We start from the raw sequence: 57,671 nt of genomic DNA on the forward strand, positions 1-57,671 counted from the left end.
AGGTGCTGCGCTTCCACCGCATGCAGCAGGGCACGACGCCGGCGGCGTGAGGCCGCCGTCGCTAGTAGCGCAAGACTTTCGAACCCGCGTAGGCACCGATCGCGGTCACGAGCGCCGTCGCGATCGTGTACCAGGTCGCGACGAACAGCGGCGAGTCGTCGGTGCAGTGCGAGGCGTAGAGCGTTGCGGCAAGGCCGGCCGACAGCAGGCCGGCGAGCGCGCCGGCGAGTGCAGGATGCGACGGCGCGCCGTGGCGCAGGCCGAACAGCGCGCCCGCAAGCAGCGGCAGCGACATCGCGGGGATCGCGAGCATGCACACCCGGGAGTTCTTGCCCACCAGCCGCATCGTCATCGGCATCGCCGGGGCCATCATGGTCTCGCTGCCGATCGCAACCGCAAGCAGGCCGACGGGGAGCAGCAGCAGCCAGCCCCAGCCGCGCATCAGGGCTTCGGGCCGCGACAGATGCAGGCTGACGATGATCGCGGGGATCGCAAGCGACAGCGTGACCGCGAACTTCGTGTCGAAGAACGGATTGTGCATCGCGGTCATCACGTCGGGCCGCACGCCAAGGAAACTGGCGAAGATCAGGATCGAGAACGGTGCCGCCACCAGCAGCGCCATCGTCAGCACGGCGCCGACGCGCGGCGCGCGATGGGCGTTGTCGGCCGCGAGCGAGCGAATGAGTTGATCGGTATCCATGACTAGTGGTCCCGCAGTTTGGCAGTCAGCGCCGCAAGTCCGCGATGCAGCGCGACCCGCACCGCACCTTCGCTCATCGAAAACTTTGACGCCGTGTCCTTGATCGAAGCGCTGTCGACGGCGATCGACTGCAGCACCTCGCGCTGGCGCTGCGGCAGCGTGTCGAGCTGCGTTGCGACCTCGGCCGCCGAGGCCGTCTCCTGCGGCGCCTCGCCCGGCAGCGTTTCGGCGAAATCGTCGATGTTGACGAAGACCCGCCGGCCCCGCCGCCGGAGCGCATCGATCAGCTTGTTGCGCCCGATTGCAAACAACCACGGGGCGAAGGGGGCTTCGCTGTCCCAGGTGTGCCGCTTCAGATGCACCGCCAACAAAATCTCCTGCACGATATCCTCGGCCTGGTCGGGAGGCTGCCCGGCCCGCGCCAGACCTCGCCTCGCGGCAGCGCGCAGCACAGGCGTGACCGCCTTCAACAGGCGATGATACGCCGCATCATCGCCTGCCATGGCCGACCGCATCAGGCCGGTCCACTCGTCCTCACGTCCGCGCACGCCCTCACCATGCAATTCGGCAGCTCTTTCAGTTTGTTACGCCGGCACCAGAAAGATCACGACTTCGTGATCTGCGCCGTGCCTCGCCACGCGATGCGGCCGTCGAAACCCACGACGGCTCATAACACCGATCGGTCCCGTCCGCATCCGGCGGCCGGTTGCGAGGCGGCGGTTTGCCCCGCTTTTGCCCGGGATAGCCCGAAGATTCCCATTTTTTGCCCCGCTGTGGTCACGCCCCGGGGTCTCTGTTCGGTCCCGGGACGGGGGAATTGGGGAGATCGTCAACATGATGAAAGCCAGCGGGCGCGCGGCATTGATTCTCCTTGCCGGCCTTTTCGTGCTGGTCGGAGCCGCTGCACAGGCGGCACCGAATTCAGCCGCAGGCAGCAAATCGGACAGCGCGGGCAACCAGGCCGAGGCCGTCACGCCGAGCAAGCAGCGGCGCCATGCGTCGCGCCACCGCGACAGCGGCAAGGCGGCGCAGAAATCCGACGACAAGGCCGACAAGAAGGACGGCGCGGCGAAGGCCGAAAACGACGTGCCGGCCTTGAGCCGGATGACGCCGGCGGTCGCCAACGCCAACGCGCAGATCGCCGCGGCCGATACGCCGACGGCTGCCGCGGCCTCCGCGATGACCGGACGCGCCAACGACAACGTTCAGGCTGCAGCCGATAATACCGCCGCGCCGAATGACGAGGCTCAGGTGGTGGCGCCCGATCAGCTCAACGACATCGACCGCGCCCTGCAACAGGACCCGCCGGCACAGAAGGCGGTGATCGCCGCAACCGACGCGCGGCCGGCGCCGGTGATGGCGAGCAGCCACAGCTCGGCCTGGGACCAGAGCTCGCTGATCGGCAAGATCTTCATCGGCGTCGGCACGCTGCTGACGCTGGCCTCTGCCGCACGCATGTTCATGGCCTGATATTTGGCCTGATCTTGGGGTGGGGACCTCGCCCGGAACGCGCGTCTCGCCGCGCGTTCCGGGCGGCCTCGTTCCGACAGCTTTTCGGCCCTTGAAGCCCACCGCGCCAGCGGGCACATTGCCCGCCCAATCAAACGCGTGGGTGGAGCATGAGCACGTTCGAACACATCATCGTCGAGAGCAAGGGCGCGGTCGGCATCATCAAGCTGAACCGGCCGAAAATGCTCAATGCGCTCTCCTTCGGCGTCTTCCGCGAGATCGCCGCGGCCGTCGACGATCTCGAGGCGGATGACGCCATCGGCTGCATCGTCGTGACCGGCAGCGAGAAGGCCTTTGCCGCCGGCGCCGACATCAAGGAGATGCAGCCGAAAGCCTTCATCGACATGTTCTCCGAAGATTTCGCCGCGATCGGCGGCGACCGCGTCGCGCGCTGCCGCAAGCCGACCATCGCCGCGGTCGCGGGCTATGCGCTCGGCGGCGGCTGCGAGCTCGCCATGATGTGCGACTTCATCATCGCCGCCGACACCGCCAAATTCGGTCAGCCCGAAATCACGCTCGGCACCATTCCCGGCATCGGCGGCACCCAGCGCCTGACCCGCGCGATCGGCAAGTCGAAGGCGATGGACCTCTGCCTCACCGGCCGCATGATGGATGCGGCGGAAGCGGAGCGCTCAGGCCTCGTCAGCCGCATCGTGCCCGCCGACAAGCTCATGGACGAGGTCATGGAAGCCGCCGAGAAGATCGCATCGATGTCGCGGCCCGCCGTCGCCATGGCCAAGGAAGCAGTCAACCGCGCCTTCGAGACCACGCTCGCCGAAGGCATGAGCGTCGAGCGCAACCTGTTTCACGCGACCTTCGCGCTGGAGGACCGCTCCGAGGGCATGGCGGCGTTCATCGAGAAGCGCAAGCCGGTGAACAAGAACCGATAATGCCCGCGAGCGGTCAGGCTGGTGTAAGGCTTCGCCGCTCTGGTGCAGAATCCCTGTGACGCACCTGCAACAAGCACGGAATAGATGGGGGTTTTCCCCGCGGCAGTTTGCCTGCGGGACCCCGGCTCGTTAAACAGTTAAGAGGCCACCGTCGGCGGGGCGGACAGCCGGGGTTTAGCGGGATTACATGATTGGGCGTGCCGCCAGAGTTGGCCGCGTGATGACGCGACATCGATCGGGCGTGGGTCCTGTGCTTGCGACATGGACCACGCTGGCGCTCTGTTGCGCCCTGCCCTCCGCCGCATGGGCGGAAGCCCTGCCTGAGGCGCTCGCCAAGGCCTACCAGACCAACCCGCAGCTCAATGCCGAGCGCGCGCGGCAACGCGCCACGGATGAAAACGTGCCGCAGGCGCTCGCCGGCTACCGGCCGCAGGTCGTGGCAAGCCTCAGCGCCGGCCTGCAATCGGTGCGCAATTTGCTTCCCGACAACACGATCCAGACCGCCAATCTGAAACCGTGGATCATCGGCGTCACCGTGACGCAGACCCTGTTCAACGGGTTCCGCACCGCCAACAGCGTCCGCGCCGCGGAACTTCAGGTGCAGTCCGGCCGCGAGGCCCTGCGCAATGTCGGCCAGGGCGTGCTGCTCGACGCGGTCACCGCCTACACCAACGTGCTGGCCAACCAGTCACTGGTCGAGGCGCAACGCTCCAACGTCGCGTTCCTGCGCGAGACGCTCGCCGTCACCCAGCGCCGACTCAACGCCGGCGACGTCACGCCGACCGACAGCGCCCAAGCCGAGGCGCGGCTCAACCGGGGACTCGCCGATCTCAACGCCGCGGAAGTCGCGCTGGCGGTGAGCCAGGCGGTCTACGCGCAGGTGATCGGCAATGCGCCGTCGCAGCTTCGGCCCGCCGAAGTCGTCGACCGCTATCTGCCGAAGAGCCGCGAGGATGCGCTGACGATGGCGATCCGCCAGCACCCGGCGGTGATGGCGGCGGGCTTCGACGTCGATGTCGCCTCGACCAACATCCGCATCGCCGAGGGCGCGCTGCTGCCGAGCGCCAGTCTTCAGGGCAGCGCCAGCAAGAGCCGCAGCAACGACCCGACGCTGAGCACCACCGCCGAAGACCAGGCCTCGATCGTCGCCAACGTCACCGCGCCGATCTACGACGGCGGCCAGGCCGCCGCGCAGACCCGGCAGGCCAAGGAGATCACGGCGCAGAGCCGGCTCGTGCTCGACCAGGTCCGCAACCAGGCGCGCACGGCGGCGACCAGCGCCTGGGTCGCCAACGAGGGCGCCAAGATCACGGTCTCCGCTTCCGAGTCCGAGGTGAAGGCGGCGACCGTCGCGCTCCAGGGCGTGCAGCGCGAGGCCGCCGGCGGGCAGCGCACGACGGTGGACGTGCTGAACTCGCAGGCCGATTTGATCCAGGCCAAGGCCCGCCTGATCGGCGCGCTGCGCGACCGCGTGATCGCCTCCTACACGCTGCTCAGCGCCGTCGGCCATCTCGACGTCAAGACGCTCAGCCTCAACACGCCGGACTATCTGCCCGAGGTGCATTACCAGCAGGTCCGCGACGCCTGGCACGGCCTGCGCACGCCGTCGGGGCAGTAGTTTCAAATCGTCTGGCTTGATGCCGATGAAGAGCCGCCGCATCCATCTGATGGGAGCTTCAGGCTCCGGCGTGACGACGATCGGCCGCGCGCTCGCCGGCCGGCTTGCGCTGCCGCATCACGACAGTGACGATTATTTCTGGCTGCCGACCGTGCCGCCCTACCAGACGACGCGCCCCGCCGCGGAGCGCCTGCGCCTGATGCGCGCGATGTTTCTGCCGCGTCTCGACTGGGTGCTGAGCGGAACCGTCACCGGCTGGGGCGACGAGCTCGTCCCGCTCTTCGATCTTGTCGTCTTTGTGACGACGCCGCGCGAGCTTCGCTTGCAGCGCCTGCGTGGCCGCGAGGCTACGCATTTCGGAGCTGATGCCGTCGCACAGGGTGGCTGGCGTCATGAAGAGACGGAGTCGTTCGTCGAATGGGCCTCGCATTACGAAACCGGTGATCGCGAGGGCCGCAGTCTCACAAAAGATGAGGCGTGGCTCGCGGGCCTGCCCTGCCTGGTCGTGCGCATCGACGGCTCACGCGCGCTTGCGGATCTTGTCGAGCAGCTATGCAGCGAAGCGGAGCGGTTACCCGGCTGATGTGATACTATTCCTGTCCCACCTCCAAATAACGAAGCAGGGAGAGAACCATGCTCAACCGACGCAGCGTCCTGCTTGCCTCCCTTGCCGCCGGAGTAGCCATGACCAACAAAGCTCACGCCCGTGCGGCGCAGCCCGCCACGCCGATCGATTTCGACGTTCCGGCCCAGGCCTGCGACTGCCACACGCACATCCATGGTGACGTCGAAAAGTTTCCGTTCTTCGCGGGGCGCGTCTATACGCCGGAACCGGCAAGCCCCGAGGAAATGGCGGCGCTGCACAAGGCGCTGCATGTCGAGCGCGTCGTGATCGTGACGCCGAGCGTCTATGGCACCGACAACTCCTCCACCTTGTTCGGCATGAAGGCGCGCGGCGCGACCGCACGCGGAGTGGCCGTGATCGACGACAAGACCACGGAAGCCCAGCTCGACGCGATGCAGGCGGACGGTTTTCGCGGCAGTCGCATCAATCTCGCCACCGGCGGCGTCAGCGATCCGAATGTCGGCCGCGCGCGCTTCACGGCCGCCGTCGAGCGCATGAAGGCACGCGGCTGGCACGTGCAGCTCTACACCACGCTGCCGATGATCTCGGCGATCAAGGAGCTCGTGCTGGCTTCGCCCGTTCCGGCCGTGTTCGACCATTTCGGCGGCCTCGAGGCGTCGCTCGGACTGGAGCAGCCGGGATTTTCCGACCTGATCGCGCTCGTCAAATCCGGCAAGGCCTATGTGAAGATCTCAGGAGCCTATCGCTCGTCGAACCTCGCGCCCGACTATCAGGACATGGTGCCCTATGCCCGCGCGCTGATCGCGGCGAACCCGGACCGCATCGTCTGGGGCACCGACTGGCCGCATCCGGATTCCAGTCGCGTCGAGGGACGCAAGCCCACCGACATCGCGCCCCTCTATCAGATCGACGACGGCCGGCTGCTCAACCAGCTTCCGGTGTGGGCGCCGGATGCGGAGATGCGCAAGAAGATCCTGGTCGACAATCCCGCGCGTCTCTACGGATTCTGAGGTTCTCCCGCCGCGCGCGATCAGCGCGCGCGGCGGGAGAAGAAGGAAATCAGGACCGGCAAGGTCACCAGGATCACGACCGGCGCGAGCATCATGCCGGTGACGACGACGACGGCGAGCGGCTTCTGCACCTGGGAGCCGATGCCTTCCGACAGCGCCGCCGGCAGCAGGCCGACGCCGGCAACGACGCAGGTCATCAGCACCGGCCGGAGCTGCAATTCGCCGGTGCGTATCACCGCACTCATGCGGTCCATGCCCTCTTCGATCAGCTGGTTGAACTGCGACAGGATGATGATGCCGTCCATGACCGCGATGCCGAACAGCGCGATGAATCCGATCGCGGCGGAGACGCTGAACGCGGTGCCGGTGATCAACAGGCCGAGCACGCCGCCGAAGATCGCCATCGGGATCACGCTCATGGCGAGCAGCGTGTCGGTCATCGAGCCGAAATTGAACCAGAGCAGCACGCCGATCAGCGCCAGCGAGATCGGCACCACGATCGACAGCCGGCGGATCGCGTCCTGGAGATTACCGAACTCGCCGACCCAGTCCATGTGCGCGCCGGGCGGCAGCTGCACCTGCTCGGCGATCTTCTGTTGCGCCTCGCGGATCGCGCTGCCGAGGTCGCGCTCGCGCACCGAGAACTTGATCGGCAGATAGCGTTCCTGCTGCTCTCGATAGATGTAGGCGGCACCGGAGACGAGGCTGATGGTGGCGACCTCGCTCAGGGGAATCTGCGTGACGGTGCCGTTGGGGCCGGGCGCGCCGATGCGCAAATTCTGGATCGCCTCCGCGCTCCTGCGATATTCCGGCGCGAGACGGACGATGATCGGGAAGTGACGATCGGAGCCCGGCTCGTAGAGATCGCCCGCGGTATCGCCGCCGATCGCGACCTTGATGGTGGCGTTGATGTCGCCGGGCGCGAGCCCATAGCGCGCGGCCTTGGCGCGGTCGATGTCAATCTGAATGGTCGGCTGCCCGAGCGAGGTGAACACCGCAAGGTCGGTGACGCCCTGCACTGTCGCCAGCACCGACTTGATCTTGTTGGCGGTGTCGGTGAGCGCCTGGAGATCGCTGCCGAACAGCTTGATGGAGTTCTCGCCCTTCACGCCCGAGACGGCTTCGGAGACGTTGTCCTGGAGATATTGCGAGAAGTTGAATTCGACGCCGGGGAAGCGGTCGTCGAGCTGCTTCAACAACTGCGCGGTCAACTCTTCCTTGTCGTGCGTCCCCGGCCACTGGCTCGCGGGCTTGAGGGGCGCGAAGAACTCGGCGTTGAAGAAGCCGGCCGCGTCGGTGCCGTCATCGGGGCGGCCATGCTGCGACACCACGGATTCCACCTCGGGCCGGGCACGGATCAGCTTGCGCATCTCGTTGACGTAGGTGTTGCCTTCCTGGAGCGAGATGGTCGGCGGCAGCGTGGCGCGGATCCAGAGATTGCCCTCTTCCAGCTTGGGCAGGAACTCCAGGCCGAGCAGCCGGCTGAGCGCCACCGTCATCAGCACGAGACCGACCGCGCCCCCCAGCACGATGCCGCGATTGGCGACAGCCCAATTCAGCACCGGCATGTAGATCCGGTGCAGGATCAGCATGACCTTCGTCTCGGTCTCCTCGAGATGCGCGGGCAAGATGATCGCGGACAGCGCCGGGGTCACCGTGAACGTCGCGAGCAGCCCGCCGGCGAGCGCATAGGCATAGGTGCGCGCCATCGGCCCGAAGATGTTGCCCTCGACGCCCGAGAGTGTGAACAGCGGTATGAAGGCCGCGATGATTATCGCAGCGGCAAAGAAGATCGAGCGCGACACGTCGGCGGCGGCGCTGAGGATGGCGTGGCTCTTCATGCCGAACAGCGTCTCGGGCGACATATGCTCGGATTCCGACACCGGCGTGGTCTGCGTCAGGCGGCGGAATATGGCTTCCACCATGATGACGGTGGCGTCGACGATGAGGCCGAAATCGATCGCGCCGACCGACAGCAAATTCGCGGACTCCCCGCGCAGCACCAGGATGATCACGGCGAAGAACAACGCGAACGGAATGGTTGCGCCGACGATCAGCGCGCTGCGGAGATCGCCGAGGAACATCCACTGCAACAGCACGATGAGCAGGATGCCGACCACCATGTTGTGCAGCACGGTGTGGGTGGTGAGGTCGATCAGGTCCCCGCGATCGTAGATGCGCTCGATGCGCACGCCGGGCGGAAGGATGCTGGAGTTGTTGATGGTTTGAACGAGCTGGTGGACGCGCTTGATGGTTGGCGAGCTCTGCTCACCGCGTCGCATCAGAACGATGCCCTGCACGATGTCGTCGGAATCGTCGAGGCCGGCAATGCCGAGACGGGGCTTTTGACCGACGGTGACGGTGGCGACGTCCTTGACCAACACCGGATTGCCGTTGGTCTGCGAGACCATGGTGTTGGCGAGGTCGTCGATGGAACGGATCAGGCCGACGCCGCGTACCACGGCCGATTGCTGGCCGATATTGACGGTGTTGCCGCCGACATTGACGTTGGAATTGCTGACCGCCTGGAGCAATTGCGGCAGCGTCAGGCCGTTGGCGACGAGCTTGTTGAAGTCGACCTGGAGCTCGTAGGTCTTGCTCTTGCCGCCCCAGCCGGTGACGTCGATGACGCCGGGCACGGCGCGGAAGCGGCGTTGCAGGATCCAGTCCTGGATGGTCTTGAGGTCGAGCACGCTGTAGTTCGGAGGTCCGACGAGGCGGTAGCGGAAGATTTCGCCGATCGGGCTGAGCGGCGAGATCTGTGGCTGCACGTTGCCCGGCAGCGGCGCTAGCTGGGCCAGGCGGTTCAAGACCTGCTGCTGCGCCTCGTCATAGGTGTAGGCGAAGGAGAACTGCAGTTTGATGTCGGAGAGGCCGTAGAGCGAGATGGTGCGGATCGTCGTGAGGTTCTTCAGACCCGCGACCTGGGTCTCGATCGGAATCGTGATGTAGCGCTCGATCTCCTCCGCCGACAGGCCCGGACTCTGCGTCACGATGTCGACCATCGGCGGCGTCGGATCGGGATAGGCCTCGATGTTGAGCTGGTTGAACGCGATCAAGCCGCCGATCAGCACGGCGACGAACATCCCGACCATCAGGAAGCGCCGGTGGACGGCAAGGGCGACGAGACGATCCATTCAGGTCTTCAATTTTCTTGGGTCGTCGGTCAGCTACCGGACGCCGCGCGGTCGATGAACAGGCTGCCCTTGGTGACGATCTGCTCGCCCGGCTTCAGATTGCTGGTAACCTCGACGAGATTGCCATTGATGAGGCCGATCTTGATCTGGCGCAGCTCGACCGACTTGTCCTCGCGCGCGACCCAGATGCGGACCTTGTCGGCCTCGTAGATCAGCGCCTGCTTCGGCACCGCCGGCGCGGCGCGGTCGCCGGCCGAATAGATCGTGACGTTGGCGAACATTTCCGGCTTGAGCAGGCCGTCCTTGTTGTCGATGGTCGCGCGAACCAGCAGGCGGCGCGTGTTGGGATCGATGGCGGCGGCGACGTAGTTGATCTTGGCGGTCAGGGGGTGGCCCGGCAGCGCCATCACGTTGACGCTGATGTCCTGGCCGATGCACACCGCGGCCGCATCGCTCTCGCGCACGAAGGCGGTGAGCCAGACCGTGGAGAGGTCGCCGATCACGAAGACCGGATCGCTGGCGCCGGAATTGACGTATTGGCCCGGACCGATTTTGCGCTGCACGACGGTGCCGGAGATCGGCGAGTAGATCGTGATCTCCCGATCGATGACGCCCTTCTCCTGGAATGCCTTGATGGTCTCGTCGGTGAAGCCGAGGATGCGCAGCTTGTTGCGCGCGGCTTCCAGCGCCGTCCCCGAGGAGCGCACGTCGTTCTGCGCCTGGACCTGGGTCGTTTCAGCCTGCTGATAGTCCTTCAGCGGAATGGCGCGGCCCTCATAGAGGTCCTTGGCGCGCTTGAACTGGATGTCGGCAAGATCGATCGCAGACTTCGCCTTGTTCTGCGCGGTCATCGCCGCGATGAAATCGTTCTGGGCCTGCACGGTGTCGGCGGCCTCGATTGTGAACAGCGGTTGGCCTTGCTTCAGCATCTCGCCCGGCTTGGCGAGCAGCTTGGTCACCCGGCCCGCATAGGGCGAGAACACCGGCGTCGAGCGATCCTCATCGACCGCGACCTTGCCCTCGGTGACATATTCGGCCCGGAAGGTCTTGGCCTTGACCGGCTCGATTGTCAGCGTCGCCCATTCGGACGGCGTCGGCGTGAAATTCTGCGCATTCCTGCGCGACTGGCTGGAGATCTCGGAGTGGCTCTTCTCCTTGGCCCCCACGCGCATGAAGCCATAGGCACTGGCGCCGGCGAGTGCCAGTAAAACTACGGATGTGATCACCCGTTGTTTTGTAAACACCTGCAATCGCTTGGTATTTTCAACTACCATGGGGCCCGGTCGTGTCTGCGACGATTTCGGCAGACGCCTGCCTTATCGGTCGCGCTAATAGTGCTGAATTGGGATTTCAAACAACCTAAAAAACGCCAGCCACCTTTCCGTTTGCGTTAAAATATTGCATCGCGTCAGCTTCACGTCAGTTTCGCGCCGGCCATTGCGGCGGATGACTGCCGAGCGGCATCGCCGGGCGGCTCCATCGCGCCGGCGTTGTCGACAGCAGCGAGGAATGGCGCACCGCCTTCAACGTGCCGAAGCCAGATGGCATGGCCTCGATGAATGCAGCATGTACGGCCTCCCCCGTAAGATCCGGGGTGTCCAGGCCGCCATCGAGCCGGCCGAGATTCCACAGCCAGCGTCCGGTCTGCGCCAGCGATACGCGCACGTGCCAGCTCCCGCCTTCGCGGGCCTGGCGCGCCTTGGCCATCATCGCGCCGAACGCCATCAGATAGCCGGTGGCATGATCGAGCATCTGCGCCGGCAATTCCTTCGGACCGTCGATGCCGGCGGCCTGCCCCTCGGCGTGGTTGAAGCCCGTCGTGGTCTGCACCAGTGAATCGAAACCGCGCCGCTCCGCCCAGGGGCCGGCATGGCCATAGGCCGAGAGCGTGACATAGACGATGCCCGGATTGATGTTCGCTGCATCCTCCGGCGCGAACCCGAGGGCTGCGAGCGCTCGCGGACGATAGCCCTGCGAGAAGATGTCGGCGCCCTTCAGCAGTTCGCGCAGCTGCGCCCTGCCCGCCTCGCTCTTCAGCTCGACCAACGTGGTGAGCTTGCCGCGGCCGGTGTCGATGGTGAGCCAGGGAATGGCCGGCAGCTCCGGCCCCGAAACGAGCAGCACATCCGCGCCGTGCGCGGCGAGCGTGCGGCCGGCAACGGGGCCTGCGATGACGCGCGAGAGATCGAGCACGCGCAGGCCGGAAAGCGGTCGATCGCCGTTCGACAATCCCTGCGGCCATGGCTTGGGCGGGGCCTCGCCGATCTTCTCGATCGAGACCAGCGGCAGTTCGGCGAGCGCGCGCGCCTGCGGCAGCGCGGACCATTCGTCGTAGGAGCGCATCAGGGCGACGACGCCGCCTGCGGCATAGGCCGCAGTTTCAAAATCCTCGCCCCTCCATTGCATCAACGCGGCCTGAACCTTGTCGCGCTCGGGCTCGCAGCCGAGCACGTTGCAGACGGCGTCGCGATGATGCGGGAAATTGGTGTGGCAGCGGACGAAGCGGTTGTCTCCGGTTTTGTAGACGCCGGCGATGGCGTCCCAGGCCGGCGGCGGCGGCTTGTCGTCGAGGCGCAAATAGCGCTCCGAACGGCATTCGGCGACGGCGTGGCGCATGTCGACGGAGACGTCCTGGGGCTCACCGCTGCGCAGTCTCCAGATTTCGGCGGCGGCAAGACCGGCGGCGGCGATCGTCGTCTGTCCGGCGACGGCGACACGAAACGAGGACGGAATTTGCGGCTCCTCGCCGGTCAGCCGCACGCGCTCGAGCGCGGCCTTGTCGCCGCCGGTGGAGGTCCAGAGATCTTTGAGAATATCGGCGGGGCTTTGCATGACCGCTTCTCTCCCTTTCAGATTTGAGCATGGTCTTTTCGGAAATCCGCTGCGCATTTTCCGGATCATGCTGTAGTTTTCGCGACCATGTCATGATCGCAGAAAGGAATGCAATGGCCGCCGTAGATCCGCTCACCGCAGGCGCCGTGTTTATCGCAACGGCGGCCACCGACGCAGTCTATGTCATGTTCACCTCGGCCGTGATCGCGCGCAAGCGCGTGCCGGCGGCGAACTGGAGCGCGGTCTGGTACCTGCTCTCCTCCTACGCCGTGATCAGCTACACCGAAAACCCGTTCTATGTCGCTTTCGCGGCGATCGGCTCGTGGGCCGGCGCCTACGCCTCACTGACCTTCCTGCACCGCCCGCCCGGCGGCCCGCCGGTGGGGGCGTCGCCGGAGTGAGGGCGGCACTCTTTCGGCTCGCACGGTGTCATCATCCGCGAAGGCGGACGATCCAGTATTCCAGAGGCGGTTGTGATTGAAGCGAGAGGCCGCGGCGTACTGGATACCCCGTTTTCGCGGGGTATGACACCGAGAACGAATTCGACATCCTCGCTCAAACAACTAAGCTCCGCACGATCAACAAAAAGGAAAACCAAACAATGGATCTCGGTCTCAAAGGCAAGAACGCCATCGTCCTCGGCGGCACGCGCGGCATCGGGCGGGCGATTGCGGCGACGCTCGCCGGCGAAGGTGCCAATGTCGCGGTGTGCGCGCGCAACGCGGATCAGGTTGCGGCGACCGTCACTGAACTCAAGGCAAGCGGTATCCGTGCCAGCGGCGGACCGGTCGACGTCACCGACGGCGCGGCGTTGAAAGTGTGGATCGAGACTGCTGCAAAGGAGCTCGGCGGCGTCGACCTGCTGTTCGCCAATGCCGGCGCGATGGCGCAAGGCGCGGATGCGGCGTCCTGGGAGCAGAACTTCCGGCTCGACGTGCTCGGCGCCGTGCATGCGTTCGACGCCGCGCGGCCGTTCCTCGAGGCCAGCGGCGAGAAAAGCGGCGATGCCGCCTTCGTCATCATCTCCTCGATCTCGGCGGCGCAGGCCGATCTCGCCAGCTCCTACGGCCCGATCAAGGCGGCGCTGATCCACATGGCCAAGGGACTGGCTCGGCAATACGCAAAGAAGAAGATCCGCGTCAACGTGGTGTCGCCCGGCACGGTCTATTTCAAGGGCGGTGTCTGGAACATGATCGAGCAGAACATGCCGGAGCGCTACAATGATGCGATGAAGCGCAATCCGACGGGCCGCATGGCGACGCCGCAGGAGATCGCAAGCGCGGCGGTGTTTCTGGCAAGCCCGGTATCGGGGTTCACCACGGGCTCCAATCTCGTCGTGGACGGCGCGATCTCGAACCGGGTGAACTTCTAGAGGGCACGCTGTCATCGCCAGACTTGATCGGGCGATCCAGTATTCCAGAGACAGCGTGGCTAGAACCGAGAAGCCGCAGCGTACTGGATACCCCGCTTTCGCGGGGTATGACAGTCGAGTGTGTCGCGTACGATCACGCCAACAAACTCGTCATTGCGAGCGTAGCGAAGCAATCCAGACTGCCACCGCGGAAAGACTCTGGATTGCTTCGCTACGCTCGCAATGACGGTGTGGAGGCATCCTGCCACTCCTTCAATGAAAATCCCGCGATGGCGGCAGGATGCGGACGTTGCGGGGGTGGCGGATTTTTTGCGCCGGCATGTCCGCGTGGGCGCGGGGATCGTCGTTGAGGGGCTCGATCAGATCGGCGCCTGCCGGCACCGGATGCTTGCGGCTCAGCGCGTCGTTGGCGAGCCCGACCAGATCCTGCGAGCGATCGACCATGCGCTGGGCGATGAGATGCGTCACCTTTTCGGGGCTGCTCTGGATATAGCCCTCGACCAGGATGAGGCGCGCGCCCATCACCTCCTTGCGGTACTGCTCCATGACCTTGGGCCACACCACAACATTGGCGATGCCGGTCTCGTCCTCCAGCGTCATGAACACGACGCCGCTGGCGCTGCCCGGCCGCTGCCGCACCAGCACCACGCCGGCGCAGCGGACGCGGCGCCGCTCGTTCTCATGGCTGATGTCCCTGCAGGCCACCACACGCTCGCGCGAAAACATCTCGCGCAAAAACTCCATCGGATGGCCCTTCAGCGATAGCCGGATGGTCTGGTAGTCCGCGACCACCTGCTCGGCCCGCGGCATCTCCGGCAATGGTTTTGCGTGCTCGTCCGGCTGCTCGCGCGCGGTCGCGGCCTCGAACAGCGGCAGCGGCACGTCGTCGGGCAGCCGCCGCACCTGCCACAGCGCCTCGCGGCGGTCGAGGCCGAGCGAGCGGAACGCGTCGGCATCCGCGAGCAGGATCAGCGCACGCTTGGGCAGACCGGTGTCGCGGGCGAAGTCCTCGAGCGAGGTGAAGGGATGGCGGTTGCGGGCGGCGACGATGCGGTCGGCCCAGTCGGTTGCTCCGTCATTCCGGGGCGACGCGCCAGCGTCGAGCCCGGAATCCATAACCACCATCGGGCGTATGGATTCCGGGCTCGCGCCTTTCGGCGCGCCCCGGAATGACGACTGGATGGCTTTCAACTTCTCCTCATCCTCGTCCAGCCAATGAAAGCCGTCGATCTGGCGGAACCCCAGACGCACGGCGCAGTATTTGCCGTCGGTATTCTCCAACGTGTTTTGCGCAAAGCTGTAGGAGACGTCGATGTCGCGCACCTCGACGCCGTTCTTGCGGGCGTCGCCGACGATCTGCGCCGGCGCGTAAAAGCCCATCGGCTGCGAGTTCAGCAGGCCGCAACAGAACGCATCGGGGTGATGATATTTCAGCCATGACGAGATGTAGACGAGCTGCGCGAAGCTCGCGGCATGGCTCTCCGGAAAACCGTAGGAGCCAAAGCCCTTGATCTGGTCAAAGCAGCTTCTGGCGAAGTTGGCATCGTAGCCGCGCGCGACCATGTTGCCGATCAGCTTCTCCTCGTATTGGCCGATGGTGCCGACATTGCGGAAGGTCGCCATCGAGCGGCGCAGACCGTTAGCCTCTTCGGAGGTGAATTTCGCCGCCTCGATCGCGATGCGCATCGCCTGTTCCTGGAACAAAGGCACGCCCAGCGTTTTGTGCAGCACATTGTAAAGCTCGTCCTTGTCGCCATGGTCCGGCGACGGAGACGGATAGCTCACTTTTTCCAGACGGTTTCGCCGTCGCAGATATGGGTGCACCATGTCGCCCTGGATCGGCCCGGGGCGTACGATCGCGACCTCGATGACGAGATCGTAGAAGGTCCGCGGCTTCAGGCGCGGCAGCATGTTCATCTGTGCGCGGCTCTCGACCTGGAACACGCCGAGGGATTCCCCGGCACACAGCATGTCGTAAACCTTGGGATCGTCCTGAGGGACACTCGCCAGCACCCAACGCTTGCTCTTGTGGTGGTCGATCAAATCAAAACATTTCCGGATGCAGGTCAGCATGCCCAGCGCGAGCACGTCGACCTTCATCATGTTGAGCGCGTCGACGTCGTCCTTGTCCCACTCGATGAAGGTGCGGTCGTCCATCGCGGCGTTGCCGATCGGCACATAGGTGTCGAGCCGGTCTTGCGTCAGCACATAGCCGCCGACATGCTGGGAGAGATGGCGCGGGAATTCGATCAGCTCGGTCGCGAGCTCCACCGCGAGGTTGATCATGGGATTGCTGGGATCGAGCCCGGCCTGCCTGACCTGCATGTCGTTGAGGCCCTTGCCCCAGCTTCCCCACACGGTGTCGGCGAGCGCGGCGGTGACATCCTCGGTCAGGCCCAGCGCCTTGCCGACGTCGCGGATGGCGCTGCGCGGGCGGTAATGGATGATCGTAGCGATGATCGCGGCGCGGTGGCGGCCGTAGCGGCGATAGACATATTGCATCACCTCCTCGCGCCGCGAATGCTCGAAATCGACGTCGATATCAGGCGGCTCCAGCCGCTCCTTGGAGATGAAGCGCTCGAACAGCAGATCGACCTTGGTCGGGTCGACCGAGGTGATGCCGAGCACGTAGCAGACGGCCGAGTTCGCCGCCGACCCCCGCCCCTGGCACAGGATGTTCTGGCTGCGCGCGTAGTGCACGATGTCGTGCACGGTGAGGAAGTAGTGCGCATATTTCAGCTCGGCGATCAGCGCGAGCTCCTTCTTCAGGGTCGCGCGCAGCTTGTCATCGATCTTGCCGCCGAAATATTTGTCGACGCCCGCCCAGGTCAGATCTTCCAGATGCCCCTGTGCGGTCTTGCCTCGCGGCACAGGTTCGTCCGGATACTGGTATTTGAGCTGGTCGAGCGTGAAATCGATCTTGCCCGCAAAGCGCATGGTCTCCGCGATCGCCTCGGGAAAATCGCGGAACAGCCGCGACATTTCGCGCGGCGTCTTCAGGAAGCGCTCGGCATTGGCTTCGAGCTTCCGTCCGACCGACTCGATCGTGGTTTTTTCCCGGATGCAGGTCAGCACGTCCTGGAGAGGACGGCGGCCGGGATGGTGATAGAGCACCTCGTTGGTCGCGAGCAGTGGCACGTTTGCTTTGGCGGCGAGATCATCGAGCCGCGCCAGCCGGCGGCGGTCGTCGCCGCGATAGACCAGGCTCGCCGCCAGCCACACACCCTCGGCGCGGCTGTCCTTAAGCTTGGCGAGAACATCCAGCGCCTGCGCGGGCTCGAAGCGATGCGGCAACGTCAGGATCAGGAGCTGGCCTTCCGCAAACTCAAGAAGATCACCGAAGGTAAGATGGCATTCGCCTTTCTCGATCCGCGTGATGTCGTCGCCGCGCTTGCCCCTGGTGAGGAGCTGGCACAGCCGGCCATAGGCGGCGCGGTCGCGCGGATAGACAAAAATGTCGGGCGTGCCGTCGATGAAGACGATGCGCGCGCCGATCAGCAATTTCGGCTTGTGCAGCACCTTGTCATTGTCGAGCTCCTTGTAGGCGCGCACCACGCCGGCGAGCGTGTTGTGATCGGCGATGCCGATCGCGGGAATGCCGAGGAGGCTCGCTTGATGCACATAGGCGCGCGGATCCGAGCCGCCGCGCAGGAAGGAGAAATTGGTGGTGATGCCGATCTCGGCATAAGCTGATGTCGTCATGCGAAGAGACCGTGCACATACCAGTTGGGGGGAATGGGTTTGCCTTCGTCGTCGAACACCTCTCCTTCGTAAAGGCCGTCGCGAAAGATCCAGAAGCGCAGGCCTTCGGCGTCCTCGATGCGGAAATAATCCCGCGTCAGTTGCTTGCCGTCCTGCCGCCACCATTCCATCGCGATGCGCTCGGGCCCTTCCACCCGCACCACCGCATGCAGCGCGCGGCGCCAGGTGAACTGATGCGGCGGGCCGTCGGGCACGGTCGCGAACGGCACCTTGATCGGCTCCGGTCTGTCGAACAGCCGCAGGGGGCGCAGCGGCGGCTCGCTCTCGGTGCGCGCCGGCCATTCGGCCTGCATGGCCACGGCGAGATGGTGCTGGGCAGGCGCGGCCAGTACCGCACATTCCGGGATATGGGTATCCTCAGGCAAATGCACGACGACGCGCTTCCCGCCGATGCGCGCGGCGATGCGGTCGATCAGCGCGGCGAGTTCGTCATTGTCGTGGACATGGGCGTCGAGATCGCGCTGCTCCTGCACAACGATCTCGGTGCGGCTCGCCGACAGCCGCACCATGTCGAAGCCGAAGCCGGGATCCAGCGGATCGGCGAGCGCATCGAGGCGTTCGCGAAATAGCCGGTCGATGACTTTGCTTTGCGTCACCGGCCGCCCGGTCTCGACCATGATCGCGCGCACCACGCCGTCGGTGCGAAAGAAGGCGGCTTCCAGGCGCCGCGCGCCCTTGCCCTGCTTCTCCATCGACGCGATCAGCGTGTCGGCGAGCCGCGACAGCGTCATCGCGATCATGGTGTCGGTGGCGATCGGTTCGGCAAAGCGCTTCTCCACGATGTAATCCGGCAACGGTTTGCGCGGATTGATGGGGGCATCGCCATGTCCCTGCGCATGCGCGAGCAGCGTGGAGAACCGCGCGCCGAATCGCGCCGTGATCTCATGCGGCTCGCGCGAGGCGACATCGCCGATGGTTTTCAGGCCGGCGCGGCGCAGACCAGTGGTGATGGCCTCGCCCGCACCGAGCGTGGACACCGGCAGCCGTCTGATCGCCACCGCCTCCCCGCCATCGGCGACGATGGTGCCGGAGGCCTGCCGCGTCAGCGTGCGCGCGCAGACCGAGGTGCCGGCGATCGCCGCGCTGACGGCAAAACCCTGACGGGCGAGCGCGCGCACCAGCGTCTGCAACAGCGCGGCCTCGCCGCCGAACAGATGCGCGCAGCCGGTGATGTCCAGAAACAGCCCGTGCGGCGGGTCGAGCGCCACCAGCGGCGTGAAGCGGTCGCACCAGTCGGCGACGTCGCTGAGCGTCTTCGCATCGGCCACGACATCGGCGTCGAACACTTTCAAGTCCGGACACATCGCCCGCGCATTCGCGAGCGGCTGACCGATATACAAGCCGAGGCGCTCGGCGGCCTCGTCCAGCGCATGGATCACCAGCGCATTGTTGTCCTTGATGACAACGATGCTCGGATCATTGGCCTTACCCAGCGCGCCGAAGAACCGCTGAATCCGATCGATGGGCAGGCGTGGCAGCCACAGGCTGAGGATACGTCGACGGTTCAGAGAACTGGCACTCATCACATTTCCATTCGATGATCCACCGGCCGCACGGGCCATGACGATTGCGTAAGAGCTCCGCATCGAAGCGCGGCGCGCCCCAGGCACTCCAAGGCGCCGCAGGCATTGAAGCCGGGCCCGGCGGCGAATGCGCCGCGCGCAGCATCCACCGCGTCTCCGCGGTCGAGGGCAGCGGCTGCGCCGCCATCCGCAGCATCAGGCCGGTGACACCGGACGATTGCGCGACCAGCGTCAGCTTGCGGCTCGCCACCAGATCGAACTGCCTGACATCGCCCCAGAGCTCGAGCACGACGGCGCCCAGCGCATCGCAGGCGAGCGCATCGGCCGAGGTGCGCAGCGCGCTCTCGACATCGGCGGCGCGCACCATCACCACGCGGCGCGGATCGAGACCGATTTCGGCAAGCCCGCTCATCGACAGTGCGCCGGTCTCGAGTTCCGAAAAATCTTGCCGCACCCACAGCAGCGGCCGGCGAGCGGTCACGCGCCCGGCGAGGCCCATGACAAAGCCGGTCGCGGCCGCGCCCTGGCGCCCCTCGCAAAACACCTCATGGATCACCGCGCGCGCGAGCCCGCCCTTCAGCGCGCTGTCGACCTCGCCGTGGCCGAGCGCGACGCGATCGTGCTGATGCACGACCTCCGCCGTCTCGATGCGCTCGATCTGGCCGCGCAAGGTCGCAAGCGCATTCATCCGTGCGCCGCTCATATACGCCGCTCCTTCAGAGGTGATTGCCGAGGTTCTCAAAAATAAGAACCTGCGGCTGGCTCATTTGTTCACGATATGTTCTAATATAAAGCTAACAGCGGCCCGGGAGTCAATCGAATTGGTGCTCATCCGGATTCGTAAGCTGAATCAAAGGGATTCCACGATGGACGTACAACGCAAGCTGGAGATTCTGGCCGATGCCGCCAAATACGATGCGTCGTGCGCCTCCAGCGGCACCGAGAAGCGGGATTCCAGCGATGGCAAGGGCATGGGCTCGACCGCGCCGGGCATGGGCATCTGCCATTCCTACGCGCCGGACGGACGCTGCATCTCGCTGCTCAAAGTGCTCCTGACCAACGCCTGCAATTACGACTGCCTTTATTGCGTCAATCGCGCCTCTTCCAACGTGCCGCGTGCCCGCTTCACCATCGACGAAGTGGTCAAGCTCACGCTCGACTTCTACCGGCGCAATTACATCGAGGGCCTGTTCCTCTCCTCCGGCATCATCCGCAGCCCCGACTACACCATGGAGCAGGTGGTCAGCGTCGCGCGCAAACTGCGCGAGGAGCACCACTTCCGCGGCTACATCCATCTCAAGACCATTCCCGAGGCCGACGACGCGCTGATCGCCGAAGCCGGCAAATATGCAGATCGCCTCTCCATCAACATCGAGATGCCTGAGGAGACGAGCCTGCAGCGATACGCGCCGGAGAAGGATGTGCGTGCGATCCGCCGCACCATGGGCCGGCTGCGGCTGAAGCTCGACGAGGCCGCGGAAAACCGCAGCACAAAGACGAAGGCGAGGCCGCAGCGCTTCGCGCCCGCCGGTCAGAGCACGCAGATGATCGTCGGCGCCGACGCGGCCTCCGATCACACCATTCTCCACACCAGCGCCAATCTCTATGGCTCCTACAGGCTGCGGCGCGTCTACTACTCCGCCTTCAGCCCGATCCCCGATGCCAGCCGCGCTTTGCCTCTGGTACAGCCGCCGCTGTTGCGCGAGCACCGGCTCTACCAGGCCGACTGGCTGATGCGGTTCTACGGTTTCGATGTTGCGGAGATCGTTGACGACAGCGCGATGCTGCCGCTCGACATCGATCCGAAGCTCGCCTGGGCGCTGCGCCATCGCGACCGCTTCCCGCTCGACGTCAACCGCGCCAGCCGCGAGGAGCTGTTGCGCGTGCCCGGCTTCGGCACCAAGGCGGTCGAACGCATCATCGCGACACGGCGCACCACCACGATCCGCCTCTCCGATCTCGCGCGGCTGCACGTGCCCCGCAACAAGGCGCTGCCGTTCATCATCCTCAGCGATCACCGGCCCGCCCCGCATCGCCTCGACGAGGCGCGGCTGATCGAACGGTTCAAGCCGAAGGCAACACAACTGGGGTTTGGCTTCTGATGCAGTACATCTCCCTCGACACCGAAACCGATTTCGACGGCTGGCGCAAAGCCGCGCGGTCGCTCGTGCTGCATCATGTGCAGCCAGCCGATGTCACCTGGACCGTACAAGGCGGCGAAGCCGAGTTGTTCGCACCGCCCGCGCCGTCTCCGATACTTGAGGTGAACGACGGCACCTTCAATGTGTCGGCAAAATTCGTCGATCTCGCCAAGGCCGCGATCCTGCATCGCGACGGCGAGCGCTTTGCGATCCTCTATCGCCTGCTCTGGCGCTTGAAGGACAATCACGATCTCATCGAGGTCGCGACCGATCCCGATGTCGCGCAAGTCACCGCAATGGCAAGAGCAGTCCATCGCGACGAGCACAAGATGCATGCCTTCGTGCGCTTCCGCGAGATCGGACGCGAACGCGCGGCGCATTACGTCGCCTGGTTCGAACCGGAGCATCACATCGTCGAGCTAGCCGCACCGTTCTTCGCCAAGCGCTTCGCCGACATGCCCTGGTCGATCCTGACACCCGATCTGTGTGCGCATTGGGATGGCCACGCGCTCTCGTTCACGTCGGGCGTGAGCAAGAGCGAAGCACCCGGCGAAGACCGGCTGGAGGAAACCTGGCGGCGCTACTACGCCAGCATCTTCAACCCGGCGCGGCTGAAGGTGAAGGCGATGCAGACGGAGATGCCGAAGAAATACTGGAGGAACCTGCCCGAGGCGTCGATCATTAAGCCCTTGATCGAGGACGCCGAGCGCATGACCGGCGCCATGATCGCCAATGCCGCAACCGATCCGCACAAGCCCCAGAAGCGGCCGGAGGCTCCGATGCCACGCAAGCTGACTGCCGACGATCTCGAAGCGCTCCGCCAGGAGGCCGCCCATTGCCGCGCCTGCCCGCTCTACAAGGACGCGACGCAGACCGTATTCGGCGAGGGCCCGAAAGACGCCACCATCATGCTGGTCGGCGAGCAGCCCGGCGACAAGGAAGACCTCGCCGGCCACCCCTTCGTCGGCCCGGCCGGCCAGATGCTCGATCGCGCGCTTCAGGAAGCCGGCGTCGACCGCAACAAGGTCTATGTCACCAACGCGGTGAAGCACTTCAAATTCGTGCCGCGGGGAAAGATTCGTCTGCACCAGAAGCCGGCGACGCCGGAGATCCGGGCGTGCCGGCAATGGTACGAGCGGGAAGTTTCGGCAATCCAGCCCGAACTCATCGTGGCGATGGGCGCCACCGCCGCGCAGAGCGTGTTCGGCAAGATCACCCCGATCGGCAAGACCCGTGGCCGGCTCATAGATCTGCCCGAGGGGCGCAAGGCACTGGTGACGGTGCATCCGTCCTATCTGCTGCGGCTGCCTGATCCGGAAGCGAAGGTGCTGGAATATCAGCGCTTTGTCGAAGACCTGAAGATTGCCGCCGGCTTGCAGAAGAAAGCCCCGCGCGCCGCCTAAATGCTGGCAAATACTGGAGGGAAGCGACTTTACGACGCAGCTGTCATCCAGCCTTCAAATCCATCGCGGACAATAGCCCTTTCAAATTAGTTAAGGGGCGTCCAAAAATGACAGATGTTGCATTCGACCGTGCGGTAGGCGATCCGACGCCTGTCCAGCCGGCTTCCAGGCCCAATCTCGACAAGGGATTTAACCCGCTCACGATGATCCTGTTCTTCGGCATCCTTGCCGCGGGCCTGCTGTTCGTTGCCTACAGCATCTATGTCGACGTCAACGCGACCGGCACGAAGGTGACGACCTTCCTGCCCTACATCCTCCTGTTCGTTGCGCTGCTGATCGCGCTCGGCTTCGAATTCGTCAACGGCTTCCACGACACCGCCAACGCGGTGGCGACCGTGATCTACACCCATTCGCTGCCGGCCGAATTCGCGGTGATGTGGTCGGGCTTCTTCAACTTCCTCGGCGTGCTGCTGTCCTCCGGTGCCGTCGCCTTCGGCATCGTCTCGCTGCTGCCGGTCGAGCTGATCCTCCAGGTCGGCTCCAGCGCCGGCTTCGCCATGGTGTTCGCACTCTTGATCGCCGCGATCATCTGGAACCTCGGTACCTGGTATTTCGGCCTGCCCGCCTCCTCCTCGCACACGCTGATCGGCTCGATCATCGGCGTCGGCATTGCCAACGCCGTCATGCGCGGCCGCGACGGCACCTCGGGCGTTGACTGGAGCAAGGCCACCGAGATCGGCTACGCGCTCCTGCTGTCGCCGCTGTTCGGTTTCATCTGCGCCGCCGTGCTGCTGCTGCTGCTCAAGTTCATCGTGCGCAACCCGGCGCTCTATGCCGCGCCCGAAGGCAACAAGGCGCCGCCGCTCTGGATCCGCGGCCTGCTGATCGCGACCTGCACCGGCGTCAGCTTCGCCCACGGCTCGAACGACGGCCAGAAGGGCATGGGCCTGATCATGCTCATCCTGATCGGCACCGTGCCGACGGCCTACGCGCTCAACCGCACGCTGCCGGAGAGCCAGGTCGCCCAGTTCCAGAAGGTCTCGGAGGCCGCCTCCAAGGTGATCGCGGCCAAGGGCGCTGGTCACTCGATCATCGGCGATCCCCGTCCTGCGGTGACGCAGTACATCACCTCGCACCACATCAGCGAAGGCACTTACCCCTCGCTGTCGGTGCTGGTGAAGGATGTCGGCGACCAGGTCGCGAAGTACGGCTCGCTCAACAAGGTACCGGCGGAAGTGGTCGGCAACACCCGTAACGACATGTACCTGACCTCGGAAGCGATCCGCTTCCTGATGAAGGACAAGGAAAACGACCTCAACAAGGAAGAGGTCGCGACCTTGAACGCCTACAAGGGCGGGCTCGATAGCGCCACCAAGTTCATCCCGCTCTGGGTGAAGGTCGCGGTGGCAATCGCACTCGGCCTCGGCACCATGGTCGGATGGAAGCGCATCGTCGTCACCGTCGGTGAGAAGATCGGCAAGACCCATCTCACCTACGCGCAGGGCGCCTCCGCCGAGCTGGTCGCCGCCGCCACGATCGGTGCCGCCGACGTGTTCGGCCTCCCGGTCTCGACCACCCACGTGCTGTCGTCCGGCGTCGCCGGCACCATGGCCGCGAACGGCTCGGGCCTGCAGATGGCGACCATCCGCAACCTGCTGATGGCCTGGGTGCTGACGCTGCCCTGCGCGATCGCGCTGTCGGCCACGCTGTATGTGATCTTCTCGCGGATCTTCTGAGCTTCTTTCCCTCTCCCCGTTCTTACGGGGAGAGGGTTAGGGTGAGGGGCTGCCTCCGCGATCACGGTGAGAGACGGACTCGCGGAGAGCCCCCCTCACCCGATCGCTTGCGCGATCGACCTCTCCCCGCAAGCGGGGCGAGGTGAACAAGAAGCGTTAAGACGCCGCGAGCGATTCCTCGACCAGCTTGACCCAATAGGACGTGCCGAACACGATCGCCTCGTCGTTGAAATTGTAGGCGGGGTGATGCAGGCCGGCGCTGTCGCCGTTGCCGCAGAAGATGAAGGCGCCGGGCCGCGCTTCCAGCATGTAGGCGAAATCCTCGCCGCCCATCAGCGGCGGCATCTCGTGCACATTGGCTTCGCCGGCGACGTTCCTGGCGATTCGCCGCGCCACCTCGGTCTCCGCGGCGTGGTTGTTCACGACAGGGTAGTTGCGCTTGTAGTGCAGGTCGATCTTGGCGCCGGTGATCTGCGCCACGCCCGCCACCACTTCGTGCACGCGCTTCTCGACCAGCTTGCGCACCTCCGGCGACAACGTGCGGATGGTGCCCCTCAACGTCGCAGTCTGCGGAATGACGTTGCGGGCATTGCCGGCGTGGAATTCGCAGATCGAGATCACGGCCGATTCCAGGGGATCGACGCTGCGGGCGACGATCGACTGCAGCGCGGTGATCACCTGCGCGCCGACCAGCACGGAATCGACGCATTTGTGCGGACGCGCGGCGTGGCCCCCGAGGCCCTCGATCATGATGTCGACCTCGTCGGTCGCCGCCATGATCGGGCCCGGCCGGATCGCGAACGAGCCGATCGGAATGCCCGGGCCGTTGTGCATGCCGTAGACCTGCTCGATGCCGAAACGCTCCATCAGGCCGTCCTTGACCATGGCCGCGCCGCCGGCACCGCCCTCCTCGGCAGGCTGGAAGATCACGACAGCATCGCCGGCGAAGTTACGCGTCTCGGCGAGGTAGCGGGCCGCACCGAGCAGCATCGCGGTGTGGCCGTCATGGCCACAGGCGTGCATCTTGCCCGGAGTCTTGGAGGCGTAAGGCAGGTTGGTCTGCTCGTCGACAGGCAGCGCGTCCATGTCGGCACGCATGCCGATCACCTTGAGCCCCTCGCCGGCCGGCTTGCTGCCCTTGATCACGCCAACCACGCCGGTCTGCCCGAGGCCGGTCACGACCTCGTCACAGCCGAACTCGCGCAGCCGGTCCGCAACGAATGCTGCGGTGCGGTGGACGTCGTACAGCAGCTCCGGATGCTGGTGGATGTCCCGGCGCCAGGCCTGAATATCGGGTTGAAGGTCGGCGACGCGGTTCACGATGGGCATGGAGGGTCTCAAGCTTTGTTGGGAATACAGGACTGTCTACCATGCAAGCACGAGTCCACCTAACTCCGGCGGATCGAGGGTCCCCTGTGCTCTCGTCATGGCCGGGGGTTGCCACCAGCTTGTCTTGGCCATCCACGTCTGACTATTAGGACGGAAAGCGCGTGGATGCCCCGGACAAGCCCGGGCATGACGCCTGTTTGGGTGGAAGCAGAATGCCGAGGCGCCTCGAAGGTGAGTTTGACTACATTGTCGTCGGAGCCGGCACGGCCGGCTGTATCATTGCCAACCGGCTCTCGGCCGAGCCAGGGAATCGCGTCCTCATTCTCGAAGCCGGCGGCGACGACAACTGGATCTGGTTCCACATTCCGGTCGGCTATCTCTTCGCGATCGGCAATCCGCGTTCGGACTGGATGTTCAAGACCGAGGCCGAGCCGGGCCTGAACGGCCGCTCGCTGGCCTATCCCCGCGGCAAGGTGATCGGCGGCTCTTCGGCGATCAACGCCATGATCTCGATGCGCGGACAGGCCGCCGATTACGACCACTGGCGCCAGCTCGGCATGACCGGCTGGGGCTATGACGACGTGCTGCCGCTGTTCAGGAAACTCGAAGATCACTTCCTCGGCGCGAGCGAACATCACGGCGTCGGCGGCGGCTGGCGCATCGAGGCGCCGCGGCTGTCATGGGCCGTTCTCGACGCCGTCGGCGATGCCGCCGAGGAGATGGGCATCAAGCGCATCCCGGATTTCAACACCGGTGACAACGAAGGCACCAGCTATTTCCACGTCAACCAGAAGCGCGGCCGGCGCTGGTCGTCGGCGCGCGGCTTCCTCAAGCCCGCACTGAACCGTCCCAACCTGCGGCTCGAGAAGAACGTGCTGGTCGATCGTCTCATCATCGAGCAGGGCCGCGCCGCCGGCGTACGCTTCATCCAGAATGGCGAGGTCATCGAGGCGCGTGCCAAGCGCGAAGTGATCCTCTCGGCAGGCTCCATCGGCTCGGTGCAGGTGCTGCATCGTTCCGGCATCGGGCCTGCCGACTGGCTGTCGCCGCTCGGCATCGACATCGTGATGGACAAGCCCGGAATCGGCCGCAACCTCCAGGACCACCTCCAGCAGCGCGCGATCTACAAGGTCGAGGGCGTGCGCACGCTGAACGAGACCTACTACAATCTGTTCCGCCGTGGCCTGATGGGGCTCGACTACGCCTTCCGCCGCCGCGGACCCCTGACCATGGCGCCGTCGCAGCTCGGCATCTTCACGCGCTCCGATGCGACGCGCGCCCGCGCCAACATCCAGTTCCACGTGCAGCCGTTGTCGCTCGACAAGTTCGGCGATCCCCTGCACCGCTTCCCCGCGATCACGGTGAGCGCCTGCAATCTGCAGCCGACCTCGCGCGGCACGGTGCGGCTGCGCTCGGCGAGCCCGGACGAGAAGCCGATCATCGCGCCGAACTATCTGTCGACCGACGACGACCGCCAGGTCGGCGCCGACGCCATCCGCACCACGCGGCGGCTGATGCAGCAGAAAGCGCTCGCGAAATATCGCCCGAGCGAATATCTGCCCGGTCCTACCGTCGGCGACGACGATGCCTCGCTCGCCAAGGCCGCCGGCGACATCGGCACCACCATCTTCCATCCCGTCGGCACCGCGAAGATGGGCGCGGCGAATGATCCGATGGCGGTGGTGGACGAGCGGCTGCGTTTCTACGGCCTGAGCGGCCTGCGCATTATCGACGCGTCGGTCATGCCGACGATCACCTCCGGCAATACCAACACGCCGACCGCGATGATCGCCGAGAAGGGTGCGACGATGATTTTGGAGGACGCGAAGTAGCGTCCCGTCCCCATGATCAATCCACATCGCTTCTCCATCGGCCCCATTGACGCGCAGATCGCGATGCTGCGATGGGGCGAGAGCGGGAGGCCGCCCGCCCTGCTCGTGCACGGCACCGGTTTCGTCGCCGACGTCTGGGACGAGGTCGCGCGCCAGCTTGCATCGACCTACACGGTTTACGCGCTCGATCGCCGTGGCCACGGAGCGAGCCACAAGCCCGATGCCTATCATTTCCTTGATTATGCCGAGGATGTCTGCCGGGTGATCGATGCGCTCGATCTGTGCGACGTCTACGGCATCGGCCACAGCGCCGGCGCGACCGATCTCCTGCTCGCGACGAAACTTCGGCCAGGACGCTTCACGCGCCTGTTCGTGATGGAGCCGACCGTGATGGACCCGCGCGCGGCACGGCCCAGGGGCTTGAGCGAAGACTCACTCACCCGCGTCCAGGGCACGCTGCGCCGGCGGGCCGAATTCGACAGTGCCGACACCGTGTTCGAGCGCTACCGCACAGCGCCGGCATTTGCCGATTGGACCGAACCATCGCTGCGGGCCTATGTGCGCCACGGCTTCGTGCCGCTGGAGAATGGCGGGGTTCGGCTTTGCTGCACGCCCGAGATCGAATTCGCAATCCTGCGTCCGATCTACGAGGCGATGGAGCAAGTCTATGTCGGCGATGCCCGCGGCAATCCATTTGCCTCGCTCACCGAGATCGACTGCCCGGTACGCGTCACCACCGCCGCGAAGTCGGGACCGATCTACAAGGAGATGGCGTCACGCGCCGTGTCGCTGATTCCGCGCGTCAGCACGCTGGTCTTTGAGGGCGCCGGGCACTGTGTAGCGCAGGAAGTGCCAGAACGCGTGGTGGACGCCGTGCGCGAGTTCGCAGAGTAGGTGTCGTGCCCCGGACGCGTCCGGGACACGAGATCCGCCACCTCACGAAAACGTCATCGCATCCGGGAATAAGTCTCCCCTCCCCCAATCACCTCCCCGAAGCCCAATTCCGGGCGATGTGGAGACGTGCGATGAGCGGACACGATCACGGGGACGGCGTCAGCCGCCGCAAGGTGCTGGAATGCATGACCTGGGCCGGCACCGGGGTGCTCTGGACCATCACGGGCGGCGTGCCGCGCTCGCTCGGCATCATCGATTCCGCGCAGGCCGCCACGGCAGCCGCGCCCGGCATGACCTTCCTCCAGATCAGCGACAGCCATGTCGGCTTCGACAAGCCGGCGAACCCCAACGCGCTCGGCACGCTGGAGGAAGCCGTCAACAAGATCAACGCAATGCCGGCCAAACCCTCCTTCATGATCCACACCGGCGACATCACGCATCTGTCGAAGGCCGCCGAGTTCGACAATGCCGACCGCATCATCTCGCAGAGCAAGCTCGACGTGCACTACGTGCCGGGCGAGCATGACTTCCTCGACGAGGAGGTGAAGTTCTATCGCGAGCGTTACGGCCGCGGCACCAAGGGTGCAGGCTGGTATTCGTTCGACGCCGGCGGCGTGCACTTCATCGGCCTCGTCAACGTCGTCGACCTCAAGGCCGGCGGCCTCGGCAATCTCGGCGCCGAGCAGCTTGCCTGGCTCCAGGACGACCTGCGCGGTAAGTCGAAATCGACGCCGATCGTGCTGTTCGCGCACATCCCGCTCTGGACGGTCTATCCCGAATGGGGCTGGGGCACCGAGGACGGTGGCCGCGCGCTGGAACAGGTGAAAGGTTTCGGCTCCGTCACCGTGCTGAACGGCCATATCCATCAGGTGATGCAGAAGGTCGAGGGCAACGTCACCTTCCACACCGCGCGCTCGACGGCGTTCCCGCAGCCGGCGCCGGGGTCCGCGCCCTCGCCCGGACCGATGAAGGTCGAGGACGCAAAGCTGCGCGGTATGCTCGGCGTCGCCAGCATCAACTTCAAGCAGAACGAGCAGCGGCTCGCGATCATCGACACGCCGCTGCAGGGTTGATCCGGGGCTGAACGGAATCTGACAATGAAAACACTCAATCGCCGCGACTTCGGTGTCGACTTCGGTCTCGCTTTGGTCGCGGCCATCCTGTTGCCCGCAACGACGGCCCGTGCCGACGACATGGAAGTGCATATCGACAATTTCGTTTTCCAGCCGGCCGAGTTGAAGATCAAGCTCGGCACCACCGTGACCTGGACCAACCGGGACGACATCCCCCACACCGTGGTGTCGGCCGGCAAGTTCAGGTCCAAGGCCCTGGACACCGACGACAAGTTCTCGTTCACCTTCACCAATGCGGGCGACTACAAATATTTTTGTTCGTTGCACCCGCACATGACGGGGATGATCAAGGTTGAGTAACGCCTCGAACCAAGGCATCAACGTCTTGCCCGGCCGGTGGTCCCACGCCGGCCGGGCTCGTGTGCCTTCCGTCACACACCGGGACGAAACGAACAAGGACGAAACAACGCGACGCGCAGAACAAGAGGCAAAGCGAGGAGCGATGCCCGCCAACGACGATTTGCAGAAGGCGCAGCGCTTCCGCGAAGCCGCGCTGCCCTATCTCGACGACGTCTACACGCTCGCGCGCTATCTGCTGCGCGATGCCTCCGACGCCGAGGATGCGGTGCAGGAGTGCTATCTGCGCGCGCTGAAGCACTTCGACAGCTATCGCGGGCCGGCGATGAAGCCCTGGCTGTTCGCGATCCTGCGCAACGTCTGCAACGCCGAATATGCGCGGCGCGCGCACAGGCCCAGCGCGATCGAGGATACGCCCGGCGCCGCCGAGCAGACGCCGATCTGGCAGGAGAGCGAGGCGAGCCCGGAAACCGAAGTGCTGCGCAGCCGCGATGCCAGCGCCATCCGCAAGCTGATCGACGCGCTCGCCGAACCGTTCAAGGAAACATTCGTGCTGCGGGAGATCAACAACCTGTCCTATCGTGAAATCGCCGAGGCCGTCGGCGCCCCCGTCGGCACCGTGATGTCCCGCCTCGCCCGCGCCCGCGCCATGCTGCGCGCGGCCTGGACGGCGGAAGAGGAGCACTCGAGATGACCTGCGACGAAGCAAAAATCCTGCTTCACGCGCTGCTCGATAACGAGCTCGATGCCGGCCACGCGCGCGAGGTCGAAGCCCACATTGCCGGCTGCCCCGACTGCGCCGCGGAGTTTGCCGCACAACGCGAGATGCAGCGCGTGCTCGCCGACACCGATTTGCGCTATGCCGCGCCCGCCAGCCTGCGGACCCGGATTGAAGCCGCGCTGCCGCAGCCGCAGCGCCGGCAACCGACCCGCCGCTCGGTGCTGCGCGGCTTTGCGATGGGCTCTGCCGTCTCCGCGCTCGCCGCCTCCGGCGTCGTCGCCGTGGTGCTGCGCCAGGACGACCAGCAGCGCATCCTGTCGGAGGTCGTCTCCGCGCATCTGCGCTCGCTGCAGGCCGGCCATCTCATCGACGTGGTCTCCACCGACCAGCACACCGTGAAGCCATGGTTCAACGGCAAGCTCGACGTCGCCCCGCCCGTGATCGATCTCACCGCGCAAGGCTTCACCCTGGTCGGCGGCCGGCTCGACTATATCGACGCCCGCGCCATCGGTGCCGTCATCTACAAGCGCCGGCAGCACGTGATCAATTTGTTCGTATCGCAGACATCGAACGCGGAATATCGCGCGCCGAAGACCGAGACCATGCAGGGCTTCAACTGCCGCCGCTGGGGCAATCGCGGCCTGAACTTCTGGGCCGTCAGCGATATCGGCGCCGACGAGCTCGCCGAATTCGTCGACAAGTTCGAGGCGGCGATGAAGGCGAACGTTGAGGGGTAACGGGCACCACCGTCATTGCGTCGCGGCCCCTGTCATTGGGCCGCGGGTTCGGCCGCTTGGCTCGCAATAGCGATCTAGAACATTCCGTTGCTATGCACCGCCGTGTCGGGCACGGGCTGGCGCACCTCCCAATGCTCGACGAGCTTGCCGCCCTCGAGGCGGAAGATGTCGACGATGGCAAGACCGGGATCCGCGGGCGTGCGCTGCGCGTGGACATGCGCGATGACGAGATCGCCATCGGCTGCGATCCGCTTGACCTCGGCGCGCAGCTCCGGAAACTGCCGGTGCAGCTCGGACAGGTGCTTTCGAATGCCCTCGACGCCATCCGCGATCATGGGGTTGTGCTGGACGTAGCACGGACCGAGATGGATCGCGGCCGCATCGAAATCTCCCCGGTTGATCGCCGTTTCCAGAAATTCGCGCACGATCGCCTTGTTGGCCGACATTTCGCTCATCAGCTTGTTCTCCCATGACACGTCACGCGTTCTGGAACGGCGCGGCAGCGGCGTCGATGTGCGAGGCTTGCAAAGTCATGTCCGATCGTCTCAAAAAGCGACCGTCGGCACGCGGGAGCGGACGTGATGGATGCAAGGTCGGAGGTGTTGGCGGCGTATCGCACCGGCGGCGCGTTCCTTGGCACGGCCCTACTGCGCCGTCCCTGGGGGATCGGCGTCGAGCCGCAGCGGAACTCTGCGCTTCACGTCGTGCTCGCGGGCAGTTGCTGGCTGAAGCTGACGGGCCGTGACGAGCCCATTCGTCTTTCACCCGGCGACGTGGTCCTGGTCGCGAGTGGCGTCGGCCATGCGCTGAGCGATCCGCCGGATGCCGAGATCATTCCCATTCGTGACGCGCTGTCCGCCGTATCAGCCCCGGAGGCGGCCTCGGCGTCCGATGCAACGAGGCTGCTATGCGCGAAATACCAGCTCGACGAGGCTGGGCCTCATCCGATGGTGTCGCTGATGCCGCCCTTGGTTCACCTCACCGCAAAGCAGGTCGAGGCCAACGAGCCGTTGCGACTGGCGTTACAGTTGCTCCGTGTCGAAGCGCAGGGCCGCCGCAGCGAGGCCGAAATCATCGCATCGCGCCTGCTCGACAGCGCATTGGTCCTGCTGTTGCGCGCGTGGATGGACAATCAGCCCGCGGGCAGCGGCAACTGGTTCGGCGCATTGAGCGATCCCGCGATTGCGCGCGCCTTGCGCCTCATCCATGAGCAGCCGCAGGACGACTGGACGGTCGCAGCCCTGGCGGATCACGCCCTGCTCTCCCGCGCCACCTTCGCGCGCCGTTTCACGCAACTGGTCGGAGAGCCGCCGCTCGCCTATGTCACGCGCTGGCGGATGAGCCTGGCGGCGAAAGCGCTGCGTGAAACCGGCCGCTCCATCGACGAGATCGCACGGGCCGTAGGCTACGAGTCCGCGCCGTCGTTCTCGAAGGCCTTCAGTCGCATGTTTGGACGATCACCAGGACGCTATCGAAACGGCAGCTCGTGAATGTATATTTGGCGACGGTAGGAGAAGGCCAAGAAACTCAAGCCCCTGCATCCTGGCGAGGTTCTGCTGGAGGAATTCCTTGTTCCGCCGAACATGTCTCCCCGCTCTCGCCAAGACATGCGGCCTGCCCCGCACGCGGATCGGGCGGATTGCGAATGAGCAGACCGGGATCACCGCCGACACCGCACTTCGGCTGGCCAAGGCGCTCGGCACGACCGCCGAGCTTAGGCTCAATCTTCAGAATGATTACGACATCCAGATCGCCAGACGCGATCTCGGCAAGGCACTCGACCGCATCAAGACCGTGAACAAGCCGAAAGCGGCCTGAGCGATCGGTGACCTTACGCCGACCGCCGCACCGCGTTGTCCACCAGCGTCTTGCCGAGCGACCAGATCGCGCCGGGGACCTTGTGGCTGCCGGCGATGACGTCGTCGAAGGCGCGCTCGATCCAGCCGCAATCTTCCTCGGTGATGGTGAGCGGCGGCAACAACTTGATGGTGTGGCTGCCGTGACCGGCGACTTGCGTGAGGATCTTGTGATCCTTGAACAGCGGCACGGTGATGAGCTGGCAGAACAGGCCCTTGTTGGCTGCTTCCAGCACGTTCCAGGACGCCCGCAGCCGCAGCGACTTCGGCGGGCCGAACTCGACGCCGATCATCAGGCCCTTGCCGCGCACTTCCTTCATCAACTCGTAGCCGGGCACCATGCGCGTCAGCGCGAGGCGCAGCTCGGCGCCACGCTTGGCGGCGGACTCGATCAGCTTCTCGGACTCCATGACGTCGAGCGTCGCGATGCCCGCGGCCATCGCCAGATCGTTCTTGGAGAAGGTGGAGCCGTGCACCACCGCACGGTCCATCTGGTTGAATATCTTGTCGAAGATGCTCTTGCGCGTCAGCACGGCGCCGACCGGCACGTGGCCGCCGGACAGCGACTTCGACAGCAGGACCATGTCGGGCTCGACGTTCCAGTGCTCGACCGCCAGGAAGCGGCCGGTGCGGCCCATGCCGGTCTGGATCTCGTCGGCGACGAACAGCGTGCCGTATTTCTTGCAGAGCGCGGCAGCACCCGGCAGGAACTCGTCGGTGGGCATGTTGACGCCCTTGCCCTGGATCGGCTCGACAACGAAGGCCGCAACCTCGCGCGAGGCCAGCGCCTTTTCGAGCGCGGCGAGGTCGTTGAACGGGATAGAGGTGCAACCGGGCAGCAGCGGCTCGAAGCCGGTGCGGAAGTTCGAATCACCCGTCAGCGACAGCGCGCCATAGGTCAGGCCATGATACCCGTGGGCGCAATAGACGATGCCGGGACGGCCGGTGGCGCCGCGCGCGAATTTGATCGCCGCTTCGACGCATTCGGCGCCGGAATTGGCGAAGAACGCCTTGTCGAGATAGGGGACGTATTTCAGCAGCCGCTCGGCGAGGACGCCGGCGAGCACCGAGACGTCGAACTGGACGAGATTGGGCAGGTCGGCATCGAGCACGCTCTTCAGCGCCTCGCGCATGACCGGGTGATTGCGCCCGATCGCGAACACGCCAAAGCCGGACAACAGGTCGAGATAGCGCGCGCCCTCGCGATCGTAGAGGTACTGCCCCTGCCCCTTCTGGAAGCCGACGTCGTAGCCGATGGTCTTGAGAACCCGAACGAACTGCTCGTTCAGATGCCGATTATGCAGGGTGCTGCGCTGGGCCTGACGGTCCGCGAATAGCTGAGACATGTCTGGATTTGGGCTGTGCATCCGCTACATACTTCGCTTGAGGGCCGGCTCGTCAACTGAAAAGGGACCGTTACCGAAAACGGTCTGTGCGGCCTTTTGCCCTTTTTCGGACCATCTTCGCAAGCACAGCTTTAAACCATGTTGCACTGCCAAGGAACTATCATGCGTTTAGCCCTTTACACCGGACTAATACTGGCTGGCGGCTTCACCGGCCTGACCCCGGCGCTCGCCGCCGATCCGACCGGCGACTGGCGGGTTGCCGATGCTGTCGCCAACATTCGTGTCGCCCAATGCAATGGCAGCATGTGGGGCGCGGTTTCCTGGGAAAAGCAGCCCGGCGGCCGCGATGAATACAATCCGGATCCGTCGAAAAAGACCAGGCCGACGCTGGGCATGGCGACCCTGATCGACATGAAGAAGAAGCCCGGCGTCGATCAGTGGGAAGGGCAGGTCTACAACGCCAAGGACGGCCAGCTCTACAGCGCAACCATCACGCCCGTCGGCACCGACCAGCTCGAAATCAAGGGCTGCGTGATGGGCTTCCTCTGCGGCGGCGAGACCTGGACCCGCGTCGCCCCGCCGATTCCCTTGAGCACCGCCAACGCCATGGCTAAGGGCGCGCCGAAGCCTACCGGCGCGGCGCCGAAAGCCCAAGGCACCACAGGCGGCGGCACGACCGGCGCCAGCGCCACAGCGCCGGCCCCCGCCGCGGCCCCGAAGACCGCCACCACCGCCAAGCCCGGTCAGAAGAACGCCGCCGACTCGATCGGCGACATCTGCCTACTCCCTGAGATTGCGGGGTTTGCCCATTAGGGCCGGCTGGAACAGCAGCACTGCGGCAAGCGTCGTCACCAGCGAGAGTGCGAGCAGCTTGCCCATGCTGGATGTTCCGGGGTGGCTCGACAGCCACAGGCTGCCGAATGCGGTCGCCGTCGTCAGCGCGCTGAAAAAGATTGCGCGCGTCAAGCTGGTCTGGAGCAGGTTTGTCCTGCCAGAGCGCCAGGCCACGACATAATAGATCTTGAAGGCAACGCCGACGCCGAGCAGCAGCGGGAACGCGACGATGTTGGCGAAGTTGAGCGGCAGGCCGATCAACACGCAGATTTCGAGCGTCACCGCGCCGGCGACCAGCAGCGGCACCAGCGTCATCAGCACGTCGACGAACCGCCGCAGCGTGATCCAAAGCAACAGGCCGATCACCAGCAGCGCGTAGATGCCGGCGTGGATGAACGCCTTCACCACGGTGTCACCGGATTTCAGGATCGAGACCGGCCCGCCGATCGCGGTCGGCTCGGCCGCGAGCACCGCTGCTGCAAATTTGCGCAGCGTGTCGTTGTCGTTGGGATCGCCTTTCGGCAACGCCTCGACGCGGATGATGCCGTCCTTGCTCTTCCAGGCGTTGACGAGATCGGGCGGCAGTGAGTTCAGGGTGACCGGCCCGGCCTGCATCGCGTTCCTGAGCTGGCCGAACGCGATCTTCAGCGGCGTGACGAACACGTCCTGCGCCTTGTTCCGCGTGGCCTCGTCGCCATTGGCGAGCTTCTCGAGCGCGTCCGCAAGCCGGCGCGAGGCGACCGCACCCGGGCCCTTCGCGTCACCGGCGGTCCGGCGCAGATTGTCGACCGAGGATTTCAGCGAATCGACGTTCTCCTTGTCGGTCGGCGCCGCGTCGATCTGGTCGGGATTGAGCGCGGGATTCAGCACCTTGGCGCCCTGCGCGAGCAGCTTCAGCTTCGGCGCCTGGTCTTGCGGCACGAAGCTGTCGAGCGACATCACGCGCAGCACCTCAGGCACCTTCTCCAGCTTCGCCTCGACCTGCCTCGCCTGCTCCTCGGACGTGGTCATCACGTTGATGGCATTGGCGCCGGTGTTCGGATCCTTGCGCAAATCGAGGAAGGTCGCGATCGACTCCGCGTGCGGGTTGCGCAGGTTCATCGGGTTGAAATCGAACTTCATGAAGTAGAGCAGCGGCAGACCGGCGAGCGCCAGCAGCAGCGTGCCGCCGACGACCAGCACACGGTGCTTCTCCAGGAAGTGATCGAGCGGCGCCAGGAATGCGTAGCCGACCGGCTCCTTCTCGCCGGGCGGGTTGAGCAGCTTCAGCATTGCCGGCAGGACGGTGATCGAGGAGAGGAACGCGACCAGCATGCCGACACCGGCGATCTGGCCGAGCTCGGCGATGCCCTTGTAGTCGGTCGGCATGAAGCAGAGGAAGCCGGCCGCGGTCGCCATCGCCGCGAGCGACAGCGGCACCGCCGAGCGTTTCGCAGCCCGCACCAGCGCCGCCGAAAGGTCGTTGTGCTTGTAGCGCTCCGAGCGGTAGCGAACGCTGTACTGGATGCCGAAATCGACGCCGAGGCCGACGAACAGCACCGCGAACGCGATCGACAGCAAGTTGAACGAGCCAACCATCATCAGGCCGGCGGCGGTCGTGATCGCAAGCCCGACGAAGAGATTGATGAACACGGCGAAGATGATCTTCGCCGAATGCAGCGCGAGCCACAGGATGAGCAGCACGACGAGGACCGTGCCGACGCCGTTGACGACGGCGCCCTCCTGGACGGTGGCGTATTCCTCGTTGGCGATCGGCACCGGACCGGTCAGCCGCACCCGCGCCTGGTATTTGGTCGGAAAATCCAGTTCCGCCGCGGCCTTGCGGATCGCATCGGTGGCGCCCTTGCCGGGCTCCAGCGCGTTGTAGTCGAGGATCGGCTTGAACTCGATGAAGGCGCGCTTGTCGGAATCCGACAGCGGCTCGTCGCTGACGAGTTCGCGCCATGAGAAGCTGGCGTTGCCCTTGTTGAGCACGGTCTCGACGGTCTGCGCGATCTGGTTGAAGGGCCGCGCGGTGTTGTCGAGCTTGACCTGGCCGCGCTTGACGCCGGCAAGCCCGGTCTCCAGCGCGCCGGTCAGGCCGCGGATCGAGGGGTCGCCCGCCATGATCTCGACGAGGGGCGCTGCGGACTCGAACTGGCTGGTGATCTTGGCGACTTCCTCGGTCGGCAGGAACAAGAGGCCGTTCTTCTCGAAGAACTCGCCGGTGCCGAGTTGCTGCATCGACTGGAAGTTGGTCTTGTCGTCCTTCAGCTTGGCAAACAGCGCGTCCGAAGCCGCGGTCGCCATCTCCGGCGTCTTCGCCTCGACGACCGCCGTGATCGTGGCATCGCGGTCGAAGGCGCGGTCGAACTGCTGATCCCGTTGGCGCCAGTCCAAATTCTGGGCAATCAGCGAATTGATGTCGGTGTTGATGGCGAAGTGCTGGGACGCGTAGTAGCCCGCCCCTACCGCCAGCAGGAGCCCGAGAACGACGACGAGGGAGGCAAACCGGGTGCAGGCCCTGACGATGGCAACGACTACGCTTTGCAGCATCTTTTCTTTCTGCGGTTAACAGCTTGCCGGAAACGCCCGCTGTTTATCGGAGTTCCCCGGCGAAACCTATTGCTGTTTTGAGTGGTTCTCGCCGCACGAAGGTTCGAGGTAAACGGCGACAGACCGTGGCAAAATCATGCGGGGCGGTCGGTATAGCCGGTGACTTGAGGCGGGAAAGTGGCGAAGAGGTGAGCACAAATGTCGCCATTTTGCTCAGAACGAATTCGCTATTATAATACCGCAGATGCGCACGGTAACGGAACCAGGGTTTCATCCGGTCTTTCCTTTTTGCCGATTTTTTGACACAAAGTGCTGTGCCTCCATGCGCCGGGGCCCAGCTAGGGTGGGTGGTTACCGCGTGCGCGAAACCAATGGTGCGGTTATTGCAACTCATTGGGCAGTACCGAGGTGCCGCCGGGGACTTGAGAAGCGGATTGGTGCAACTTGCGTGATGGGCGTCCGATGGAAGTTTATCTAGCGCAGCCGCGCGGCTTTTGCGCCGGCGTGGTGCGTGCGATCGAGATCGTGGAACGGGCGCTGGAGAAGTACGGCCCGCCCGTCTACGTGCGCCATGAGATCGTGCACAACAAGTACGTGGTCGAGAGCCTGAAGAACAAGGGCGCGATCTTCGTCGAGGAACTGTCCGAGGTTCCGCCGAAGGCCGTGACCGTTTTCAGTGCCCATGGCGTCGCCCGCAGCGTCGAGGAAGAGGCGGCCGCGCGCGACCTTCCGGTGCTCAATGCCACCTGCCCGCTGGTCACGAAAGTTCACAATCAGGGGAAGCGCTACATCGCCAGGGGCCGCACCCTGATCCTGATCGGCCATGCCGGCCACCCCGAGGTCGAGGGCACGATGGGCCAGGTTCCGGCCCCGGTGCTGCTCGTCCAAAGCGTTGAAGAGGTTAAGGCCTTGACGCTGCAGGCGGATACGCCAGTGGCCTACATCACCCAGACCACCCTGTCAGTCGATGACACCAAGGACATTATTGCGGCCCTCCAGGCCCGCTTTAAAGATATTCAAGGTCCGGATATCCGGGATATCTGCTATGCGACACAGAACCGCCAATCTGCGGTAAGGGACTTGAGCAAGCTGGTCGACGTGATCTTGGTGGTGGGCGCTTCCAATAGCTCGAACTCAAACCGGCTCCGCGAAATCGGCACTGAGGCCGGCGTCGCGAGTTATTTGATTGCCGACGGCAGCGCGCTCAATCCGGAGTGGTTGAAAGATGCCAAGACCGTCGGCGTCACGGCCGGCGCCTCGGCGCCTGAGGTACTCGTGGATGACGTGATCGAAGCGATGCGGCGGATCGGACCAGTCAAGGTCTCGGTGCTGCCGGGCCGCGAGGAAAACATCGAATTCCGGCTTCCGGCCGAACTGGCTGCGAGCTGACCCACCCGAATTCCAAGCCCAGAAAGAAACCTGTAATGGCTATCCCCTTCTTCAAGGAAATGCGCATCGGCGGCTATTTGCTCAAGCAGAAACTGCTTGGCCGCAAGCGCTATCCGCTCGTGCTGATGCTGGAGCCGCTGTTCCGCTGCAACCTCGCCTGCGTCGGCTGCGGCAAGATCGATTATCCGGATGCGATCCTCAACCGCCGCATGACCGCCCAGGAGTGCTGGGACGCGGCCGACGAGTGCGGCGCGCCGATGGTCGCCATTCCCGGCGGCGAGCCGCTGATCCACAAGGAGATCGGCGAGATCGTGCGTGGCCTGGTCGAACGCAAGAAGTTCGTCTCGCTCTGCACCAACGCACTGCTGCTCGAGAAGAAGCTCGACCTGTTCACGCCCTCCCCGTATTTGTTCTTCTCCGTGCATCTCGACGGCCTGAAGGACCATCACGACAAGGCCGTGTCGCAGAAGGGCGTATTCGACCGCGCCGTCTCCGCGATCAAGGCGGCCAAGGCGCGCGGCTTCACCGTCAACGTCAACGCCACCATCTTCGACGGCCATCCGGCCGAGGAGATCGCGAAATTCCTCGACCTCACCGTCGAGCTCGGTGTCGGCGTCTCGATGTCGCCGGGCTACGCCTATGAGCGTGCGCCGGACCAGGAGCACTTCCTCAACCGCACCAAGACCAAGAAGCTGTTCCGCGACGTCTTCGCGATGGGCAAGGGTAAGAAGTGGAACTTCATGCATTCCGGCTTGTTCCTGGACTTCCTCGCCGGCAACCAGGAATACGAGTGCACGCCGTGGGGCATGCCCGCGCGCAACATCTTCGGCTGGCAGAAGCCCTGCTATCTGCTCGGTGAAGGCTATGCCAAGACCTTCAAGGAGCTGATGGACACCACCGATTGGGAGACCTACGGCACCGGCAAGTACGAGAAGTGCGCCGACTGTATGGCCCATTGCGGCTACGAGCCGACGGCGGCGACCGCAGCTCTCAACAACCCGCTGAAGGCGATGTGGGTGTCGCTGCGCGGCATCAGGACCTCCGGTCCGATGGCGCCGGAGATCGACATGAGCAAGCAGCGTCCCGCGCAGTACATCTTCTCGGCGGAAGTGCAGAAGCGCCTGTCGGAGATCCGCAAGGACGAGGCCGCCGCTGCGCAGGAGAAGGCCGCTCGGAAGGCTTCGACTGCCGCGTAAGCACGCTACTCGGTACGAACGAAAAAGGCCCGGTCGCTATCGCGACCGGGCCTCTTCTTTTGTTCAGCTCACGCGCGAGGGGGGAAGACCGGAGCGATGCGCGGGGCTACGCTCCGCCCTCATGCATCAGACGGGCTGGCGTCACATCAGAAGTGAACCTCGGTGCGCATGCCGAGAACCACGGCATTGTCGGTCTTCACGCCCACGGCGTTATAGCCGCGCCCGCCGGGATTGATCACGTATTGCGCGTCGAACTTGAGGTTCAGCCAGCCGGTTGCCTGCCATCCGTACCAGACTTCGAGCGGAACTTCGTTGCCGCATGCGTTGGGGCTGAGGAAAGAACTCGGTCTCGGCTTGCTGCTCTTGGTGATTTCCGCCGTCACGGGCGCGATCAATCCGGCCTTCCTGTCGCTGGTGAACTTGCTGAACATGGCCAATCACCAAAACGCAAAAGGCCCGGTCGCCAATGGCGACCGGGCCTTTGTTTTGTCGCATCAAGAATCAGGCCGCCTTGGAGACCAGGGCCTCGCTCTCGACGAGCTCGGTGCCGATCAAATAGTCGCGGCAGCCGCGCAAGCTGCGCAGCGCGCGGTTGAAGTCGATGCCGGTCGAGACCAGCGCATGCAGCGTGGCCGGATTGCGCACGATGCCACGGAGCACGGCGGCGAGATCGATCTGGCCGTTCGGCTTGATGGCGGCGCGGGCGAGCGCCGGCAGCGCGCGATGGGCGGGATCGCTGATGACGCGGACCGCGGCAAAGGGCAGCCCCGCTTCGGCGGCGTAGGCGGCCGCGATATGGCTCTCCATGTCGACGGCAGAGGCGCCCGTCTCCGAGTGCAGTGCCGCCTTGCAGGAGCTCTTGGTGACCACCTCCTCGGCGCCGGCAAGGCTGCCGCGCACCACGCGGCGGCGCCCGGACGTCAGGCGGTCGATCAGGTCGTCGCCGAGCGACAGGCCTGCGGCCCAGCGGGTATCGCCGGAGAGCACCTCGGTCGCCAGCACGACGTCGCCGGAGCGCAGCGTCGGGTCGAGCCCGCCCGCCACGCCGAACGAGATCACGCCGCGAATCGTCTCGGGATCCACCACCGTCAGCAGCGCCCGCAACTGGGTCGGGCTGCTCGACGAGCAAATGACCGCCATTCCGGGCCCAGCCGCGATACGGGCCTCCTGAACCAGTCCAGTCACGATCAATATCGGCCGCGGGTCGATGGCATTACCCGCGGCAAGATAGTCCCCCGTCCCCAAAGTCACATCCCGACCCCTACCACCCTGCTGTTGGTGTTCCGCAAGTTCCGATACCGCGCCAACGCCCACAGCGGGAAGAACTTCGGGTAACCGTGATAACGCAGATAGAATACACGAGGAAAGCCTGTGGCGGTGTACCGCTGCTCGTCCCACAGTCCTTTTTTGTTCTGTGTTGCAATCAGGTACTCCACCCCCCGGGCGACGGCCGGGTGATCAACCTCGCCGGCAGCCATCAGGGCAAGCAAGGCCCATGCCGTTTGCGAGGCAGTCGAGGGAGCGGCCTCCCAGCCCTTGTAGTCGAGACGGTAGCTGACGGCGTCCTCGCCCCAGCCGCCGTCCTTGTTCTGGATCGAGGCCAGCCAGTCGGCGGCCTTCCGAATCATCGGGTCGTCATGGCGGACGCCGGCCATGTTGAGGGCACAGAGCACCGACCAGGTTCCGTAAATGAAGTTCATGCCCCAGCGGCCGTACCAGGACCCTTCCGGGTGCTGGGTCTTCCTGAGATAGGCGACCCCGTCGGCCACATGCTTGCTGGTCGTCTCGGTCTCGCCGAGCTGGGCCAGCATGGAGATGCAGCGCGCGGTGACGTCCTCGGTCGGCGGATCGAGCAGCGCGCCATGGTCCGAGAACGGGATGTTGTTCAGATAATATTCGAGGTTGTTGACGTCGAAGGCGGCCCAGCCGCCGTCGTCGCTCTGCATGCCCTCGATCCACTCCCGGCCGCGGTCGATCGCGGCGTCATAGCCGGTCGCACCGTGCTCCCGTCGCATGCGGTCCATCGACATCACCACCACCGCGGTGTCGTCGAGATCGGGATAATAGGCATTGTTGTACTGGAAGGCCCAGCCGCCCGGGCGCACGTCGGGCCGCTTCACCGCCCAGTCGCCCTTCACCTCGAGCTCCTGCTTCGGGATCAGCCAGTCGAGGCCCTGCTTGGCCGCAGGCACGGCCGTGTCACCGCCGGCTTCCAGCAGCGCGTGGGCGGTCAGCGTCGTGTCCCACACTGGCGAAACGCAGGGCTGGCAATAGGCCTCGTCGCCGTTGAACACCAGCAGCTTGTCGATGCCCCGGCGCGTGACCGCGCGCGGCGGATAATTCTCGTCCTTGCCGAGCGCGTCATACATCATGACGATGTTGGCCATCGGCGGATAGATCGCGCCCATGCCGTCCTCGCCGTTGAGCCGCTCCTCGATGAAAGCGAGCGCCGCATCGATCGCGCGCTGGCGCAGGCTCTTCGGAAACATCGGCTCGATCACGCGCAAAATGCCGTCGAGCGCGCGGAACAGCACGAACCAGGCCCTGCTCTGGTGCGGCGCCTTCGCGGTCATGCCGATCGAGCGCGGATCCTGGAGGAACAGCTCGTCGATCCCGACGCCCTTCGGATTCTTCGCCAGCGGCTTCAGCGCGGCGAGAACCATCAGCGGCACCATGGTGGTGCGCGCCCAGTAGGAGATCTTGTTGAGGTGGAACGGCGACCAGAACGGCAGCAGCACGATCTCGATCGGCAGCACCGGCACCGCGCGCCAGGTCATCACGCCGAACATCGCAAGCAGGAAGCGCGTGAAGACGTTGCTGTTGATCGCGCCGCCGCGGGCATGGATCGCCTCGCGCGCACGCACCATGTGCGGGGCGTCGACGGAATCGCCGATCATCTTGAGCGCGAAGTAGGACTTCACGCTCGCGCTCATGTCGAACTCGCCGTCATGCACGAGCGGCCAGCCGCCATGGGCGCCCTGCACGCGGCGGAGATAATTGCCGAGCTTGGCCTCGAGCACGGCGTCCACGGGCTCTGCGAGATAATGGCGCAGCAGGATGTATTCGGCCGGAATCGTGCAGTCGGCCTCGAGCTCGAACACCCAATGGCCGTCGGACTGCTGGAAGCCGAGAACGCCTTGCGTCGCCGACGCAATGCTCGATTCCAGGACGCCCGATTCCAGGATCCTCGCCCTGGATTCTTGGGCTTCGCGGCTGGTCGCGTTCACGGAATCCATGTCGCTCGATTGCTCCGATAGTCGATTGAAAATTGACCGGGACTTTGCCCGTCAGGGCCGCTTTGCGGCCAAAACCAGATCGGCGGCGCGGTCACCGGACCGTACCGATCCCTCGATGGTTGCAGGCAATCCCGTAGCAGTCCAGTCGCCGGCAAGAAACAGGTTTTTCAGCGCAGTCGCCGGCCCCGGACGCAGGGCATTCTGGGCCGGTGTGGCCGCAAATGTGGCACGGCGCTCGCGAACGATCTGCCAGGGGGGCAGCTCGCCGGACACGCCGCCCGCTTCGCAGACGTCGTTCCAGATCGCCTGCGCGAGTTCCTCGCGCGGCATGTCGACCAGGCGGTCGCCGTTGCTGATGGTCACGGACAGCCGGTTCGGGAACGCGAACAGCCATTCCACGACGCCGCCGATCACGCCCAGGATCGGCGCCGAACCGGGCGGCGGTTCAAAGCGGAAATGCGCATTCACGATGGCGCGGAATTCGGTCGGCGTCTTCAGCCCCGGCAGCAGGCTCGCGGCGGCACGCGGCGGCACCGCCATCACGACGACGTCGCCCTCACCGAGCTGGATCACATCCTCGCCGCCGAAATGCAGCGCGCTGGCCTTGCCGTCACCGGTCGTAAACGAACGCAGCTCATGGCCGAGCTGAACGGTGTGGCCGCGCTCCTGCAAGAACTTCACGGCAGGCTCGATCAGCACGGCGCTCAAGCCGTCGCGCGCGATCAGCGGGCGGCACGCCTGTCCGCCGGCAAGCAGCGTCTCGCGCACGATCGCGCCGGCAAGCCCGGCAGAGCCCTCGGGCGGATCGACGTTGAGCGCCGCAAGCAGCAGCGGCTGCACCAGCCGCTGATAGAGGATGCCTTCGCAGGGGATCGACTTGCCGACCAGCGTGTCCTCCGACGCCCAGATCAGCGGCGCCAGCTTGAGATAATCGCTGAGCCCGGTGTCGGGAACGCGGCGGCTCTCGTCGAGCACCCAGGTCGGCAGCCGGCCATCGCCGAGATCGATCTGCCAGCGCTGCCCGGTCTTGATGTCGACGAACGGAAACTGCGCGCGTTCGGGGCCGACGAGGCCCGCCTCGGTGCCGATCGAGCGGGCATAGGCGCGCGCATGGCTGTTGCCCGACAGCAGCAGATGATTGCCGTTGTCGATGGTGAGATTGGTGGCGCCGTCGAAATAGGAACGGCAGCGACCGCCGGCCTGGTGCGTCGCCTCGTGCACGGCGACCTTGAAGCCGGCATTGGCGAGCCGCACGGCGGCGGAGAGGCCGGAAATTCCAGCACCGATGATGTGAGCTGTCTTTTGCATCAGATGAAAGCGTAACGGAGCAGGATCAGGATGCGAGTGACCTTCGACACACGCACCGGCTCGCGCGGCGCGTTGAAGCCGCGCGCGATCAGGAGGTCCAGAATGGAATGGTAGTATTTCGACATGATCCGCGGCGCGCGCACGGCGCGGCGCTTGTTGCGGTTCATGATCTCGTCAGACTTCTCGAAATGCGCCTTCGCACGCTGCGTCAGCGGCTGGCAGACCTTCGGCAGCGCGCGCTCGGTGATCACGCGGTTCGGGTCGTTGGAGGTGATGCCGGCATGCAGCAGCGCCTCACGCGGCAGGTAGAGCCGGCCGAGGCCAGCATCCTCGTCGATGTCGCGCAGGATGTTGGTGAGCTGGAGCGCGCGGCCGAGATGGTAGGCGAGCTGGATGCCGTCTTCCTCGGGCAGGCCGAACACCCGTACCGACAATCGTCCCACGGCGCTGGCGACGCGATCGCAGTAGAGATCGAGCGTCGCCATGTCGGGCGCGCGGATGTCCTGCGGCACGTCCATCTCCATGCCGTCGACGATCGCGAGGAAATCCTCGCGCTTGAGCCCGAAGGTCTTCACCGAGGCGACGTAGTCCTTCAGCCGCGGCGGCGGATGGCCCTGATAGAGCGCGTCGATGTCGTTGCGCCACTCCTGAAGCGCGGCGAGCCGCTCGTCGCGCGGACCGTCGGAATCGGCGATGTCGTCGACCTGGCGGCAGAAGCTGTAGATCTGGAACATCGCTTCGCGCTGGTCATGCGGCAGGATGCGCATCGCAGCGTAGAAGGAGCTGTTCGATGCGGTCGAGCCGTAATTGGCGCTGGGCGAGGTCGCCTCAAGCGTCATGTGCAGTCCCCGGTCTGGAAATGGCCTTGCGTCCGATCGCGCGGCGGCCGACTTCGCCGATCATGCCGGCGAGGCTGAAAGTGAGAAGCTCGAACTTGTTCAGATGCACGCGCTCGCGCAGGGGATCGCGCACCTTCAACAGGCGCACGATGCGATCGGCATAGGCCTGGATCACCGCGACGTCGACGCCGAGGCGGAAATCGCGGATCTCCGCGCTGAGCGACCTGCCCTCGTCGAGCAAGGCTGCGTTGCGCACGGCGAGCGCCTGAAGGCAGGCCAGCATCGCCGGCGGCGACTGCGTCAGCCCGAGCTGCTCGACCGAGGCGCCACTCGCGGCCAGCGCGTCGCGCGGCAGATAGACACGATTGAGCTCGCGAAAATCCTTGCCGCAATCCTGGAGGTGGTTGTTGATCTGGAGGCCTGCGCAGAGCGCGTCCGAGGCCGCCCAGGTTGACGTGCTCTCGCCGTGGACGTCGAGCATGAAACGGCCGACCGGCATCGCCGAGTAGCGGCAATAGTGGATGACCTCGTCCCAGTTCTCGTAGCGCAGCTTGGTCACGTCCATGCGGAACGCGATGAGCACGTCGAGCGCGTGGCGCGGCGCCATGCCTCGCTCGGCCAGCGCCCGCCGCAGAATGACGGCTTCGGCCTGGGTGTCGCCCTCGCCGAGCAGCTCCGCCTCGAGCAGGTCGAGATAAGCGAGCTTCTGGTCGGGCGGCAGCGTCGCGTGATCGGCGATGTCGTCGGCGGTGCGGACGAAATTGTAGTACGCCAGGATCAGCGCGCGATGGCGTGGATGAATGATCCAGGACGCGACGGGAAAATTCTCGTCGCGGTCACCCTTGCCGGATCGCAATTCGCTCGCAGAGGTCATCGAGGGCTGGTTTACAATCGTTTGGACAGGAAGGGCTTTTTCGCTCGCGCGGGCTCATGCCGGCGATGCCGCCGCGGCCCCCATATAGGGGAATACGGCCGCAAAACCAATCCTGTCTCTCGATGGCTGCCCTTCCGGATCCGGCCCGAAAAGGCGGCCCCGGGGCCGCCCTTGGTAGGCCAGTGGCCGAGCTTATTGGTTGTGGTTCTTCAGGACCTGGTCGCAGGCCTGCGAGATCTTGGCCCGATTCTCCTTGAGGCAGGCCAGGATGGTGAAATCGCCCTGGTCGATGACCGGGCGGCAGAACTTCTGCACATCGCGCGTGCAGGCCTTCTGTTCGGCGTCCGTGCCGCGTCCTGCCTGGGCGAATGCCGCCGTCGAAAGGGAGGCCGACAGCAGGGTGAGAGCGACGAGAAGCTTACGCATTGTATTCCTTCATTCTGACGGCAGAACCGCACCTATCCCGGACAGCACAGGGCGGACGACCGGAACGGATTGTTCTGATGGCAAGTCGCCGCGGAAAGTGCGGCCTTGGAGAAGCCACAAGCACTGGCAAATGCGGCCAAATTGGCGCCACATCCACCAAATCGGGTCTTCCCTCACTCTTCATTGGCAGATGTAAGAGATTGATACTACGTCATAATTCTGGCACACCGCGTTTTGATGCGTACCTGTTGCAGAGCTGCATCTCTCGGCCCTGCTTTTGCCGCCAGAAACACACCGAAACAGAGAGAATCGCGCAGGCCGACCTGGCGCGAGGGCGTCGTGAACCACCATCCCTGGCTGTCAGGCTTTGAACCAGACACAGGCTCGGAACACTAAACTTTCGATGTGGCGAGACGTTCATCATAAGCGAACGTCGTTCGAAAACGGGATATTCAAAAATGCAATTCTTTGGGCGATCTGGACAGGCAATCAAGGCGGCCGGCATCGGGGCTGCGCTGCTCTTCTCAGTCTCGGCAAGCCATGCTCAGTCGTCCGGACCGTTTGCAGGTTTCGACGGTGCGTGGACCGGCACCGGCACGGTGTCGCTGTCCGATGGCAGCACCGAGCGCATCCGCTGCAAGGCCGACTACAAGGTCGCCGGCACCGGTCTTAGCCTCAAGCAGGCCCTGCACTGCGCGTCCGACAGCTACAAATTCGACCTCACCAGCGACGTGACGAGCCAAGGCGAGCGAATCTCCGGCAACTGGAGCGAGACCAACCGCAACATCTTCGGCAATCTCCAGGGTACCGCCGGCGGCGGCCAGATCGAGGTGTTCGTCGAGGCCAACGGCTTCGCCGCCAACTTGTCGCTGCGCACCAACGGCACCAAGCAGACGGTGCAGATCTCTTCCAAGGGCGAGATCCGCGGCGTCAACATCACGATGACGAAGGGCTGACGCCCTTCCCGCATCGAGAGGAACACGCCCCCGGTTCTTACGAGCCGGGGGCTTTTTGCTGACGCGGACATGGACCCAATTCGCAGACATCTGCTCAAGGCCGCCGGGCTCTTCGTAGCCAGCCGCGCCTTCGCCGATGACCAGCAGGGAACGAGCATGCAGCCTTCGTCGGTGAAACCGCGTCACGTGCTCTGCTTCCTCGGTAAGGACGAGAGCCTGCTGCATCCGCCGCAGGCGGTGGCCAAGACGATCGCGGATTTCAACTTCGAGATCGACCGCACCTATTCGCAAGCCAAGCCCGATCCGCACATGGAGCGGTCGTTCGGCGTGTGCTGGGATCGCGTCTTCCCGAAAGCCTGGTCTACCGCCGACGAAGCGGCCGTGCTCAACCACAAGGCGGTGCTCTATTTGCTGAGCCCGCCGCTGGAGCAGCAGAAGGCAGTCGCCTTTTCGGCGGCGGCCCTGCGCATCGTCGAGGAGATGATCGAGGCCGGCGCCACCGCCGTGAAGGGCGAAAGCTCAGGCGTTGCCCACGGCCTCGAGCGGTGGCGCAGTCTCGGCGATCAGGCGCGCAAGGGCGCAAAGACCAGTCAGGGCCTTGGCATGACCCTCGCCGTCGCCAAGGCGTGTCGTCTTGCTTTCGCCAAGCGTCCGCTCGAAGGCGATCGCTATTACGAGACCGTCGGCTATCACTTCGTCGGCTTGCCGGAGATCTATGTCGCGAAATCGCGCGGCAACGAGTGGTCGGCAGTGATGCTCATGGAGGAGCTTGCCAACGCCATGGCCGACCGTGGCATCGAAGCGACGCTACGCGATCGCAAGCTCACGCTCTCGCGGGAGCAGGGCTACGCCGAGGACGATTTCAAGTTCAATCCGTACGGCGTCATCCGCGTCGAGGCATAATCAACGGGCGGCGTATGCCGCCGCCCGCTCAGATCGCCGGCTTGTCGGGGCCCTGAAGCCTGGCGTGCAGGTTGATCAGCCACATCGCCGTCGGCCGCAGGATGAAGAGGTCGGCGACGAGGGCCATCACCATCGAGAAGGCGCTGAGCCAGCCGAACAGCCGCAGCGACGGCAGATCGGAGAACACGGTGACGACGAGGCCGCAGGCCAGCACCACCGTGGTCAGGATCAGCGCCGGGCCGACCAGCACGGTTGCGCGCTCCACTGCAAGCGCCGCGCCGACGCCCGGCTTGCTCTCGAGCCTCAAGCGGTTGAGGAAGTGGATGGTGGCGCTCAAGCCCAGGCCGAACGAGACGGTGAGCGCCACGACGCTGGCGAATTGCAGCCCCTCGCCCATCGCCCACAGCACCGTTCCCGACATCACCACGGGGAAGATGCCCGGCAGAATACAGGCGAACATCACCACCCAGGAGCGGAAGGCGAGCCCGATGAAGATCGCGACCAGCGCGAACTCGACGGTGAGGCCGCGGTTCAGCTTCTCGATCATGCTGGCCGAGTTGCGCGCAGCAATCGCGGCAAGGCCCGTCACCGCAATCTCGTAGCCGGGATGCTTCTTGCGAACGGCGTCGAGCTCGGAATCGAGCTTGTCGACGATCGGCAGCAGCTGGCTGGAATCCTTGTCCGGCACGCGGCCCGCGACCACGACGGCGTCCTGTTCGGCGTCGATGAAGCGCCGCACCAGATGCTCGGGGATGACGCTGACATATTCCTTCAGCGTCGCGACGTCGGCGCTGCCGGCCTTTTCCGCAAGCCAGCGGCGCAGGGTCTCGAGCGACCAGACGTTGCCGACACCGGCCGTCTTCTCGACGGTCGCATGCACGTCGGCGATGGTCTGGAGCGTCTCCGGCGAATAGAGCGTTTCACCCTTGGGGAACTGGATCAGCACGTTGACGGGGTTGGCACCGGTGAGCTTGGCATCGAGCCGGTCGCTGGCGGCAACCGCCTGGCGCTTGTCCGGCACCTGGTCGGCGAGCCGATAGCGCGGCTCCAGATTGGCATAGATCACGCCGAGGCCGGCAACAAACAGCACCGCGATCAGGCTGAACAGGCCGGGACGGCCCACCATGCGCACCGCGATCCAGTAGCAGAAATTGCGCAGCGCCTGGACGCCGGCATCCGCGCTCTGGAACTTGACCGCGAACAGCTTCTCGTTGCGCACGAGCAGCACGCCGAACACCGGCACCAGCGACAGCACCGCGACCAGCGCGATGATGGTGGCGGCGAGGCCCGCCTCGCCGAACTTGCGGATCAGGTCGGAGTCCGAGAATTGCAACGCAATGAAGGAAATGCCGGCGGTGCCGTGCGTCAGCACGCAGGCCGGTCCCACCACCAGCACCGCGTTCTTGAACGCGGTGAACTTGTCCTGGCCCGCGATCAGCCGGTCACGCGCGGCGAAGGTGAGCTGCATCGAGTCGGAGAAGCTGATGACCATGATGAGCGGCGTCATCACGTTCAGGAACATGTTGAGATTGAAATTGGCCCAGCCGAGCGCACCGAGCGCCAGCAGGATCGCGATCATCGGCGGGAACGCCGCCGCCACCATGAACGAGATCTTGCGGAAGAAGATGATGGCGATGATACAGCCGGCGAGAATGCCGAGAATGTTGTAGGTGAGCCCGTCGCGCTCGACCGCGTTGCGGATCTCGAGCTGCATCACCGGCACGCCGGAGAGCTGCACGTTGAGGCCGGTATCGCCGAGGTCTTCCTTCATCAGCGCCCGGATGCCGCCGATGGTCTTGGTCAGCTTGCTGGAGGCGACCACCTGCGGATCGAGCGACAGCACGATCAGCGCCAGCGTGCCGTCCTCCGACAACAGCTTGCCGCGGATGATCTCGTTGTTCTTGACGGTCTCGATGAACTTGTCATAGGCCGCGCCCTCAGGCAGCTCGGGCGGGAACAGCGCCGCCGGCAGCTTGCCCGGCGCCGGCGCTTGCCGCGCCGAGAACAGCGAGACCAGGCCGCGCGTGCCGTCGACCAGCTGCAGGTCGGTGACGAAGTCGCGCAGCTTCTCGAGGTTGTTTCGCGCCAGGAGGTTCTTGCCTTCGACCACGACGAGGACGTCGAACTCCTCGGCCGGGAACTTCTTGGTCACCTCTTCATACTGCTTGAATTCGCGGGTGTCGGAGCGGAACAGCTGCGACAGCGAATCATCGATCTTGATCCGGTGGATACCGAACACGGCGCCGACGATAAGCGCGAGCAGGACGATGCAGGAAAGGATCGGCGCCCGGACCGCGATCAGCCCGATGCGCTCGAGCCCGAAGGCGATCGAGGACGTCGGTCCCTGCTCGACCTTGTCGACATGAACCTCATTCTCGCGGTGCTTTTCGAGCATGCCTTGTCCAGTTCCTAAATCGGCTCGGGTCTGTGAGCTTATTGCGTCCCGCGAACGGCTTGAAAATGCCATACCAATGGGAGGCTTGCCCTTTGAAAATGCGCGGAAAATCGCCGCGAGGGGTTTAGCAGGTCAATAGCCCGACTCGCAAGCAGGCGAAGTGTGGCCGAATCGATCAAGATGTGGCGATTTTGCCAGAACGCCCGTCATTCGGGCAAAGCCGTGCCAATTCGACGCGGCGCACGGTCCGCGCTTTCGTCTTTCAGCGCCACGCCGGTGACCTCCCGGGCCATCCCCTCGCGGACCAGCCAGGCGATCTTGAAGGCGGCCTCGTCATGGCTCAACCCGGCCTTGTGGATGTTCGAGACGCAATTGCGCTCGGCATCGGTACGGCCCGGCTTCGGCGCGAAGGTCAGATAGGCGCCGAGGCTGTCGGGCGCGGACAGGCCCGGCCGCTCGCCGATCAGCGTCACCACCATGCGCGCGCCGAGAATCGCGCCGATCTCGTCGCCGAGCGCGACGCGCGCGCCTGAGGCGACAACGACATGTCTGATCGCGACGTCGCCCCCTTCCGCGAGCAGCGGCAGCAGGTGAGACACCAGCGCCACCGCATGGGCGTGGACCGCAGCCGCCGACAGGCCGTCGCCGATCACCACCGCGAGCTGGCACGGCTCCGAGGCATGTCGTGCCAACAGTTCGACCGAGCCGGTATCGAGCTGTCGCCCCAGATCCGGCCGCCGCAGATAATCCCTGCGGTCGACCGCCTGGCTCCGCGCTTCGGTGACGACGAGGCCAAGCGCACGGAGATCGGCGACCAGACACGGCGCGTCGAACACTGCGTGCACGGCATCGCGGGCGCGGGCGTGGTCCAGCGTGAAATCCAGCAAGGCCCTTGTCGGCACGCTCGCACCGCTGCGGCCGAGCGCGACGCGCGCGGGCGTCAGCGACCGCAGATCGAGGGTCGGGCGACGCGGGACGGCCGGATCAGACATGTCGCATCATTCGGCGGGAACGGAGGCCTCGCGCAGCCGCAACGAATAGTTCGAGGCATTCTGCTTGCCGCTGGACGCCGCGCGCGCAAACGTAATCAGATGGTGCGCGATCAACGTGCAGCCGATCAGCCCTTCGAGGTCGCCGCGCTTGATGCGCCCGAGCGCAAACTTCCAGAACACGCGCCTGTAGTCGCCGAGCACACCGACCTTCCAGAAGATGTTGCGCAACATGACGAGACCCCGCCGGATATTGGGCCAGGTCTTCATCTCGTCGGGCGTCGGCATCTTCAGGCGGTGCACATAGACGTTGTCGCATTGATACTGGAAGCGCGCGTAGACCTTCTCGGGCTCGTAGGCAACGCCCATGGCGTGCTTCCAGGAAGCGACGACCTCGTCATAGGGCAACAGGAAGTCGACGTTGGAATCGCGACCGTCATCCTCGATCAGGCGTCCCTCGCGCTCCAGACGGTCCCACAGCGGCGTCTTCGGCAGCGCCTGGAGCAGGTTGATCGTGAGCAGCGGAATCCGGGACTCCTCGACGAAGGCCAGCAGCGCTTCCGAGGTGTTCGGCTTGTCGGTGTCGAGCCCCATGATGATGCCGGACACGACCTCCATGCCGTAGGAGTTGATCGTTTGCACGCCCTCGAGGATCGGGACCATCATGTTGTGGTCCTTGTGCATCGCCTTCAGCGCGTCGGGATCGGGCGTCTCGATGCCGCAGAAGATGGTGATGAAATAGGCCTCGCGCATCTTCTCGAGGATCTCGGGCCGCTTGGCGATGTTGAGCGTCGCCTCGCAGGCGAGCCGCACCACATAGCCGGTCCGCTTCTGCCATTCGATCAGATGCGGCAGCAGGTCCATCGCCGCCTTGCGGTTGCCGATGAAATTGTCGTCAACGAAGTAGACCGTGTCGGTCATCCCGCATTCGCGCAGGCGGTCGAGCTCGGCGATGATCTGCTCGGGCGACTTGAGGCGCGGATTGCGGCCATAGAGGCCGGGGATGTCGCAGAACTCGCACTGATAGGGGCATCCGCTGGAATACTGAATGCTACCGAGGAAGTATTTCTTCACGTCGGCGAGTTCGTAGGCCGGGATCGGAAACTCCGTCATCGGCACGCGGTCCTTGGTGGTGAGCACCACCTGCTCCCCGGGACGCGACGTGTCGCGCGCCAAAATCTCGATCAGCCGATTGGTGGCGTCGCCGAGTTCGCCAACATGGAGATAGTCGAAGGACGGATAATAGTCCGGACAGGCGCTGACGGAGGGACCGCCGAGCGCGACCGGAAGATCGAATTCATGGGCGCGGCGGCAGATGTCGTTCATCTGCTGGCGCTGGATGTGCATGCCACTGACGAAGACCGCCTCCGCCCACGCGAACTCTTCGTTGGTCGCGCGACGGAGATTCTCGTCGACGAATTTGACCTCCCACTCCTCGGGCAGATAGGCCGCAAGCAGCAAAAGCCCCTGCGGGGGCATGAAGGCGCGGACGCCGTCGGTCAATGGATAGGAATGCTCGAACGTCCCGAACGACGAAGTGTACCGCGGAAACACGCACAGAATCCGTCGGGCCGTACCGTTACTTTCAGCTCGCATCAAAGCTCCCCCGCCACGCTCGACATAGCTGCGGAAATTGCCAGCCAGACACATAGCGTAACGCTGTCGCCGGAATTTCTCAATATTGTGGCAGGACCATAATTCCGAGAGGGACCAATGGTTTCCTCAAGCCGCCGGGCGCTCCCGCCGCGTCACGCGATCAGCCGTGAGGCAAAATCGGGCAGCAGGCCTGCGTCGCCGGCAAGACGGAAATCGGCGCCCGCGATCCCCGACTGCACCAGCCAGTCGTCGAATTCCGGCGCGCGGCGCAGGCCGAAGACGTCGCGGACATAGAGCGCGTCGTGAAAAGACGTCGACTGGTAGTTCAGCATGACGTCGTCGGCCCCGGGGACACCCATGATGAAGGTGACGCCGGCGGCCGCCAACAGCGTCAGCAGATTGTCCATGTCGTCCTGATCCGCCTCGGCATGGTTTGTGTAGCAGATGTCGATCCCGAGCGGCAGGCCGAGCAGCTTGCCGCAAAAATGATCCTCCAGCCCGGCGCGGATGATTTCCTTGCCGTCGTAGAGATATTCCGGGCCGATGAAGCCGACCACGCTGTTGACCAGCAATGGCGCAAAGGCGCGGGCGACCGCATAGGCCCGCGCCTCGCAGGTCTGCTGGTCGACGCCGTGATGGGCGCCCGCCGACAGCGCCGAGCCCTGACCGGTCTCGAAATACATCACATTCTCGCCGACCGTGCCGCGCTTCTGCGACAGGCCGGCCTGCTGCGCCTCCTTCAGGAGCGCGAGGTCGACGCCAAAGCTGCGATTGGCGGCCTCGGTGCCGGCGACCGACTGGAAGACGAGGTCGACCGGCACGCCCTGCCCGATCAGCGACAACGTCGTCGTGACATGGGTGAGCACGCAAGCCTGGGTCGGGATCTTCAGCCGCGCGATGATCTCGTCGAGCAGCCGCAGCAATTGCGCGATGACGGCCGGATCGTCGCTCGCCGGATTGATGCCGATGCAGGCATCGCCGGCCCCGAGCAGGATGCCGTCGAGGATCGAGGCGGTGATACCCCTGGCATCGTCGAAGGGATGGTTGGGCTGGAGCCGCGTGCTCATCCGCCCCTTCAGCCCGATGGTGTTGCGAAAGGCGGTGGTGACCTCGCATTTCCGCGCCGCCAGGATCAGGTCCTGGTTGCGCATCAGCTTCGAGACCGCCGCCGCCATTTCCGGGGTGATGCCGCCTGCCAGCTTGCGCAAAACCTCGGGCGTTGCGGCATCCGACAGCAGCCAGTCCCGGAAGGCGCCGACGGTCAGCGAAGCCGCCGGCGCGAAGGCCTTTGCGTCGTGGCTGTCGATGACGAGGCGGGTGACCTCGTCGCTTTCATAGGGGATGACCGCTTCCTGCAGGAATTGCCCGAGCGGGACATCCGCCAGCGCCATCCGCGCCGCGATCATCTGCTCGGCGCTGACGGCCGCGATTCCGGCCAGCCGGTCGCCGGAGCGCGGCGGCGTCGCCTTGGCGAGCAGGTCGCGCAGGTCCGGGAATGTATAGGTCGTGGCGTCGATGGTGTGGCGGTAGACCAAAGGCCCCTCCGGGGTTCATCGGCCAGTGGCCGACTCAAAATCGAATACGCGCTTGGCGGCCGGCGTGCACGCCGATGTTTGGGGCATCGTGGGCGAATCCCGGGCCGGCCCGGCGGAAACCGAGACAATGGAGCCAAGCGGCTGAAATAGCAGACCTTTCTTTCGACTAAGGACGAAGGGGTTGGGCCACGGCGTTAAGACGGCGTCCATCTTCATTCTGCATAGTTTTGCATCAATTTTATACGACCGCGCTCTCCGGCCATTGCCGGCCATTGGGGCCTCTGAAAAGCATGACAACCGACCGTTCTGGGAATGCCACGGGGCTGGCAGGCCGCTTCGCGCTTGCGACCAAGCTCTATGCGATCTTCGCGCTGTTTGCGCTGCTCACGGCGGCGATCGCGTTGCTGTCCGACTACAACAGCCGCCGCAGCGCCGAGTTGACGAGCGCGATCGAGACGGCGAACGCCGCAGCACTCAATGTCGAGCGGGTCAACTCGCTGGTCTACGCGGTCGTGATGGAATCGCGCGGCGTCTACATGTCGACCGAACCGGCCGTCGTGAAGAAATACGGCGAAGGCCTGCTCAAGTTCAACGCCCAGATCCTCGATGTCGTGAAGCGCTGGGAGACCATCGTCAAAGCCGACGATGCCGAGCAGTTCGCCACGTTCAAGAAGCGCATCGAGCAGTTCGTCGAATTCCGCAAAGAGCTGGTGCGCCGCGGCGTCGAGATCAATGCGGCCGCCGGCCGCGAATGGGGCGACAACGACGCCAATCGCGCCGTGCGCTCGGCGCTGAACAAGGATCTCGAGGCGCTGTCCAAGGTCTATGCCGAGCGCGCCAGGCAGATCGCGTTGGAGACCGAGACCAATCGCACCCTCTCCTTCGTGTTGACCTGCCTCGGCGGCGTGGCGCTGGCGCTCGTCGTGATCGGCATCGTCATCATCGCCCGCTCGATCGCGCGCCCCCTCTCCGCCATCACCGCGACCATCGAGCAGGTCGCGGACGGCGCCGAGAATGTCGTGGTGCCGCACTCCGAGCGCGCCGACGAGATCGGCGCGCTGGCACGCGCCATCCAGATCTTCCAGGACGCGATGGGCCGCAACCGCAATCTCGCCTCGCAGGTCTCCCAGGACTCCGCCGCGCGCGAGCAGCGCGCCCGCCACATCGAGCAATCCGTCGAGGCGTTTGGCGAGGCGATCGGCGCGATCATGCGCGGCCTCAGCGACAACGCCTCCGTCATGCGCGAGACCGCGCAGACCATCACCCGCGTCACGGCGGATGCGAGCAGCCGCGCCGGCACCGCCGCGAACGCCACCGAGCAGGCCTCGCACAACGTCACGGCGGTGGCGGGCGCGGCCGAGGAGCTGTCCGCGTCGGTGGTGGAGATCGGCCGCCAGGTGCGGCAGTCCGCAGGTGCAGTCGAGCAGACCGGCCAGCGTACCGAGAAGTCGATCTCCGAGATCGAAAGCCTCGCGGCCGCCACCCAGCGCATTGACGGCGTGCTCAACCTGATCCAGGCCATCGCCGAGCAGACCAATCTGCTCGCGCTCAACGCCACCATCGAAGCCGCGCGCGCCGGTGACGCCGGCCGCGGCTTTGCCGTCGTCGCGCACGAAGTGAAGGCGCTGGCGGGTCAGACCGCCAAGGCGACCGCCGAGATCGGCGAGAACGTCGCGATGATCCAGGCGTCCACCCGCAACGCGGTCGATGCCGTGCGCGAGATCGGCGGCGCCGTGCGCGAGATCAACGAGGTCACCTCGGCCATCGCCGGCGCCATCGGCCAGCAGGACGCCGCCACGCGCGAGATCTCGTCCAATGCCCAATCGGCCGCGCAGGGCAACGAGACCCTGGTTGCCAACATCACCTCGCTGCGCGACGCCATCGGCGAGACCGACACGGCGGCAGCCTCCGTGCTGACGGCGGCGAGCAGCCTGACGGAGACGGCGGACACGCTGTCGCGCGAGGTGGAAAAGTTCTTCCAGAACCTGCGTTCGGGGGCGGCGGACAGCCGTATCGCCAAGGCGGGGTGAGCGCGGCCGCCGCGGCGGGGCCCGCCCAACAAAAATCGGGAAAACAACCCCATGCACAGTAGGCGGGGATAGCTGAATCAATGGCTTGATCGCCGGCGCGAGCGCCTGCTGATTTTACGAAATGTGTTTGACGCGTCGGGCAAAACACTGGCATGATGTGATCATGGCGCATTCAGCCCCGAACGAGACGGGACCATCATTCCGAACCGGAAGGATCGACCAATATGCGAACGCGGCCGTCGGCATCCGCGACTTCACGATAACGG

Annotated in this window: 48 protein-coding genes and 1 pseudogene (2 of these 49 cut by a window edge); 25 read left to right on the forward strand and 24 right to left on the reverse strand. The window is 65.0% G+C overall.

All coding sequences use genetic code 11. The annotated features are described in order from the left end of the window. Positions 1–50 carry the final stretch of a DUF2336 domain-containing protein gene (locus BJ6T_RS32365; RefSeq protein ID WP_014496783.1) on the forward strand. It extends 1,054 nt beyond the left edge of the window, so 50 of the gene's 1,104 nt are visible here — the last part of the coding sequence; its start codon lies off the left edge, out of view; it ends in the stop codon at positions 48–50. 11 nt (positions 51–61) lie between these two features. Here BJ6T_RS32365 and BJ6T_RS32370 read toward each other — a convergent pair whose 3' ends face one another. Together BJ6T_RS32370 and BJ6T_RS32375 are read right to left on the reverse strand one after the other, a co-directional pair. After that, complete coding sequence (locus BJ6T_RS32370) at positions 62–700, reverse strand: NrsF family protein (RefSeq protein ID WP_014496784.1); 639 nt, start codon at positions 698–700, stop codon at positions 62–64. A 2-nt stretch (positions 701–702) separates the two neighbouring features. After that, positions 703–1,248, reverse strand: coding sequence for a sigma-70 family RNA polymerase sigma factor (locus tag BJ6T_RS32375; RefSeq protein ID WP_028169741.1), 546 nt, complete (start codon positions 1,246–1,248; stop codon positions 703–705). A 286-nt stretch (positions 1,249–1,534) separates the two neighbouring features. Between BJ6T_RS32375 and BJ6T_RS32380 the strand changes: the two genes are divergently transcribed. The 5 genes from BJ6T_RS32380 (at position 1,535) to BJ6T_RS32400 (ending at position 6,313) form a co-directional block, all read left to right on the forward strand. Next, entirely contained in the window at positions 1,535–2,170 is a 636-nt protein-coding gene (locus BJ6T_RS32380) for a hypothetical protein (RefSeq protein ID WP_014496786.1), read from the forward strand. 149 nt (positions 2,171–2,319) lie between these two features. Beyond that, a complete protein-coding gene (locus tag BJ6T_RS32385; RefSeq protein WP_014496787.1) occupies positions 2,320–3,099 on the forward strand; it encodes an enoyl-CoA hydratase in 780 nt (259 codons plus the stop codon). 187 nt (positions 3,100–3,286) lie between these two features. After that, positions 3,287–4,717 carry a TolC family outer membrane protein gene (locus BJ6T_RS32390; protein WP_028169742.1) on the forward strand — a complete coding sequence of 477 codons (1,431 nt, stop codon included), beginning with the start codon at positions 3,287–3,289 and terminating at the stop codon, positions 4,715–4,717. Between the two features lie 25 nt (positions 4,718–4,742). Further along, positions 4,743–5,300, forward strand: a complete 558-nt coding sequence (locus BJ6T_RS32395) for a P-loop NTPase family protein (RefSeq protein WP_014496789.1) — start codon at positions 4,743–4,745, stop codon at positions 5,298–5,300. A gap of 50 nt (positions 5,301–5,350) precedes the next feature. Continuing rightward, positions 5,351–6,313, forward strand: coding sequence for an amidohydrolase family protein (locus BJ6T_RS32400; RefSeq protein ID WP_014496790.1), 963 nt, complete (start codon positions 5,351–5,353; stop codon positions 6,311–6,313). Positions 6,314–6,333: 20 nt separating this feature from the next. Here the strand turns inward: BJ6T_RS32400 and BJ6T_RS32405 are convergent, their stop codons facing one another. The 3 genes from BJ6T_RS32405 to BJ6T_RS32415 all read right to left on the reverse strand — a co-directional run bounded on the left by BJ6T_RS32405 (position 6,334) and on the right by BJ6T_RS32415 (position 12,282). Then, positions 6,334–9,450, reverse strand: a complete 3,117-nt coding sequence (locus BJ6T_RS32405; RefSeq protein ID WP_014496791.1) for an efflux RND transporter permease subunit — start codon at positions 9,448–9,450, stop codon at positions 6,334–6,336. Between the two features lie 29 nt (positions 9,451–9,479). Beyond that, entirely contained in the window at positions 9,480–10,724 is a 1,245-nt protein-coding gene (locus tag BJ6T_RS32410) for an efflux RND transporter periplasmic adaptor subunit (protein ID WP_014496792.1), read from the reverse strand. Between the two features lie 145 nt (positions 10,725–10,869). Beyond that, complete coding sequence (locus tag BJ6T_RS32415; RefSeq protein ID WP_014496793.1) at positions 10,870–12,282, reverse strand: CoA transferase; 1,413 nt, start codon at positions 12,280–12,282, stop codon at positions 10,870–10,872. Between the two features lie 113 nt (positions 12,283–12,395). Here BJ6T_RS32415 and BJ6T_RS32420 point away from each other — a divergent pair, with 113 nt between their 5' ends. Next, entirely contained in the window at positions 12,396–12,683 is a 288-nt protein-coding gene (locus BJ6T_RS32420) for a hypothetical protein (RefSeq protein ID WP_014496794.1), read from the forward strand. A 200-nt stretch (positions 12,684–12,883) separates the two neighbouring features. Continuing rightward, a complete protein-coding gene (locus BJ6T_RS32425; protein ID WP_014496795.1) occupies positions 12,884–13,654 on the forward strand; it encodes an SDR family NAD(P)-dependent oxidoreductase in 771 nt (256 codons plus the stop codon). A gap of 252 nt (positions 13,655–13,906) precedes the next feature. Here BJ6T_RS32425 and BJ6T_RS32430 read toward each other — a convergent pair whose 3' ends face one another. Genes BJ6T_RS32430 through BJ6T_RS32440 form a run of 3 tightly spaced genes read right to left on the reverse strand, consistent with a single transcriptional unit; the run spans position 13,907 to position 19,642 of the window. Continuing rightward, entirely contained in the window at positions 13,907–17,356 is a 3,450-nt protein-coding gene (locus BJ6T_RS32430) for an error-prone DNA polymerase (protein WP_014496796.1), read from the reverse strand. Beyond that, positions 17,353–18,939 carry a Y-family DNA polymerase gene (locus BJ6T_RS32435; protein WP_014496797.1) on the reverse strand — a complete coding sequence of 529 codons (1,587 nt, stop codon included), beginning with the start codon at positions 18,937–18,939 and terminating at the stop codon, positions 17,353–17,355. The genes BJ6T_RS32430 and BJ6T_RS32435 overlap by 4 nt, the downstream gene beginning before the upstream one ends. Further along, positions 18,842–19,642, reverse strand: coding sequence for an ImuA family protein (locus BJ6T_RS32440; RefSeq protein WP_014496798.1), 801 nt, complete (start codon positions 19,640–19,642; stop codon positions 18,842–18,844). Before BJ6T_RS32440 ends, BJ6T_RS32435 begins: the two co-directional genes overlap by 98 nt. A gap of 163 nt (positions 19,643–19,805) precedes the next feature. On the opposite strand from BJ6T_RS32440, the gene BJ6T_RS32445 reads away from it, so the two are divergent. The 3 genes from BJ6T_RS32445 to BJ6T_RS32455 all read left to right on the forward strand — a co-directional run bounded on the left by BJ6T_RS32445 (position 19,806) and on the right by BJ6T_RS32455 (position 24,219). Next, positions 19,806–21,041 carry a putative DNA modification/repair radical SAM protein gene (locus tag BJ6T_RS32445; RefSeq protein ID WP_014496799.1) on the forward strand — a complete coding sequence of 412 codons (1,236 nt, stop codon included), beginning with the start codon at positions 19,806–19,808 and terminating at the stop codon, positions 21,039–21,041. Beyond that, a complete protein-coding gene (locus tag BJ6T_RS32450; RefSeq protein ID WP_014496800.1) occupies positions 21,041–22,483 on the forward strand; it encodes a UdgX family uracil-DNA binding protein in 1,443 nt (480 codons plus the stop codon). The genes BJ6T_RS32445 and BJ6T_RS32450 overlap by 1 nt, the downstream gene beginning before the upstream one ends. Before the next feature lie 107 nt (positions 22,484–22,590). Next, positions 22,591–24,219 carry an inorganic phosphate transporter gene (locus tag BJ6T_RS32455; RefSeq protein WP_014496801.1) on the forward strand — a complete coding sequence of 543 codons (1,629 nt, stop codon included), beginning with the start codon at positions 22,591–22,593 and terminating at the stop codon, positions 24,217–24,219. Between the two features lie 156 nt (positions 24,220–24,375). Here the strand turns inward: BJ6T_RS32455 and BJ6T_RS32460 are convergent, their stop codons facing one another. Continuing rightward, complete coding sequence (locus BJ6T_RS32460) at positions 24,376–25,548, reverse strand: M20 aminoacylase family protein (RefSeq protein WP_014496802.1); 1,173 nt, start codon at positions 25,546–25,548, stop codon at positions 24,376–24,378. 212 nt (positions 25,549–25,760) lie between these two features. On the opposite strand from BJ6T_RS32460, the gene BJ6T_RS32465 reads away from it, so the two are divergent. The 6 genes from BJ6T_RS32465 to BJ6T_RS32490 all read left to right on the forward strand — a co-directional run bounded on the left by BJ6T_RS32465 (position 25,761) and on the right by BJ6T_RS32490 (position 31,162). Further along, entirely contained in the window at positions 25,761–27,380 is a 1,620-nt protein-coding gene (locus BJ6T_RS32465) for a GMC family oxidoreductase (RefSeq protein ID WP_014496803.1), read from the forward strand. Between the two features lie 12 nt (positions 27,381–27,392). Continuing rightward, positions 27,393–28,274: an alpha/beta fold hydrolase gene (locus BJ6T_RS32470; protein WP_014496804.1), complete on the forward strand. Its 882-nt coding sequence runs from the start codon at positions 27,393–27,395 to the stop codon at positions 28,272–28,274. 131 nt (positions 28,275–28,405) lie between these two features. Then, complete coding sequence (locus BJ6T_RS32475) at positions 28,406–29,347, forward strand: metallophosphoesterase family protein (protein ID WP_014496805.1); 942 nt, start codon at positions 28,406–28,408, stop codon at positions 29,345–29,347. A gap of 24 nt (positions 29,348–29,371) precedes the next feature. Next, positions 29,372–29,707 (forward strand): cupredoxin domain-containing protein, encoded by a 336-nt coding sequence (locus tag BJ6T_RS32480; RefSeq protein WP_014496806.1) that lies wholly within the window; start codon positions 29,372–29,374, stop codon positions 29,705–29,707. A 142-nt stretch (positions 29,708–29,849) separates the two neighbouring features. Continuing rightward, entirely contained in the window at positions 29,850–30,398 is a 549-nt protein-coding gene (locus BJ6T_RS32485) for a sigma-70 family RNA polymerase sigma factor (protein WP_014496807.1), read from the forward strand. After that, on the forward strand, positions 30,395–31,162 hold the full coding sequence (locus BJ6T_RS32490) for an anti-sigma factor family protein (protein WP_014496808.1): 768 nt from the start codon (positions 30,395–30,397) through the stop codon (positions 31,160–31,162). Before BJ6T_RS32485 ends, BJ6T_RS32490 begins: the two co-directional genes overlap by 4 nt. Before the next feature lie 74 nt (positions 31,163–31,236). On the opposite strand, the gene BJ6T_RS32495 is transcribed toward BJ6T_RS32490, so the two are convergent. After that, positions 31,237–31,617, reverse strand: coding sequence for a nuclear transport factor 2 family protein (locus tag BJ6T_RS32495; protein ID WP_197538866.1), 381 nt, complete (start codon positions 31,615–31,617; stop codon positions 31,237–31,239). 126 nt (positions 31,618–31,743) lie between these two features. On the opposite strand from BJ6T_RS32495, the gene BJ6T_RS32500 reads away from it, so the two are divergent. Both BJ6T_RS32500 and BJ6T_RS32505 read left to right on the forward strand, forming a co-directional pair. Next, a complete protein-coding gene (locus tag BJ6T_RS32500) occupies positions 31,744–32,652 on the forward strand; it encodes an AraC family transcriptional regulator (protein WP_014496810.1) in 909 nt (302 codons plus the stop codon). Positions 32,653–32,731: 79 nt separating this feature from the next. Then, on the forward strand, positions 32,732–32,980 hold the full coding sequence (locus BJ6T_RS32505) for a HigA family addiction module antitoxin (RefSeq protein WP_014496811.1): 249 nt from the start codon (positions 32,732–32,734) through the stop codon (positions 32,978–32,980). 13 nt (positions 32,981–32,993) lie between these two features. Here BJ6T_RS32505 and hpnO read toward each other — a convergent pair whose 3' ends face one another. Next, positions 32,994–34,385 carry an aminobacteriohopanetriol synthase HpnO gene (gene hpnO, locus BJ6T_RS32510; protein WP_014496812.1) on the reverse strand — a complete coding sequence of 464 codons (1,392 nt, stop codon included), beginning with the start codon at positions 34,383–34,385 and terminating at the stop codon, positions 32,994–32,996. Between the two features lie 141 nt (positions 34,386–34,526). Here hpnO and BJ6T_RS32515 point away from each other — a divergent pair, with 141 nt between their 5' ends. Beyond that, positions 34,527–35,177: a DUF2147 domain-containing protein gene (locus BJ6T_RS32515; protein WP_014496813.1), complete on the forward strand. Its 651-nt coding sequence runs from the start codon at positions 34,527–34,529 to the stop codon at positions 35,175–35,177. Here BJ6T_RS32515 and hpnN read toward each other — a convergent pair. Further along, positions 35,145–37,733, reverse strand: coding sequence for a hopanoid transporter HpnN (gene hpnN / locus BJ6T_RS32520; protein WP_014496814.1), 2,589 nt, complete (start codon positions 37,731–37,733; stop codon positions 35,145–35,147). The two genes, BJ6T_RS32515 and hpnN, sit on opposite strands and share 33 nt — an antisense overlap. Positions 37,734–38,195: 462 nt before the next feature. On the opposite strand from hpnN, the gene ispH reads away from it, so the two are divergent. Beyond that, complete coding sequence (gene ispH, locus BJ6T_RS32525; RefSeq protein ID WP_014496815.1) at positions 38,196–39,122, forward strand: 4-hydroxy-3-methylbut-2-enyl diphosphate reductase; 927 nt, start codon at positions 38,196–38,198, stop codon at positions 39,120–39,122. 35 nt (positions 39,123–39,157) lie between these two features. Further along, positions 39,158–40,318 (forward strand): adenosyl-hopene transferase HpnH, encoded by a 1,161-nt coding sequence (hpnH, locus tag BJ6T_RS32530; RefSeq protein ID WP_014496816.1) that lies wholly within the window; start codon positions 39,158–39,160, stop codon positions 40,316–40,318. A gap of 146 nt (positions 40,319–40,464) precedes the next feature. Here hpnH and BJ6T_RS32535 read toward each other — a convergent pair. The 7 genes and pseudogenes from BJ6T_RS32535 to BJ6T_RS32565 all read right to left on the reverse strand — a co-directional run. Beyond that, positions 40,465–40,662 (reverse strand): annotated as a pseudogene (locus tag BJ6T_RS32535) (carbohydrate porin); the annotation flags it as partial. Between the two features lie 157 nt (positions 40,663–40,819). Continuing rightward, entirely contained in the window at positions 40,820–41,569 is a 750-nt protein-coding gene (locus BJ6T_RS32540; protein ID WP_028169744.1) for a phosphorylase, read from the reverse strand. Continuing rightward, the gene (gene shc, locus BJ6T_RS32545) at positions 41,566–43,554 is read right to left on the reverse strand and encodes a squalene--hopene cyclase (RefSeq protein ID WP_014496819.1); all 1,989 of its coding nucleotides are present in this window, start codon (positions 43,552–43,554) and stop codon (positions 41,566–41,568) included. Before shc ends, BJ6T_RS32540 begins: the two co-directional genes overlap by 4 nt. A gap of 51 nt (positions 43,555–43,605) precedes the next feature. Then, complete coding sequence (gene hpnE, locus BJ6T_RS32550; RefSeq protein ID WP_014496820.1) at positions 43,606–44,862, reverse strand: hydroxysqualene dehydroxylase HpnE; 1,257 nt, start codon at positions 44,860–44,862, stop codon at positions 43,606–43,608. Continuing rightward, positions 44,862–45,701, reverse strand: a complete 840-nt coding sequence (gene hpnD, locus BJ6T_RS32555) for a presqualene diphosphate synthase HpnD (RefSeq protein WP_014496821.1) — start codon at positions 45,699–45,701, stop codon at positions 44,862–44,864. Before hpnD ends, hpnE begins: the two co-directional genes overlap by 1 nt. Next, complete coding sequence (hpnC, locus tag BJ6T_RS32560; RefSeq protein WP_014496822.1) at positions 45,691–46,575, reverse strand: squalene synthase HpnC; 885 nt, start codon at positions 46,573–46,575, stop codon at positions 45,691–45,693. Before hpnC ends, hpnD begins: the two co-directional genes overlap by 11 nt. Positions 46,576–46,767: 192 nt before the next feature. Continuing rightward, positions 46,768–47,001: a hypothetical protein gene (locus tag BJ6T_RS32565; protein WP_014496823.1), complete on the reverse strand. Its 234-nt coding sequence runs from the start codon at positions 46,999–47,001 to the stop codon at positions 46,768–46,770. Positions 47,002–47,459: 458 nt separating this feature from the next. Here BJ6T_RS32565 and BJ6T_RS32570 point away from each other — a divergent pair, with 458 nt between their 5' ends. After that, complete coding sequence (locus tag BJ6T_RS32570; RefSeq protein ID WP_014496825.1) at positions 47,460–47,957, forward strand: hypothetical protein; 498 nt, start codon at positions 47,460–47,462, stop codon at positions 47,955–47,957. A 69-nt stretch (positions 47,958–48,026) separates the two neighbouring features. Further along, a complete protein-coding gene (locus BJ6T_RS32575; protein ID WP_028169745.1) occupies positions 48,027–48,860 on the forward strand; it encodes a hypothetical protein in 834 nt (277 codons plus the stop codon). A 28-nt stretch (positions 48,861–48,888) separates the two neighbouring features. Here the strand turns inward: BJ6T_RS32575 and BJ6T_RS32580 are convergent, their stop codons facing one another. The 4 genes from BJ6T_RS32580 to BJ6T_RS32595 form a co-directional block, all read right to left on the reverse strand. Then, positions 48,889–51,255, reverse strand: coding sequence for an efflux RND transporter permease subunit (locus tag BJ6T_RS32580; protein ID WP_014496827.1), 2,367 nt, complete (start codon positions 51,253–51,255; stop codon positions 48,889–48,891). A gap of 206 nt (positions 51,256–51,461) precedes the next feature. After that, positions 51,462–52,247, reverse strand: a complete 786-nt coding sequence (gene eutC, locus BJ6T_RS32585; RefSeq protein ID WP_014496828.1) for an ethanolamine ammonia-lyase subunit EutC — start codon at positions 52,245–52,247, stop codon at positions 51,462–51,464. 6 nt (positions 52,248–52,253) lie between these two features. After that, a complete protein-coding gene (locus tag BJ6T_RS32590) occupies positions 52,254–53,840 on the reverse strand; it encodes a B12-binding domain-containing radical SAM protein (RefSeq protein WP_028169746.1) in 1,587 nt (528 codons plus the stop codon). A 152-nt stretch (positions 53,841–53,992) separates the two neighbouring features. After that, positions 53,993–55,375 (reverse strand): ethanolamine ammonia-lyase subunit EutB, encoded by a 1,383-nt coding sequence (locus BJ6T_RS32595; protein ID WP_014496830.1) that lies wholly within the window; start codon positions 55,373–55,375, stop codon positions 53,993–53,995. 290 nt (positions 55,376–55,665) lie between these two features. Between BJ6T_RS32595 and BJ6T_RS32600 the strand changes: the two genes are divergently transcribed. Further along, the gene (locus tag BJ6T_RS32600) at positions 55,666–57,405 is read left to right on the forward strand and encodes a methyl-accepting chemotaxis protein (RefSeq protein ID WP_014496831.1); all 1,740 of its coding nucleotides are present in this window, start codon (positions 55,666–55,668) and stop codon (positions 57,403–57,405) included. Positions 57,406–57,601: 196 nt separating this feature from the next. On the opposite strand, the gene BJ6T_RS32605 is transcribed toward BJ6T_RS32600, so the two are convergent. Continuing rightward, positions 57,602–57,671 carry the final stretch of a hypothetical protein gene (locus tag BJ6T_RS32605; RefSeq protein ID WP_240537922.1) on the reverse strand. Its footprint extends 1,364 nt past the window's final position, so 70 of the gene's 1,434 nt are visible here — the last part of the coding sequence; the start codon falls outside the window, past its right edge — the gene reads right to left on this strand; its stop codon occupies positions 57,602–57,604.

Origin of the sequence: Bradyrhizobium japonicum USDA 6, assembly GCF_000284375.1 — a bacterium.
Lineage (GTDB): Bacteria > Pseudomonadota > Alphaproteobacteria > Rhizobiales > Xanthobacteraceae > Bradyrhizobium > Bradyrhizobium japonicum.

Bases quoted from the DNA above. Each gene is read 5' to 3' on its own strand.
- BJ6T_RS32410 (WP_014496792.1), bottom strand. From the start codon at position 10,724: ATGGTAGTTGAAAATACCAAGCGATTGCAGGTGTTTACAAAACAACGG.
- BJ6T_RS32600 (WP_014496831.1), top strand. From the start codon at position 55,666: ATGACAACCGACCGTTCTGGGAATGCCACGGGGCTGGCAGGCCGCTTC.
- BJ6T_RS32475 (WP_014496805.1), top strand. From the start codon at position 28,406: ATGAGCGGACACGATCACGGGGACGGCGTCAGCCGCCGCAAGGTGCTG.
- BJ6T_RS32440 (WP_014496798.1), bottom strand. From the start codon at position 19,642: ATGAGCGGCGCACGGATGAATGCGCTTGCGACCTTGCGCGGCCAGATC.
- BJ6T_RS32385 (WP_014496787.1), top strand. From the start codon at position 2,320: ATGAGCACGTTCGAACACATCATCGTCGAGAGCAAGGGCGCGGTCGGC.
- BJ6T_RS32570 (WP_014496825.1), top strand. From the start codon at position 47,460: ATGCAATTCTTTGGGCGATCTGGACAGGCAATCAAGGCGGCCGGCATC.
- BJ6T_RS32485 (WP_014496807.1), top strand. From the start codon at position 29,850: ATGCCCGCCAACGACGATTTGCAGAAGGCGCAGCGCTTCCGCGAAGCC.
- BJ6T_RS32405 (WP_014496791.1), bottom strand. From the start codon at position 9,450: ATGGATCGTCTCGTCGCCCTTGCCGTCCACCGGCGCTTCCTGATGGTC.
- BJ6T_RS32460 (WP_014496802.1), bottom strand. From the start codon at position 25,548: ATGCCCATCGTGAACCGCGTCGCCGACCTTCAACCCGATATTCAGGCC.
- BJ6T_RS32450 (WP_014496800.1), top strand. From the start codon at position 21,041: ATGCAGTACATCTCCCTCGACACCGAAACCGATTTCGACGGCTGGCGC.
- BJ6T_RS32565 (WP_014496823.1), bottom strand. From the start codon at position 47,001: ATGCGTAAGCTTCTCGTCGCTCTCACCCTGCTGTCGGCCTCCCTTTCG.
- BJ6T_RS32500 (WP_014496810.1), top strand. From the start codon at position 31,744: ATGGATGCAAGGTCGGAGGTGTTGGCGGCGTATCGCACCGGCGGCGCG.
- BJ6T_RS32435 (WP_014496797.1), bottom strand. From the start codon at position 18,939: ATGAGTGCCAGTTCTCTGAACCGTCGACGTATCCTCAGCCTGTGGCTG.
- eutC (WP_014496828.1), bottom strand. From the start codon at position 52,247: ATGTCTGATCCGGCCGTCCCGCGTCGCCCGACCCTCGATCTGCGGTCG.
- BJ6T_RS32370 (WP_014496784.1), bottom strand. From the start codon at position 700: ATGGATACCGATCAACTCATTCGCTCGCTCGCGGCCGACAACGCCCAT.
- BJ6T_RS32480 (WP_014496806.1), top strand. From the start codon at position 29,372: ATGAAAACACTCAATCGCCGCGACTTCGGTGTCGACTTCGGTCTCGCT.
- shc (WP_014496819.1), bottom strand. From the start codon at position 43,554: ATGGATTCCGTGAACGCGACCAGCCGCGAAGCCCAAGAATCCAGGGCG.
- BJ6T_RS32420 (WP_014496794.1), top strand. From the start codon at position 12,396: ATGGCCGCCGTAGATCCGCTCACCGCAGGCGCCGTGTTTATCGCAACG.
- BJ6T_RS32430 (WP_014496796.1), bottom strand. From the start codon at position 17,356: ATGACGACATCAGCTTATGCCGAGATCGGCATCACCACCAATTTCTCC.
- hpnD (WP_014496821.1), bottom strand. From the start codon at position 45,701: ATGACGCTTGAGGCGACCTCGCCCAGCGCCAATTACGGCTCGACCGCA.
- BJ6T_RS32395 (WP_014496789.1), top strand. From the start codon at position 4,743: ATGAAGAGCCGCCGCATCCATCTGATGGGAGCTTCAGGCTCCGGCGTG.
- hpnN (WP_014496814.1), bottom strand. From the start codon at position 37,733: ATGCTGCAAAGCGTAGTCGTTGCCATCGTCAGGGCCTGCACCCGGTTT.
- BJ6T_RS32445 (WP_014496799.1), top strand. From the start codon at position 19,806: ATGGACGTACAACGCAAGCTGGAGATTCTGGCCGATGCCGCCAAATAC.
- BJ6T_RS32400 (WP_014496790.1), top strand. From the start codon at position 5,351: ATGCTCAACCGACGCAGCGTCCTGCTTGCCTCCCTTGCCGCCGGAGTA.
- hpnC (WP_014496822.1), bottom strand. From the start codon at position 46,575: ATGACCTCTGCGAGCGAATTGCGATCCGGCAAGGGTGACCGCGACGAG.
- BJ6T_RS32515 (WP_014496813.1), top strand. From the start codon at position 34,527: ATGCGTTTAGCCCTTTACACCGGACTAATACTGGCTGGCGGCTTCACC.
- hpnH (WP_014496816.1), top strand. From the start codon at position 39,158: ATGGCTATCCCCTTCTTCAAGGAAATGCGCATCGGCGGCTATTTGCTC.
- hpnO (WP_014496812.1), bottom strand. From the start codon at position 34,385: ATGCACAGCCCAAATCCAGACATGTCTCAGCTATTCGCGGACCGTCAG.
- BJ6T_RS32425 (WP_014496795.1), top strand. From the start codon at position 12,884: ATGGATCTCGGTCTCAAAGGCAAGAACGCCATCGTCCTCGGCGGCACG.
- BJ6T_RS32455 (WP_014496801.1), top strand. From the start codon at position 22,591: ATGACAGATGTTGCATTCGACCGTGCGGTAGGCGATCCGACGCCTGTC.
- BJ6T_RS32580 (WP_014496827.1), bottom strand. From the start codon at position 51,255: ATGCTCGAAAAGCACCGCGAGAATGAGGTTCATGTCGACAAGGTCGAG.
- BJ6T_RS32390 (WP_028169742.1), top strand. From the start codon at position 3,287: ATGATTGGGCGTGCCGCCAGAGTTGGCCGCGTGATGACGCGACATCGA.
- hpnE (WP_014496820.1), bottom strand. From the start codon at position 44,862: ATGCAAAAGACAGCTCACATCATCGGTGCTGGAATTTCCGGCCTCTCC.
- BJ6T_RS32415 (WP_014496793.1), bottom strand. From the start codon at position 12,282: ATGCAAAGCCCCGCCGATATTCTCAAAGATCTCTGGACCTCCACCGGC.
- BJ6T_RS32575 (WP_028169745.1), top strand. From the start codon at position 48,027: ATGGACCCAATTCGCAGACATCTGCTCAAGGCCGCCGGGCTCTTCGTA.
- BJ6T_RS32490 (WP_014496808.1), top strand. From the start codon at position 30,395: ATGACCTGCGACGAAGCAAAAATCCTGCTTCACGCGCTGCTCGATAAC.
- BJ6T_RS32495 (WP_197538866.1), bottom strand. From the start codon at position 31,617: ATGAGCGAAATGTCGGCCAACAAGGCGATCGTGCGCGAATTTCTGGAA.
- BJ6T_RS32465 (WP_014496803.1), top strand. From the start codon at position 25,761: ATGCCGAGGCGCCTCGAAGGTGAGTTTGACTACATTGTCGTCGGAGCC.
- BJ6T_RS32590 (WP_028169746.1), bottom strand. From the start codon at position 53,840: ATGCGAGCTGAAAGTAACGGTACGGCCCGACGGATTCTGTGCGTGTTT.
- BJ6T_RS32470 (WP_014496804.1), top strand. From the start codon at position 27,393: ATGATCAATCCACATCGCTTCTCCATCGGCCCCATTGACGCGCAGATC.
- ispH (WP_014496815.1), top strand. From the start codon at position 38,196: ATGGAAGTTTATCTAGCGCAGCCGCGCGGCTTTTGCGCCGGCGTGGTG.
- BJ6T_RS32380 (WP_014496786.1), top strand. From the start codon at position 1,535: ATGATGAAAGCCAGCGGGCGCGCGGCATTGATTCTCCTTGCCGGCCTT.